48 protein-coding genes are annotated in these 57,671 nt (G+C 54.4%); 26 read left to right on the top strand and 22 right to left on the bottom strand.

The window, feature by feature from the left end; genetic code table 11:
• Positions 1-60 precede the first annotated feature (60 nt).
• Both dinF and RW65_RS05830 read left to right on the top strand, forming a co-directional pair.
• Complete coding sequence (dinF, locus tag RW65_RS05835) at positions 61-1,395, top strand: MATE family efflux transporter DinF (protein WP_039055743.1); 1,335 nt, start codon at positions 61-63, stop codon at positions 1,393-1,395.
• Between the two features lie 191 nt (positions 1,396-1,586).
• Positions 1,587-1,796: a CsbD family protein gene (locus RW65_RS05830; protein ID WP_039055742.1), complete on the top strand. Its 210-nt coding sequence runs from the start codon at positions 1,587-1,589 to the stop codon at positions 1,794-1,796.
• A gap of 229 nt (positions 1,797-2,025) precedes the next feature.
• On the opposite strand, the gene zur is transcribed toward RW65_RS05830, so the two are convergent.
• On the bottom strand, positions 2,026-2,541 hold the full coding sequence (zur, locus tag RW65_RS05825; protein ID WP_039055741.1) for a zinc uptake transcriptional repressor Zur: 516 nt from the start codon (positions 2,539-2,541) through the stop codon (positions 2,026-2,028).
• A gap of 281 nt (positions 2,542-2,822) precedes the next feature.
• Between zur and RW65_RS05820 the strand changes: the two genes are divergently transcribed.
• From RW65_RS05820 to pspG, 3 genes are all read left to right on the top strand, one after another.
• The gene (locus tag RW65_RS05820) at positions 2,823-4,139 is read left to right on the top strand and encodes a conjugal transfer protein TraF (RefSeq protein ID WP_039055740.1); all 1,317 of its coding nucleotides are present in this window, start codon (positions 2,823-2,825) and stop codon (positions 4,137-4,139) included.
• An 82-nt stretch (positions 4,140-4,221) separates the two neighbouring features.
• Positions 4,222-5,220, top strand: coding sequence for a tRNA dihydrouridine(20/20a) synthase DusA (gene dusA, locus RW65_RS05815; RefSeq protein ID WP_039055739.1), 999 nt, complete (start codon positions 4,222-4,224; stop codon positions 5,218-5,220).
• A 136-nt stretch (positions 5,221-5,356) separates the two neighbouring features.
• On the top strand, positions 5,357-5,599 hold the full coding sequence (gene pspG, locus RW65_RS05810; protein WP_039055738.1) for an envelope stress response protein PspG: 243 nt from the start codon (positions 5,357-5,359) through the stop codon (positions 5,597-5,599).
• 187 nt (positions 5,600-5,786) lie between these two features.
• On the opposite strand, the gene RW65_RS05805 is transcribed toward pspG, so the two are convergent.
• The gene (locus tag RW65_RS05805) at positions 5,787-6,770 is read right to left on the bottom strand and encodes a quinone oxidoreductase (protein WP_039055737.1); all 984 of its coding nucleotides are present in this window, start codon (positions 6,768-6,770) and stop codon (positions 5,787-5,789) included.
• Between the two features lie 59 nt (positions 6,771-6,829).
• Between RW65_RS05805 and dnaB the strand changes: the two genes are divergently transcribed.
• From dnaB to RW65_RS05770, 7 genes are all read left to right on the top strand, one after another.
• Entirely contained in the window at positions 6,830-8,236 is a 1,407-nt protein-coding gene (gene dnaB, locus RW65_RS05800) for a replicative DNA helicase (RefSeq protein ID WP_039055736.1), read from the top strand.
• A gap of 149 nt (positions 8,237-8,385) precedes the next feature.
• Positions 8,386-9,465, top strand: a complete 1,080-nt coding sequence (gene alr, locus RW65_RS05795) for an alanine racemase (protein WP_039055735.1) — start codon at positions 8,386-8,388, stop codon at positions 9,463-9,465.
• Between the two features lie 41 nt (positions 9,466-9,506).
• Positions 9,507-10,067 carry a nicotinamide riboside transporter PnuC gene (gene pnuC, locus RW65_RS05790; RefSeq protein ID WP_039055733.1) on the top strand — a complete coding sequence of 187 codons (561 nt, stop codon included), beginning with the start codon at positions 9,507-9,509 and terminating at the stop codon, positions 10,065-10,067.
• Between the two features lie 116 nt (positions 10,068-10,183).
• On the top strand, positions 10,184-11,377 hold the full coding sequence (tyrB, locus tag RW65_RS05785; protein ID WP_039055732.1) for an aromatic amino acid transaminase: 1,194 nt from the start codon (positions 10,184-10,186) through the stop codon (positions 11,375-11,377).
• 182 nt (positions 11,378-11,559) lie between these two features.
• Positions 11,560-12,267: an acid phosphatase AphA gene (gene aphA / locus RW65_RS05780; RefSeq protein ID WP_039055731.1), complete on the top strand. Its 708-nt coding sequence runs from the start codon at positions 11,560-11,562 to the stop codon at positions 12,265-12,267.
• A gap of 67 nt (positions 12,268-12,334) precedes the next feature.
• Positions 12,335-12,751: a secondary thiamine-phosphate synthase enzyme YjbQ gene (locus tag RW65_RS05775; protein ID WP_039055730.1), complete on the top strand. Its 417-nt coding sequence runs from the start codon at positions 12,335-12,337 to the stop codon at positions 12,749-12,751.
• A gap of 111 nt (positions 12,752-12,862) precedes the next feature.
• On the top strand, positions 12,863-13,216 hold the full coding sequence (locus RW65_RS05770; protein ID WP_039055729.1) for an MmcQ/YjbR family DNA-binding protein: 354 nt from the start codon (positions 12,863-12,865) through the stop codon (positions 13,214-13,216).
• Between the two features lie 3 nt (positions 13,217-13,219).
• Here RW65_RS05770 and uvrA read toward each other — a convergent pair whose 3' ends face one another.
• Complete coding sequence (gene uvrA, locus RW65_RS05765; RefSeq protein WP_039055728.1) at positions 13,220-16,042, bottom strand: excinuclease ABC subunit UvrA; 2,823 nt, start codon at positions 16,040-16,042, stop codon at positions 13,220-13,222.
• Positions 16,043-16,309: 267 nt separating this feature from the next.
• On the opposite strand from uvrA, the gene ssb1 reads away from it, so the two are divergent.
• Positions 16,310-16,843, top strand: coding sequence for a single-stranded DNA-binding protein SSB1 (gene ssb1, locus RW65_RS05760; protein WP_039055727.1), 534 nt, complete (start codon positions 16,310-16,312; stop codon positions 16,841-16,843).
• A 427-nt stretch (positions 16,844-17,270) separates the two neighbouring features.
• On the opposite strand, the gene RW65_RS21395 is transcribed toward ssb1, so the two are convergent.
• Positions 17,271-19,148, bottom strand: a complete 1,878-nt coding sequence (locus RW65_RS21395) for an inverse autotransporter beta domain-containing protein (RefSeq protein WP_052250279.1) — start codon at positions 19,146-19,148, stop codon at positions 17,271-17,273.
• 235 nt (positions 19,149-19,383) lie between these two features.
• On the bottom strand, positions 19,384-20,643 hold the full coding sequence (locus tag RW65_RS05750; protein WP_039055726.1) for an inverse autotransporter beta domain-containing protein: 1,260 nt from the start codon (positions 20,641-20,643) through the stop codon (positions 19,384-19,386).
• Between the two features lie 340 nt (positions 20,644-20,983).
• On the opposite strand from RW65_RS05750, the gene RW65_RS05745 reads away from it, so the two are divergent.
• Positions 20,984-21,337, top strand: coding sequence for a cupin domain-containing protein (locus tag RW65_RS05745; RefSeq protein WP_039055725.1), 354 nt, complete (start codon positions 20,984-20,986; stop codon positions 21,335-21,337).
• A gap of 9 nt (positions 21,338-21,346) precedes the next feature.
• Here the strand turns inward: RW65_RS05745 and RW65_RS05740 are convergent, their stop codons facing one another.
• From RW65_RS05740 to RW65_RS05730, 3 genes are read right to left on the bottom strand one after another with little or no spacing between them, the layout of a single operon-like run.
• Positions 21,347-22,114, bottom strand: a complete 768-nt coding sequence (locus tag RW65_RS05740) for an inositol monophosphatase family protein (RefSeq protein WP_039055724.1) — start codon at positions 22,112-22,114, stop codon at positions 21,347-21,349.
• Positions 22,115-22,124: 10 nt separating this feature from the next.
• The gene (locus tag RW65_RS05735; protein WP_039055723.1) at positions 22,125-23,141 is read right to left on the bottom strand and encodes a LacI family DNA-binding transcriptional regulator; all 1,017 of its coding nucleotides are present in this window, start codon (positions 23,139-23,141) and stop codon (positions 22,125-22,127) included.
• The gene (locus RW65_RS05730) at positions 23,138-23,893 is read right to left on the bottom strand and encodes an MBL fold metallo-hydrolase (protein WP_039055722.1); all 756 of its coding nucleotides are present in this window, start codon (positions 23,891-23,893) and stop codon (positions 23,138-23,140) included. The genes RW65_RS05735 and RW65_RS05730 overlap by 4 nt, the downstream gene beginning before the upstream one ends.
• A gap of 153 nt (positions 23,894-24,046) precedes the next feature.
• On the opposite strand from RW65_RS05730, the gene RW65_RS05725 reads away from it, so the two are divergent.
• The 4 genes from RW65_RS05725 to RW65_RS05710 all read left to right on the top strand — a co-directional run bounded on the left by RW65_RS05725 (position 24,047) and on the right by RW65_RS05710 (position 27,931).
• Positions 24,047-25,030 (top strand): ABC transporter ATP-binding protein, encoded by a 984-nt coding sequence (locus RW65_RS05725; RefSeq protein ID WP_039055721.1) that lies wholly within the window; start codon positions 24,047-24,049, stop codon positions 25,028-25,030.
• 37 nt (positions 25,031-25,067) lie between these two features.
• Positions 25,068-26,216 carry an ABC transporter substrate-binding protein gene (locus tag RW65_RS05720; RefSeq protein WP_039055720.1) on the top strand — a complete coding sequence of 383 codons (1,149 nt, stop codon included), beginning with the start codon at positions 25,068-25,070 and terminating at the stop codon, positions 26,214-26,216.
• Positions 26,217-26,279: 63 nt separating this feature from the next.
• Complete coding sequence (locus RW65_RS05715) at positions 26,280-27,113, top strand: ABC transporter permease (protein ID WP_039055719.1); 834 nt, start codon at positions 26,280-26,282, stop codon at positions 27,111-27,113.
• Positions 27,110-27,931, top strand: a complete 822-nt coding sequence (locus RW65_RS05710; protein WP_039055718.1) for an ABC transporter permease — start codon at positions 27,110-27,112, stop codon at positions 27,929-27,931. Before RW65_RS05715 ends, RW65_RS05710 begins: the two co-directional genes overlap by 4 nt.
• Positions 27,932-28,011: 80 nt before the next feature.
• Here RW65_RS05710 and RW65_RS05705 read toward each other — a convergent pair whose 3' ends face one another.
• On the bottom strand, positions 28,012-30,717 hold the full coding sequence (locus RW65_RS05705; protein ID WP_231564361.1) for a cation-transporting P-type ATPase: 2,706 nt from the start codon (positions 30,715-30,717) through the stop codon (positions 28,012-28,014).
• A 469-nt stretch (positions 30,718-31,186) separates the two neighbouring features.
• Positions 31,187-31,468 carry a YjcB family protein gene (locus RW65_RS05700; RefSeq protein WP_039055716.1) on the bottom strand — a complete coding sequence of 94 codons (282 nt, stop codon included), beginning with the start codon at positions 31,466-31,468 and terminating at the stop codon, positions 31,187-31,189.
• A gap of 526 nt (positions 31,469-31,994) precedes the next feature.
• Between RW65_RS05700 and RW65_RS05695 the strand changes: the two genes are divergently transcribed.
• Both RW65_RS05695 and pdeC read left to right on the top strand, forming a co-directional pair.
• Complete coding sequence (locus RW65_RS05695) at positions 31,995-33,398, top strand: GGDEF domain-containing protein (protein ID WP_039055715.1); 1,404 nt, start codon at positions 31,995-31,997, stop codon at positions 33,396-33,398.
• A gap of 340 nt (positions 33,399-33,738) precedes the next feature.
• On the top strand, positions 33,739-35,310 hold the full coding sequence (gene pdeC, locus RW65_RS05690; RefSeq protein ID WP_039055714.1) for a cyclic di-3',5'-guanosine monophosphate phosphodiesterase PdeC: 1,572 nt from the start codon (positions 33,739-33,741) through the stop codon (positions 35,308-35,310).
• A 7-nt stretch (positions 35,311-35,317) separates the two neighbouring features.
• Here the strand turns inward: pdeC and soxS are convergent, their stop codons facing one another.
• Positions 35,318-35,641 (bottom strand): superoxide response transcriptional regulator SoxS, encoded by a 324-nt coding sequence (soxS, locus tag RW65_RS05685; RefSeq protein WP_039055713.1) that lies wholly within the window; start codon positions 35,639-35,641, stop codon positions 35,318-35,320.
• An 81-nt stretch (positions 35,642-35,722) separates the two neighbouring features.
• Here soxS and soxR point away from each other — a divergent pair, with 81 nt between their 5' ends.
• From soxR to RW65_RS05665, 4 genes are all read left to right on the top strand, one after another.
• Entirely contained in the window at positions 35,723-36,181 is a 459-nt protein-coding gene (soxR, locus tag RW65_RS05680) for a redox-sensitive transcriptional activator SoxR (RefSeq protein ID WP_039055712.1), read from the top strand.
• Between the two features lie 268 nt (positions 36,182-36,449).
• A complete protein-coding gene (locus tag RW65_RS05675; RefSeq protein WP_039055711.1) occupies positions 36,450-37,118 on the top strand; it encodes a glutathione S-transferase family protein in 669 nt (222 codons plus the stop codon).
• Positions 37,119-37,417: 299 nt separating this feature from the next.
• The gene (gene ghxP / locus RW65_RS05670) at positions 37,418-38,767 is read left to right on the top strand and encodes a guanine/hypoxanthine transporter GhxP (protein WP_039055710.1); all 1,350 of its coding nucleotides are present in this window, start codon (positions 37,418-37,420) and stop codon (positions 38,765-38,767) included.
• 165 nt (positions 38,768-38,932) lie between these two features.
• Complete coding sequence (locus tag RW65_RS05665; RefSeq protein WP_039055709.1) at positions 38,933-40,579, top strand: Na+/H+ antiporter; 1,647 nt, start codon at positions 38,933-38,935, stop codon at positions 40,577-40,579.
• Positions 40,580-40,684: 105 nt separating this feature from the next.
• Here the strand turns inward: RW65_RS05665 and RW65_RS05660 are convergent, their stop codons facing one another.
• The 4 genes from RW65_RS05660 to acs all read right to left on the bottom strand — a co-directional run bounded on the left by RW65_RS05660 (position 40,685) and on the right by acs (position 46,201).
• A complete protein-coding gene (locus tag RW65_RS05660; protein ID WP_039055708.1) occupies positions 40,685-41,980 on the bottom strand; it encodes a Gfo/Idh/MocA family protein in 1,296 nt (431 codons plus the stop codon).
• A 153-nt stretch (positions 41,981-42,133) separates the two neighbouring features.
• On the bottom strand, positions 42,134-43,783 hold the full coding sequence (gene actP, locus RW65_RS05655; protein ID WP_039055707.1) for a cation/acetate symporter ActP: 1,650 nt from the start codon (positions 43,781-43,783) through the stop codon (positions 42,134-42,136).
• Positions 43,780-44,094 carry a DUF485 domain-containing protein gene (locus RW65_RS05650; RefSeq protein WP_197058866.1) on the bottom strand — a complete coding sequence of 105 codons (315 nt, stop codon included), beginning with the start codon at positions 44,092-44,094 and terminating at the stop codon, positions 43,780-43,782. The genes actP and RW65_RS05650 overlap by 4 nt, the downstream gene beginning before the upstream one ends.
• A 148-nt stretch (positions 44,095-44,242) precedes the next feature.
• A complete protein-coding gene (acs, locus tag RW65_RS05645; protein WP_039055705.1) occupies positions 44,243-46,201 on the bottom strand; it encodes an acetate--CoA ligase in 1,959 nt (652 codons plus the stop codon).
• Positions 46,202-46,885: 684 nt separating this feature from the next.
• Between acs and gltP the strand changes: the two genes are divergently transcribed.
• The gene (gltP, locus tag RW65_RS05640) at positions 46,886-48,196 is read left to right on the top strand and encodes a glutamate/aspartate:proton symporter GltP (protein WP_039055704.1); all 1,311 of its coding nucleotides are present in this window, start codon (positions 46,886-46,888) and stop codon (positions 48,194-48,196) included.
• 152 nt (positions 48,197-48,348) lie between these two features.
• On the opposite strand, the gene fdhF is transcribed toward gltP, so the two are convergent.
• Positions 48,349-50,496, bottom strand: a complete 2,148-nt coding sequence (gene fdhF, locus RW65_RS05635; RefSeq protein ID WP_082022410.1) for a formate dehydrogenase subunit alpha — start codon at positions 50,494-50,496, stop codon at positions 48,349-48,351.
• Between the two features lie 256 nt (positions 50,497-50,752).
• On the opposite strand from fdhF, the gene RW65_RS05625 reads away from it, so the two are divergent.
• Positions 50,753-51,484: a response regulator gene (locus RW65_RS05625; protein WP_039055701.1), complete on the top strand. Its 732-nt coding sequence runs from the start codon at positions 50,753-50,755 to the stop codon at positions 51,482-51,484.
• 11 nt (positions 51,485-51,495) lie between these two features.
• Here the strand turns inward: RW65_RS05625 and RW65_RS05620 are convergent, their stop codons facing one another.
• The 6 genes from RW65_RS05620 to RW65_RS05595 are packed head-to-tail and all read right to left on the bottom strand — an operon-like array spanning position 51,496 to position 57,598.
• Positions 51,496-52,491 (bottom strand): carbohydrate kinase family protein, encoded by a 996-nt coding sequence (locus RW65_RS05620; RefSeq protein WP_156123974.1) that lies wholly within the window; start codon positions 52,489-52,491, stop codon positions 51,496-51,498.
• The gene (locus tag RW65_RS05615) at positions 52,488-53,348 is read right to left on the bottom strand and encodes a ketose 1,6-bisphosphate aldolase (protein ID WP_039055699.1); all 861 of its coding nucleotides are present in this window, start codon (positions 53,346-53,348) and stop codon (positions 52,488-52,490) included. The genes RW65_RS05620 and RW65_RS05615 overlap by 4 nt, the downstream gene beginning before the upstream one ends.
• A gap of 11 nt (positions 53,349-53,359) precedes the next feature.
• Complete coding sequence (locus RW65_RS05610; RefSeq protein WP_039055697.1) at positions 53,360-54,046, bottom strand: D-lyxose/D-mannose isomerase; 687 nt, start codon at positions 54,044-54,046, stop codon at positions 53,360-53,362.
• Positions 54,047-54,098: 52 nt separating this feature from the next.
• Complete coding sequence (locus RW65_RS05605; protein WP_039055696.1) at positions 54,099-55,040, bottom strand: ABC transporter substrate-binding protein; 942 nt, start codon at positions 55,038-55,040, stop codon at positions 54,099-54,101.
• Between the two features lie 40 nt (positions 55,041-55,080).
• The gene (locus tag RW65_RS05600) at positions 55,081-56,082 is read right to left on the bottom strand and encodes an ABC transporter permease subunit (RefSeq protein WP_039055695.1); all 1,002 of its coding nucleotides are present in this window, start codon (positions 56,080-56,082) and stop codon (positions 55,081-55,083) included.
• Positions 56,075-57,598 carry a sugar ABC transporter ATP-binding protein gene (locus tag RW65_RS05595; RefSeq protein ID WP_039055694.1) on the bottom strand — a complete coding sequence of 508 codons (1,524 nt, stop codon included), beginning with the start codon at positions 57,596-57,598 and terminating at the stop codon, positions 56,075-56,077. Before RW65_RS05595 ends, RW65_RS05600 begins: the two co-directional genes overlap by 8 nt.
• Positions 57,599-57,671: the final 73 nt, after the last annotated feature.

Here is a 57,671-nt window from a genome sequence, read left to right as displayed (position 1 = left end):
CTGCGGCGCGCATGCCTGCTCCGCAGCGATCTTCTCTTCTCCCGCATAAACCTTAACGCCATGTCGCTATTAACCGCCGCTGATAAAGCGCTCTGGCGGCTTGCGCTGCCGATGATCTTCTCCAATATCTCCGTTCCGCTGCTGGGGCTGGTAGATACGGCGGTGATTGGTCATCTCGATAGCCCGGTCTACCTGGGCGGCGTAGCCATTGGCGCAACGGCGACCAGCTTTCTGTTTATGCTGCTGCTCTTTCTGCGCATGAGCACCACCGGGCTAACCGCACAGGCCAGCGGCGCGAAAAATGCGCCAGCGCTGGCGCGCGCATTGGTTCAACCTCTGCTGCTGGCGTTGGGCTTCGGCGTACTGATTATTCTGCTACGCGGGCCGCTCATTAATGTCGCGCTGCATATCACCGGCGGCAGCGAAGCGGTGCTGGCGCAGGCGCGGCGGTTTCTGGAGATTCGCTGGCTCAGTGCCCCTGCCTCGCTGGGCAATCTGGTGCTGCTGGGCTGGCTGCTCGGCGTACAGTATGCACGCGCGCCGGTGATCTTGCTGGTGGTAGGTAACCTGCTTAACATCATCCTCGATCTATGGCTGGTGATGGGGCTGCAGATGAATGTGCAGGGCGCTGCGCTTGCCACGGTGATCGCGGAATACGCCACCTTCGCCATTGGCATCGTAATGGTGCGTCACGTACTGGCCATGCGCGGTATTTCATTGCGTCTGCTAACAGAGGCATGGCGCGGCGGGGTACGGCGTTTGCTGGCATTGAATCGCGATATCATGCTGCGCTCGCTGCTGCTCCAGCTGTGCTTTGGTTCGATTACCGTGTTCGGTGCGCGCCTCGGAGCCGAGACGGTGGCGGCAAACGCAGTATTAATGATGTTTTTAACCTTTACCGCCTATGCACTGGACGGTTTTGCGTACGCCGTTGAAGCGCACTCCGGGCAGGCTTACGGCGCACGGGACGGCAGCCAGCTGCAGAGTATCTGGCGTGCAGCATGTCGCCAGGCGGGGCTGGTGGCGCTACTGTTTGCCGCCGTGTATGCGCTGGCGGGTCAGCAGATCATCGCATTGTTAACCTCGCTGCCTGAGTTACAGCAGCTTGCCGGGCACTATCTTATCTGGCAGGTGATTTTACCGCTGGTGGGCGTGTGGTGTTATTTGCTGGACGGCATGTTTGTTGGTGCGACGCGCGCTGCCGAAATGCGTAACAGTATGGCCATTGCCGCCGCAGGATTTGCCGTGACGCTGCTAAGCGTCCCGGTGCTGGGTAACCACGGGCTGTGGTTGTCGCTGGCGGTTTTTCTGGCCCTGCGCGGGCTGACGCTGGCGCTGCTGTGGCGACGTCACTGGCGCAACAACAGCTGGTTTTCAGCCGCAGATCATTCCTGATAAGTCTTTCCTGAAACAGCCTAAAAATCCGTAATATGCCGCTAATTACCTTGTCTCATTTACGCTGTTTTAAGGTAACTGATTGGGTAAAGATTCCGAATAAAATCCATTGTGCCGAATCCCTGACTACAATTATCAGTACGTTCAGCACAGTGAGAACGTCATTTTAACCGAACGATAAGGAGTCAACTATGAACAAAGACGAAGTCGGCGGTAACTGGAAACAGTTTAAAGGTACTGTTAAAGAGAAATGGGGCAAACTCACCGATGACGATATGACCATCATCGAAGGTAAACGTGATCAACTGGTCGGTAAAATCCAGGAACGTTACGGTTACGAAAAAGACCAGGCGGACAAAGAAGTCACCGACTGGGAAACACGGAATGATTACCGCTGGTAGCCAACACATCCCCTCAAATGTGTTAACCCTCTGAAGGCTACCCTGCCCGTAGGTACATGGATGTACCACCCCTTTTTTATCCCTGCCTTACTCTCTTATTTACCCTGCGCAATGGCCATTTATGGCCCGTAATGCCCAACAAAGCGCTAAGTTTATTTCTCCTTTCCAGGGATGCGAATCCCTTCGACATCGGCCGAATATATATTGAAAAGGAGGGGAAGGTTAAGCGTTAGCGCGGTTTTTTCTTTAGCTGAATGCTGTGGTCATGCTGGCACTGTTCATGATGGCGGCAGGCTTCTACTTCAACACAGGCGGCACATAAGCCGTGTGCTTCAATCACATTATGGCGTAGGGCAAAGCCCATTCTGGCCGCTAACGCATGCATAATATCTTCAACGCCCTCAGCCTGCTCCTCTTTGACCGAACCGCAGCGATCGCAAATAAACATCGCCGAAGCATGAGTGGGCTGGTCAAAGAGATGACACAGCACATAGCTGTTGGTCGACTCTACTTTGTGAACGAAACCTTGCTCCAGCAGGAAATCCAGCGCGCGATAAACCGTCGGCGGTTTTGCCTGCGGTTCGCTCGCGCGTAGCAGATCCAGCAGATCGTAGGCGCTGATTGCCCCTTGCTGCAGGCTGAGTAACCGCAGCACTTCAAGGCGCTGGGGAGTCAGTCGCACATTGCGCTGCGCGCACAGCTTTTCAGCCTGTACTAACATCTCTTGCGAAGTGGTCTTATCCATTAACGCTCTCGGGTGACGGGAAACATAAGTAGGTTACTTTACCATGTCCTGCCGAAAACACCGAGGACGGCACCCGTAAACTCCTTGCTCCTTTTCCTTCCCGAAATGAATATCCTCTTCTATAAATATTAAGAGTTTCCCTAATTACAAAAAATATCGCGCATTTTGTGCGCTCAGAAGATTTTGATGCTTTTTATAACGTTATTCACAGCAATAGTGCATTCCTGTTTGTATCAAAACTAACAGGCTTATAAAACTCATCTGGCTACGAGACGCATACTGTGAAAAAAAATTTTAAACTTTCGGTGGTGGCTATCGCTGTCTCCTTGTTTGTCGCGAATCAAGCAGGAGCAGCCAATACCTGGGCAGAAGCGCGTAATGATGCAATGGGCGGAACCGGCGTTGCATCGGCGAATTATGGCAGTGGAGCATTAATCAACCCGGCGTTGCTGGCAAAAGCCAAGCCGGAAGACGACATCACCATTATCCTGCCGAGCGTTCAGGCGCAGCTCAGCGACAAAGATAATCTTCGTGATGAAATCGACAAGATCAACGACAAAATCGATCGCTATAAAGATGTGGTCGATAACCTGACCACGGCAGATGTCATTGCCAATCCCTTTGGCGTGGTTGATCAATTCCAAAACGCCGCGAAAGACTTGGCTGACGAACTGGTGTTTCTGAAAGGCAAAACCGCGCAGGCGAAAGCCGCCGCAGGCATTGCCGTCAGTATTCCGAATGATGTGCTGTCGGTGGCTTTTGTCACTAAAGCCTATGCCCATGCTCGCGTGAGCACCAATGTCGATCAACAGGATGTTGACTATCTGCGCAGTATCCAGAACAACGACACCGTTGCGATTACCGAGGCTCTGCGTGCTGCTCTCTCACCAAACGGCAGTGATGAGATCACGCGCAACCTTAACTCAACCGCTTCAGGTCGTGGGGCGATTGTCTCTGACTACGGTATCGCCATGGCGCGCCAGTTTGATGTGGGTGGCGTGCCTTTGTCTATTGGCGTCACGCCAAAACTGCAAAAGACCTGGGTCTACAACTACACCGCGTCGATTTACGACTACAAGAGCAACAAATGGAACAACAGCCGCTATCGCACAGACGATACCGGCTTTAACATCGATGTCGGTGCCGCTGCGGACTTTGGTAAAAACGTCACCGTGGGTATCACCGGTACCAACCTAATCTCGCGCGATATCGATACCCAGGATGTGCGGATTCGCAACGGCAGAACGGGTGTAGTAACTAATTACCGCGATACCTACCAGATAAGCCCGGTGGTGACCGCCGGTGCGGCCTGGCACAATGAGCTGATAACGCTGAGCGCCGATGGCGATATCACCGAAACCAAAGGCTTTAAGAGCGAGAAAAACTCCCAGTACGTTGGCGTAGGTGCGGAAGTTCGCCCGCTTAACTGGCTTGCAGTCCGTGCCGGTTACCGTGCGGACGTGAAGGGCGATGATAAAAACGTCTTCACCGGCGGTGTCGGCTTTGCACCGTTTAACCGCGTGCATGTCGATTTAATGGGTCTGGTCGGCGAAGATAAAACCTGGGGCGCAGGCGCACAGTTGAGCCTGACTTTCTAAGGTTTAACCGGAGGCGCTGCGCCTCCGGTTTTCCCTGTGCTATAGTAGCGCCCCTTTTTCATTCGATGCTTAATTATTCGCCATGCTGCCACACTCTCAGTCCGCTGCTTTTCCTGCCCATCGTTTCTCCATTGCGCCGATGCTCGACTGGACGGACAGACATTGTCGCTACTTCTTGCGCCTGCTGTCGCGCCAGACGCTGCTGTACACCGAAATGGTCACCACTGGTGCAATCATTCATGGCAAGGGCGATTACCTGGCGTATAGCGAAGAGGAGCATCCGCTGGCGTTGCAGCTTGGCGGCAGCGATCCGGCGCAGCTTGCCCATTGTGCGAAGCTTGCCGAAGCACGCGGCTATGACGAAATTAACCTTAACGTTGGCTGTCCGTCCGATCGTGTACAGAACGGGCGTTTCGGTGCCTGCCTGATGGGCGAAGCGCAACTGGTGGCCGACTGTATTAAAGCGATGCGCGATGTGGTGTCGATCCCCGTCACCGTCAAAACACGTATCGGCATCGACAACAGCGATAGCTATGAATTTCTCTGCGACTTTATTGGCACCGTGGCCGGGAAAGGCGAGTGCGAGAGTTTTATCATCCATGCGCGTAAAGCCTGGCTTTCCGGGCTAAGCCCGAAAGAGAACCGCGAAATCCCGCCGCTGGATTACCCGCGCGTTTACCAGCTTAAACGCGATTTTCCCCATCTGATGATGTCGATTAACGGCGGCATTAAATCGCTGGCCGAAGCCAAAGCACACCTTGAGCATATGGATGGCGTAATGGTCGGTCGCGAAGCCTACCAAAATCCGGGCATACTGGCGTGCGTCGATCGCGAAATCTTTGGTGCAGACGTCGCCGATGCCGATCCGGTGGCGGTGGTGCGCGCCATGTACCCTTATATTGAACGTGAACTGAGCCAGGGTGCCTATCTGGGGCATATCACACGTCATATGCTGGGGCTGTTCCAGGGCGTGCCCGGCGCGCGCCAGTGGCGTCGCTACCTGAGTGAAAATGCCCACAAGGCCGGGGCCGATATTGACGTTGTGGAACATGCGCTGAATCTGGTGGCGTCGAAGCGTTAAAAATTCACCAAAAGATGGTCAAAATCACCAGGCTCTGCCCATCGCGGCGGGGCTTTCGCATTGATAAATCAGCCTTTTTAATGTTGGCATGTTTCTTGTAATAACAGCAGGAGTTACCTCCTGGGAGAGAATCGTCATGCTGGAATTACTGTTTATTGTCGGCTTTTTTGTGATGTTGCTGGTGACCGGCATTTCACTACTCGGCATCATCGCTGCGCTCATTGTTGCCACCGCCGTAATGTTTCTCGGTGGGCTGTTCGCTTTGGCGTTTAAATTGTTACCCTGGCTGCTGCTGGCGGTGGCGATTGTCTGGGTGATTCGCGCGGTGAAAGAGCCAAAAATCCCGCGCTATCAACGCAATAACCGTTGGCGTTACTAAACTATTGAGCGGTTCGTCACAGACCGGAGAGTTTTCCCGGCGTTTTGCTGACAACCGCATAGGCTTTAGATAACAAATCTGTCACTATCGCGGCGTTTACGAATTCATCGTGCTGTACCCTACAATGCAGCCGAACTAAAAAAAGAAAGGGCTTCCTGCGGGAAGCCCTAATTCTTTCTGCCGCCTATTACGGAATAAGCAAACTTGACCCTTGCGTCGCACGGCTTTCAAGAGCCTCGTGGGCGCGCTGCGCATCTTTTAGCGCGAACTTCTGACTATCTGTAACTTCAACTTTAATGACGCCGCTGGCGATCAGCGAAAACAGTTCATTGCTGGCTTCCTGCATCTCTTCATGGTTGGTGACATAACCATTCAGGGAAGGGCGCGTGGCATACAGCGAACCTTTCTGGTTGAGAATACCCAGATTAACGCCCGTCACCGGGCCGGACGAGTTGCCAAAACTGACCATCAGCCCGCGGCGGCGCAGGCAGTCCAGCGAGGTTTCCCAGGTATCTTTACCCACCGAGTCGTACACCACCGCCACTTTTTTGCCGCCGGTTATCTCTTTCACGCGCTCAACCACATTCTCTTCGCTATAGTTGATCACCTGCCAGGCGCCGGCCTGCAACGCGCGCTGGGCTTTTTGCGCCGAGCCTACCGTACCAATCAGCTTGGCGCCGAGGGCTTTCGCCCACTGGCAGGCAATCAGCCCAACGCCACCGGCGGCAGCATGGAACAGGAACGCTTCATCGGGTTTGATTTCATAGGTTTTGCGCAGCAGATAAAACACCGTCAGCCCTTTCAGGAAGGAAGCCGCCGCTTGTTCAAAAGAGATGGCATTGGGCAGCACCGCAATTTTATCGGCCGCAACATTATGCACCGAGCTGTAAGCGCCCAGCCCTGATTGCGCGTAGACCACGCGATCGCCTGGTTTTACCTGCGTAACCTTACTGCCCACCTGGCTTACCACACCTGCTGCTTCCGTTCCCAGTCCGCTGGGTAAACCCGGAGGGGGATACAGGCCGCTACGAATATAGGTATCGATATAGTTGATGCCGATGGCTTTATTTTCTACCTGCACCTCGTTTTCCGCCGGTGCCGAAGGGGTAAACTCCACCGCCTTGAGTACCTCAGGCCCACCATGCTTTTGAAACTCTATTCGTGTCGCCATGCTTCCTCCTGATGTGATAATCTTTCAAACCATTCATAACCCGGATAGCTCCCTTCACTATGGCAGGAAATAAACCCTTCAACAAACAGACCGAACCCCGCGACGTGCAGCTCGAGGGGATGAAAGTGCCTCCGCACTCTATTGAAGCGGAGCAGTCGGTGTTGGGCGGTTTAATGCTGGATAACGAGCGCTGGGACGATGTCGCCGAACGCGTCGTGTCGGAAGATTTTTATACCCGCCCGCATCGCCATATTTTTACCGAGATGCACCGCCTGCAGGAGATGGGTAAACCCATCGATCTGATTACCCTCGCGGAATCCCTGGAGCAGCAGGGGCAGTTGGATATCGTCGGCGGTTTTGCTTACCTTGCGGAGCTGTCAAAAAATACGCCAAGTGCGGCGAACATCAGCGCTTACGCCGATATTGTGCGCGAACGCGCCGTCGTGCGTGAGATGATCTCGGTAGCGAATGAAATTGCCAACGCCGGTTTCGATCCGCAGGGGCGCAGCAGTGAAGATCTGCTCGATCTGGCCGAGTCGCGGGTGTTTAAAATCGCCGAAAGCCGCGCGAATAAAGATGAAGGTCCGAAAAATATCGCCGAGGTGCTCGAAGCCACCGTTTCGCGTATCGAACAGCTTTTCCAGCAGCCCCACGACGGTGTAACGGGCGTCAATACCGGTTATGACGATCTGAATAAGAAAACCGCAGGCTTGCAGCCGTCGGATTTAATTATCGTTGCCGCGCGTCCGTCGATGGGTAAAACGACCTTTGCGATGAACCTCGTCGAAAATGCGGCGATGTTGCAGGATAAACCGGTTTTAATCTTCAGTCTTGAGATGCCCTCGGAACAGATCATGATGCGTTCGCTGGCTTCCCTTTCCCGTGTTGATCAGACGCGTATTCGTACCGGCCAACTGGATGATGAAGATTGGGCGCGTATCTCAGGCACCATGGGTATCCTGCTGGAAAAACGTAATATCTACATTGATGACTCCTCCGGTCTGACGCCGACGGAAGTACGTTCCCGCGCGCGACGTATCGCCCGTGAGCATGGCGGCATCGGTCTTATCATGATCGACTACCTGCAACTGATGCGCGTGCCGTCATTGTCCGATAACCGTACGCTGGAGATCGCCGAAATATCCCGCTCGCTAAAAGCGCTGGCGAAAGAGTTACATGTGCCGGTGGTGGCACTGTCGCAGCTTAACCGCTCCCTCGAGCAGCGTGCGGATAAGCGCCCGGTCAACTCGGATCTGCGTGAATCCGGCTCCATTGAGCAGGACGCCGACTTAATTATGTTTATTTATCGTGACGAGGTTTATCACGAAAACAGCGACTTAAAAGGCATTGCCGAAATCATTATTGGTAAGCAGCGTAACGGCCCCATCGGTACCGTGCGTCTGACATTTAACGGGCAGTGGTCGCGCTTTGATAACTACGCGGGACCGCAATACGATGACGAGTAAATTTCCGTCATCCTTCGCGCCGCAGATGCGCTGACGCATCCCGTTCCCACCGGTTACTTAGCTTACTAAGCGCCCGGAGATTGCCGGGCTTGTCACCTTTCTGCCCCACGAAAGATTGAGGAAATTCTTTTATTTAGTAAGGAATTTACATGCAAGCGGCAACTGTAGTCGTTAACCGCCGCGCTCTGCGACACAATCTGCAACGCCTGCGCGAACTGGCCCCCGCCAGCCGCGTGGTTGCGGTGGTGAAAGCAAACGCCTATGGACACGGTCTGGTCGAGACCGCGCGAACCCTCCCTGATGCCGATGCTTTCGGCGTTTCCCGTCTTGAAGAAGCCCTGCAACTGCGTGCGGGCGGCATTACGCAACCCATTTTGCTGCTGGAAGGTTTTTTTGCCGCCAGCGATTTACCTTTGGTGGCGCAACACCAGCTTCATACGGTGATCCACAGCGTCGAACAGCTGGAAGCGTTGGAAACAGCAACCCTCGAAACGCCGGTTACCGTGTGGATGAAGCTCGATACCGGCATGCACCGGCTGGGCGTGCATCCCCACGAAGCCGAAGCGTTCTATGCGCGCCTGTCACGTTGTAAAAATGTCTGCCAGCCGGTGAATGTTGCCAGCCACTTTGCCCGCGCCGATGAGCCTGAGTGTGGTGCAACGGAGCGCCAACTCGATATCTTTACTACCTTTACCGAGGGGAAACCCGGCCTGCGTTCTATCGCCGCATCCGGTGGCACGCTGCTGTGGCCGCAATCGCACTTTGACTGGATCCGCCCCGGCATTATTCTGTACGGCGTTTCGCCCCTCGATCATAAACCCTGGGGGGCGGAGTTCGGTTTTATGCCCGCGATGACCTTAACCTCGCAGCTGATTGCCGTACGTGAACATAACGCGGGCGATGCGGTGGGCTACGGCGGCACATGGGAAAGCGCGCGCGACACGCGTTTGGGCGTGGTGGCGATGGGCTACGGCGATGGCTACCCGCGCGCGGCACCATCCGGTACGCCAGTATTGATTAATGGTCGTGAAGTGCCGATAGTAGGTCGTGTTGCAATGGATATGATTTGTGTGGATCTCGGTCCCGGCGCGCAGGATAGAGCCGGGGATGAAGTGGTATTGTGGGGGGAAGGGCTGCCCGTCGAACGCATTGCCGAAGCAACAAAGGTGAGTGCTTACGAACTTATCACGCGGCTAACCTCAAGGGCTACGTTAAGGTATATCGAATAAGTTAAGGTATATCGAATAAAAGGGATGACGCCGTGTTGCCAATGGAGATCGCAGCCTGCTCAGCTTCGACCGTTTCTGTACTTCTTGCCGCGCGCAACAATGTACATACCTGGTGGACCGCTATTATTGGCTGCGTTCTTTATGGCTGGGTATTCTACTCGGTGCAACTCTACGCCGATGTCAGTCTGCAACTCTTCTATATTGTTACCAGCGTAGCCGGGTGGATTAACTGGTTGAAAGGCCATCACGGCGGCGAATTGCGGGTACGAACAACGCCCTTTAGCCGCCTGGTGTTGATGTTTCTTGGTGCGCTGATTGTCGCCAGTGGTTATGCCATGCTGCTACGTCGTTTTACCAATGCGTGGTGGCCGTGGCTCGATTCCATTCTCTGCGTATTTAGCGTCGTTGCACAATTTATGATCATGGGCCGCAGGCTGGAGAGCTGGTATATCTGGTTAATGGTCGACACGATTGCCATACCGCTCTACATCGCACGTGAACTGTGGGTGACCGCCGCTCTGTTCTGCATTTTCTGGTGCAACGCCTGGCACGGCTTGTATCAGTGGCGTAAAGCCTGGCTGGCGGCTAAAGCTCAGGAGTAGCTGCGCTGCGCCGTAACAAGCAAAATTTTTCTTACTCTTGCTGCTCCTCTCGATCTTGCTGCGCTTCCGGTTTATTGTGGTCGTTATTGCCTACTGTAAACCTGGAGAGTACACGCGTGTTTCAGAAAGTTGACGCCTACGCCGGCGACCCCATTTTATCGTTAATGGAGCGCTTTAAAGAGGATCCCCGCAGCGACAAAGTCAATCTCAGCATCGGGCTCTATTACAACGAAGAGGGGATTATTCCGCGTTTACAGGCGGTGGCCGAGGCCGAAGCGCGCCTGAACGCGCAGCCGCACGGCGCGTCGCTCTATCTGCCGATGGAAGGGTTGAGCAGCTATCGCCACGCGATTGCTCCGCTGCTGTTTGGTGCGAATCATCCGGTTTTGCAGCAACAACGCGTTGCCTCTATCCAGACCTTAGGCGGATCCGGTGCGCTGAAAGTTGGCGCGGATTTCCTCCAGCGTTATTTCCCCAACTCTGGCGTCTGGGTGAGCGATCCGACATGGGAAAACCACATCGCTATATTCGAAGGCGCGGGATTCGAAGTAAGTACTTACCCATGGTATGACAGCGAAACCAATGGCGTCCGTTTTGAGGCGTTTCTGGCAACACTGAATACCCTTGCGGCGCAAAGTATTGTCCTGCTGCATCCGTGCTGCCATAACCCAACGGGTGCCGATCTGACCCCTGCGCAATGGGATGAAGTGGTGGAAGTTCTGAAAGCGCGCGATCTGATCCCGTTTCTCGATATCGCCTATCAGGGCTTTGGCACAGGTATGGAAGAGGATGCGTACGCCATCCGCGCGATTGCCCACGCCGGGCTGCCTGCGCTGGTCAGCAACTCGTTTTCTAAAATTTTCTCCCTCTACGGTGAACGCGTCGGCGGGCTTTCCGTCGTCTGTGAAGACGCTGACGCCGCCAGCCGCGTGCTGGGGCAGCTGAAAGCTACCGTGCGCCGCAACTACTCCAGCCCGCCGCAGTTTGGCGCCCAGTTAGTGGCCCTGGTGCTGAGCGACGCGGGCCTGAAAGCCTCGTGGCTGGCGGAAGTCGAAGCGATGCGCACGCGTATTCTGGCGATGCGTCAGCAACTGGTGACGGTGCTCAAAGAAGCGGTCCCGGGCGGTAACTTCGATTATTTGCTTAAGCAGCGCGGTATGTTCAGCTATACCGGCCTGAGCGCGGCACAGGTCGACAGACTGCGTGATGAGTTTGGTATCTATCTAATTTCTAGCGGGCGGATGTGCGTTGCCGGTCTGAACAGCCGCAATGTGCAGCGCGTCGCGCAGGCTTTTGCCGCGGTGATGTAAGTAACCACTTACTCTCTTATCCCCTGCGATGCAGCGGGGGATAAATCCTCTCCGTAACGTCTTATCCTATGAATATTCTGTAAAAATCCTTTTTTAAAACGGCTTCACAAGGTATGGTCGGCAAGCATTTAACTATTCGCACAATTTATGAATGCTAACGAAATGATAATTAAAGGATAAATATGCGAAATATTATTCGCGCTCTCGGCGCGGTTTGTCTGTGGGTGACCTTCAATAGCGCGGCGTGTGCCTCGGCACCGGTACCGGCATCTGAAGGCACCGATGTTGCCCAACTCGCCGCTCAGGCGCCGATACACTGGGTTTCTGTGGCACAGATTGAACGCTCACTGGTCGAACGGCCGCCGATGGCGGTGGGCTTTGATATCGACGACACGGTACTCTTTTCCAGTCCCGGCTTCTGGCGCGGCAAGAAAACCTGGTCCCCCGACAGCGATGCCTATCTGCATAACCCGGCCTTTTGGGAAAAGATGAATAATGGCTGGGATGAATTCAGTATTCCAAAAGAAGTGGCGCGTCAGCTGATTGCGATGCATGTAAAGCGCGGCGACAGCATCTTCTTTATTACCGGGCGCAGCCCGACCAAAACGGAAACGGTAAGTAAAACCCTGCAGGACGATTTTCTGATCCCGGCAGCGAATATGAACCCGGTGATTTTCGCCGGCGACAAGCCCGATCAAAATTCGAAAACCCAGTGGCTTAAAGAGAAGCAGATCCGCATTTTTTATGGCGATTCCGATGGCGATATCACCGCCGCGCGGGAAAGTGAAGCACGGCCCATCCGCGTGCTGCGCGCCTCTAACTCAACCTACCGCCCCTTACCCAAGGCGGGCGCGCTGGGAGAAGAGGTGATCGTCAATTCCGAATACTAGCCTGCGGTTTGCTGTTTTGGCCTGATGTTGCACACTGTTAGCGACAGGTTTTTAACAGGAGCAACCTATGTGGTATCAACAGACGCTGACCCTTGGCGAGAAATCCCGCGGATTTCATCTGGTGACGGAGGAAGTGCTGGGGCAGATCGCCGAAATATCCCGAATTAAGGTAGGTTTGCTGCACTTGTTGCTGCAGCATACTTCCGCCTCGCTGACCCTCAATGAAAATTGCGATCCCACCGTGCGCCACGATATGGAGCACCATTTCCTCAAATCCGTACCGGACAACGCGCCCTATGAGCATGATTACGAAGGGCCGGATGATATGCCATCGCATATTAAATCCTCGCTGCTCGGTGTTTCTCTACTGTTGCCGGTACAAAGCGGGCGCGTGATGCTGGGCACATGGCAGGGCATTTGGCTGGGAGAACATCGTGTACACGGCGGTTCACGCAAGATAATCGCCACGCTGCAGGGCGAGTAGCGTGCGTCAGATTGTGTAACGGGCCACGGTTTCTTCGCCGATACACTACGCTTTAATAACGCCATTGAGCCGAAAGCCCTGGCTCACCTCGTTATAACAAGGAGAAGCATAGTGACAATTTCTGAGCTGCTGCAATATTGCATGGCCAAGCCCGGCGCTGAACAGAGCGTGCATAGCGACTGGAAAGCAACGCAAATCAAAGTTGCGGATGTGCTGTTTGCAATGGTGAATGAGGTGGAAGGGCGACCGGCAGCATCGCTAAAAGCGAGCCCTGAACTGACGGATTTACTGCGCCAGCAGCATCAAGATGTGCGCCCCAGCCGCCATTTAAACAAAGCGCACTGGAGCACCGTCTATCTTAATGGTTCACTGCCGGATTCGCAGATTTACTATCTGGTGGATGCTTCTTATCAGCAGGCGATGGAGCTGGTGCCGGAGCAGATCCGGCAACAGCTCTCCGTGTGACTTTTACAGCAGCGGTTTAAGGAAACGCGCCGTATGGGAAGCTTCGCATTCGGCGACGGTTTCCGGCGTACCGGAAACCAGAATTTCCCCGCCGCCGCTGCCGCCTTCCGGGCCGAGATCGACAATCCAGTCCGCCGTCTTAATCACGTCCAGGTTGTGCTCAATCACCACAATGGTGTTGCCCTGATCCCGCAGCTTATGCAGCACATCCAGCAGTTGCTGAATATCGGCAAAATGCAGGCCGGTGGTCGGCTCATCAAGAATATAGAGCGTCTGCCCGGTACCGCGTTTTGACAGTTCGCGCGCCAGCTTCACGCGCTGGGCTTCGCCGCCGGAAAGGGTAGTGGCTGACTGGCCGAGACGAATATAGGTCAGGCCGACATCCATGAGCGTTTGCAGCTTGCGCGCCAGCGCCGGAACGGCGTCGAAGAACTCACGGGCTTCTTCGATGGTCATATCCAGCACTTCATGAATGGTCTTGCCTTTGTATTTAATCTCCAGCGTTTCACGGTTGTAGCGCTTGCCTTTGCACTGATCGCACGGCACGTAAATATCCGGCAGAAAGTGCATTTCCACCTTGATTACGCCATCGCCCTGACAGGCTTCGCAGCGACCGCCGCGCACGTTAAAGCTGAAGCGCCCCGGCGTATACCCGCGCGAGCGTGACTCCGGTACCCCAGCAAAAAGCTCACGCACCGGCGTAAACACGCCGGTATAGGTCGCCGGGTTAGAGCGCGGCGTACGACCGATCGGGCTTTGGTCGATATCGATGACTTTGTCGAAATGCTCCAGCCCCTGAACATCACGGTACGGCGCAGGTTCGGCGATGGTCGCTCCGTTCAGCTGACGCTGCGCGATAGGGAACAGCGTATCGTTAATCAGCGTCGATTTACCGGAACCGGACACGCCGGTGATACAGGTGAACAGACCCACCGGTAGCGTCAGCGTGACATCTTTCAGGTTATTGCCGCGCGCCCCGGACAGCTTCAGCACTTTCTCCGGGTTGGCTTTCACGCGCTCTTTCGGCAGCTCGATTTTACGTTTGCCGCTCATATACTGCCCGGTAAGGGATTCCGGCACCGCCATAATCGCATCCAGCGTCCCTTCCGCTACCACCTGGCCGCCGTGCACGCCTGCACCGGGACCGATATCGATCACATGGTCGGCGGCGCGAATCGCGTCTTCGTCGTGCTCAACGACAATTACCGTGTTACCGAGATTACGCAGATGAACCAGCGTACCGAGCAGGCGCTCGTTATCGCGTTGGTGCAGGCCGATTGATGGCTCATCCAGCACGTACATCACGCCGACCAGACCTGCGCCGATCTGGCTTGCCAGACGGATACGCTGCGCTTCACCACCGGAGAGGGTTTCCGCCGAGCGGGAAAGCGTCAGGTAGTTCAGGCCGACGTTAACGAGAAATTTCAGACGATCGCCAATCTCTTTCAGCACTTTTTCGGCGATTTTTGCACGTTGTCCGGAAAGTTTGAGATTGTTGAAAAAGTCCATCGCGTGGCCGATGCTCATATCGGAAATGGTCGGCAGCGGCGTGTTTTCCACAAACACGTGACGCGCTTCGCGACGCAGGCGCGTCCCTTCACAGGAGGCGCAAGGACGGTTGCTGATAAACTTCGCCAGCTCTTCGCGCACCGCGCTGGACTCCGTCTCTTTATAACGGCGCTCCATATTATGCAGCACGCCTTCAAACGGATGACGGCGCACGGACGTATCGCCGCGATCGTTCATATATTTGAATTCAATAGACTCTTTTCCAGAACCGAACAGCACCACTTTTTGCACGTTCGCGCTCAGGCTGTCCCAGGAAGCATCCACGTCGAATTTGTAGTGTTCCGCCAGGGATTTCAGCATCTGGAAATAGTAAAAGTTACGGCGATCCCAGCCGCGGATAGCGCCGCCGGCCAGCGACAGTTCGCCGTTTTGGATCACCCGATCCGGATCGAAATACTGCTGCACGCCCAACCCGTCACAGGTCGGGCAAGCGCCCGCCGGGTTGTTGAACGAGAAGAGGCGCGGTTCCAGTTCGCGCATGCTGTAGCCGCAAATCGGGCAGGCGAAGTTGGCGGAGAAGAGCAGCTCTTCGGCGGTCGGCTCATCCATATCCGCCACCACCGCCGTGCCACCGGAAAGCTCCAGCGCGGTTTCGAAGGATTCCGCCAGGCGCTGAGCGAGATCGGCGCGCACTTTGAAGCGGTCTATCACCACTTCAATGGTGTGTTTCTTTTGCAGTTCCAGACTCGGCGGATCGGAGAGATCGCACACTTCGCCGTCGATACGCGCGCGGATATAGCCCTGGCTTGCCAGGTTCTCCAGGGTTTTGGTGTGCTCGCCTTTACGCTCTTTAATCACCGGTGCCAGCAGCATCAGGCGCTTGCCTTCGGGCTGCGACAGAACGTTATCCACCATCTGGCTGACGGTTTGCGCCGCCAGCGGAACGTCGTGATCCGGGCAGCGCGGTTCACCAACGCGGGCGAACAGCAGACGCAGGTAGTCGTGGATCTCCGTGATGGTGCCGACGGTGGAACGCGGGTTGTGCGAGGTTGATTTCTGCTCAATCGAGATGGCAGGCGATAACCCTTCAATATGGTCAACGTCCGGTTTTTCCATCAGCGACAGAAACTGACGCGCGTAGGCGGAGAGCGATTCAACGTAGCGACGCTGCCCTTCGGCATAGAGTGTGTCGAAAGCCAGTGAGGACTTACCAGAACCCGACAGCCCGGTAACGACAATCAGTTTGTCGCGTGGGATGACGAGGTTGATGTTTTTGAGATTATGGGTGCGGGCGCCCCGTACTTCTATCTTATCCAATCCATTCACCTTTTACCCGGAGGAACAGGAACACGTTTTGCCTGGTGCGTTTGAAGGACAAACAGCGGTCTGAAACGGCTAATTATGACACAAATTAACCTGAATGAATATACAGTATTCGAATGCAAGACGGCTGCGGGTGTGTCAAACTATGGCGCGCGGCGATTATCTGGAACACTTCTCGCAGCTATCATAGTGTCGCTTTGTAATGCTACAATCGCGCGTTTACACTATTAAGATTCAGGCAACGTTTTCAGGAGACAGGACATGGCCAGCAGAGGCGTCAACAAGGTGATTCTCGTCGGTAATCTGGGCCAGGACCCGGAAGTACGCTATATGCCGAGTGGTGGCGCAGTAGCCAACATTACGCTGGCTACTTCCGAATCCTGGCGTGACAAGCAGACCGGTGAAATGAAAGAGCAGACCGAATGGCACCGCGTGGTGCTGTTTGGCAAGCTGGCAGAAGTGGCCGGTGAATATCTGCGTAAAGGCTCGCAGGTGTATATCGAAGGCCAGCTGCGTACCCGCAAATGGACCGACCAGGCCGGTCAGGAAAAATACACCACGGAAGTGGTGGTGAACGTGGGCGGCACCATGCAGATGCTGGGCGGCCGTCAGGGCGGCGGCGCACCGGCAGCCGGCGGTGGTCAGCAGCAGGGCGGTTGGGGCCAGCCGCAGCAGCCTCAGGCACAGGGCGGCAACCAGTTTAGCGGCGGCGCGCAGTCTCGTCCGCAGCAGCAGTCTGCTCCGGCACCGTCTAACGAACCGCCGATGGACTTCGACGACGATATTCCGTTCTAAGAATGGCTCAGGAGCCATGCTGAAACAGAAAGCGTGGCGCTTGTGAAAATGAGTCGATACAGAGCTTACGGAGAAATTCGTAAGCTTTTTTTTGCCCCTGATAAGGGAAAGTAATCCGATTATTTATTTTGAGAATGACTGACAGGGCCCGGGAATTTATTTTAGCGTGAAGGGTTCATATCTACTGGAAGTATCGGGAAACAGAAAACCCGTTGCGACGTGATCTATCATATCCCTGTTTGTCGGACAGTATTAACCAATCTGTGGTTAACGTACTCATTGCTGAAGTCTGATTGTCGATATGCAGATACTTCTCGTTTATCTGCAGAGAATATTGTCGAGCGAAGAGCGGCGCTTTATCGTGACTGATAAAACGCCGCATACTCTCGTATTTTATCGTATCTCTATAAAAGGAAGAGTGCGATATTTAATTTACTGTAAAGGTAAATTCGACTTTATTGGATGGCGAAAATTTGTCGAGCATTACTAGCGATTTATAGTTTCCTGGCGTTTTTCCACTGATGACCTTTATTTCGACATCACCATTTTCATCACTGGGTCCATGTTCGAACGTACAATCATAGCAGTTACTATCAATATAGACATCTTTATGATTCATTGGCCCATTTCTGTTAGATAAGTTCGCCTTAACGACATCACTTCCATTTTGGGGAAGAGAAAAATAATTTTTATCCAAAACGATAGTGGAATTATACACCTGTATGATTTGCAAATTTATGTTTCCCTCATTAGTCATAACACCATCGCCATTTTCTGGCTGAAGAGAAAACTCAAAGTCACCAGCAGTGTACATCGAGTAATTGACAAGCTGGCTAACCGGAATAATAACTTTAATATCACCATTCAAATCGCTACGCACATCGTCTGAATATTCAAATGGAATAACGTCACCGAAAGATGTTGTAATATTAAATTTTAATTTCCAGCTAATACTTTCCCCGGCATGGGCAGCATCAATTTTCGCACCATAAATTAGAGCACCATAGCCATCGCCCAAAATCGCATTGCCGGGTACCAGCATATGAACATCGCTAATCACCGCTTTGTCCGGTGTCGGTGTGCTGTCTGAATAGCTGATAACCTGCATATTTTCGGTATTGGAAACCCGTCCGCGATTATCCACCGCCTGGCCGCTAATCACCCAGTTACCTGCCGTGGCCGGCAGCGTCAGCGTAAAGTGACCTTCATTATCCAGCTTGTTGATTTTGCCGCCCGCCGCAACAAACGCCGCGTCATTCCAGATAATACGTTCAATCGGATTGCGGGAAACCGTCACCGCCTGAAAGGCGATCTCCGCTGCGGTTTGCCCTTCGAGTTTATCGGGCAGCTGCAGTTGCAGTTCTTCCTGCTTGCGGTAGCTCATCACGATATTGTTATTGCGCTCGACAAGGTCAAGACGGCTGGCAGAGAGTGTACGCAGGCCGGGAACCAGATCGCTGCTGGTCTGCTTGTCAAACGGCACGCCGAGGCGATAATTCACACGGGCAAACACCTGCGTATCCTGCTCACCGGCTTTGCCTGTGCGGTAATCGACACCAAGGGTCAGCAACGGGAACGGCGTATAATTTAAGCCTGCCGTGATGGCATAGGGATCTTTTTGCCGCGAGTTTTTACCAAACAGCGCCACTTCGTCGCCGAAATATTTTTCGTAAGCGAGTTTGCCGCCTAACTGCGGCAGTGAGGGCAGATACCCTTCATAGCGGATATCCCCGCCGTTGGCCGGACGTTCATCATAGTCGCGCAGCACGCTGGACGCTTTCCAGTCCGACAGGCGGAAATAACCGTTGGCGGAAAGCTTGCTGTAATCGTGCCACAGCTCAACCCCGGCGCCCCAGCGGCGGTTGCTGCCGGTGATATCGTGGTCGTAGAAAGCGTTATAGCCGACCATCCAGTCGCTGAAAAAGTGACGCTGGCCGAGCCCCAGGTTACCCATCACGCGATCGTCATATTTACGCAGACCAAACTGCGTAAATGCCACGCTATGCTGGCCTGAAAAGAGCGGAAGCAGCATATCGAGGGAACTGTTGTTCAGTTCGGTCAGGGAATTCATGCCGGCATTAATCTGCACGGTACCAAACTGGCTCAGCCACGGTTCCAGTTCCGACACCACATAACCGGCCGCCAGCCCTCCCAGCGCATTGGTTTTATCGTAACCGATACGCTGTGCCGCCTGCGCCAGTTCGGTGCCGTCTTTCGAGGTGTTTACGGTATCTGCCGCGAAAGCTATCTGGCTTAAGACGCAGGATATTGCCGTCGCTAAAAAACAGTGATGAATATTCGCCATGACTTGCCCATTAAAATTAACTGTCTGAAATTTAAAATGTTTCCGGGAGGGCAGAAATACAGCGGGCAACGGTTTTCCGCGTTGAGGTGAGATCCGTTTTCGTCAGTACTTCCCGTCCAGAACATAGGTTTGCCGTTATGGTGGTGTCGTCAGAGCGGGAAAAACAGGCAGGGCTTTGATGGGGGGCTAACAAGAGAAGCAGCGCCTTCTGATGAAGGCGCTGGCGGATTAGTGATTACCGGGCGATAAACCGCGCGATGGCCGGTTTATCCGGTTCCTCTTCCTCAGTGGTAACAACCTTTATTGAGGCCTTATTTGACAGGTTGCCCTGGCTATCTATCGCTTGCAGGCTGATTACCCAGCTACCCACTTTTTTCGGCAAGGTGAACGCATAGCGCTGCGAACCTAAATTTCTGATCTTCCCTCCGGCAGCGATAAAGGCTTTATCGCCCCAGATAAGGCGATCGATGGAGTAATGGGAAGAGATACTGACGGGAACAATCGTCTCGGTACCGATTTCGCCTTCGATTTCAGAGGGCATCCAGATCATCACAGAATCAAAGCTGCGATGAGATTTAATGATGGTGTTATTACGATTCACCAGGTCGAGACGGGTCACCGGCAGTGCGTGCATATTCGTCACCTGAAAAATGCTTAATTGTTTACTTAACGGTACACCCAAACGATAGGTAATCCGGGCGTAAACGAGGGCTTCACTAAGATCGTTTTGCCCGGCCCGATAATCAGCACCTATCGTCAGCAAAGGGAATGGCGTAAAATTTAAGCCCGCCGTAAAGACGCTGAACGTTCTCTTTTTCGACTGCCCAATCATGAATATGCCCTCCTCGGCGGAGTAATTTTCATAAGAAAGGTTTACACCTAAATGCGGCAGAGAGGGGAAATAGCCTGCGGCGCGAACATCAAATCCATTGGCCGGACGTTCATCATAGCCTGGGTTATCTGCGGATATTTTCCATTCAGCGAGGCCGTAATAACCATTGGCGGAGAGTTTGAGGTATTCGCTCCACATTTCAACGCCGGCACCGAGGCGAAAATGCCGGGTGGTAAATTCATGATCGTAAAAAACGTTATAACCTATTAGCACGTTGTTTAATGTCTTACGCTGGCCGAAGCCCACATTTCCGGTGATGCGCTCGTTCTGCTGGCGAACACCGAACTGCGTAAATATCACTTTCTCACTGACATTATAAAACGGGATCAGCATATCGAATGCGCCATAATTCAATTCATATTGTGAATCAATAGCAGCCTCAATTTGCACCGTACCAAACTGGTTAAGCCAGGGCGTAATTTCCGTAACCAAATAGCCAGCGGCCATATCTGTCAGGGCGGCGCTACCGCCGGAACTGACTTTTTTCGCAGGTTGCGCCAGTTGTGTCTCATCTTGTGAATTAATGATGGCGTTCGCCGCGAAAGCCGTGTGGCATAATGCGCAGGACATTAGCGCGGCAAAAAGGGATTTATAAATAATCACTCTGACTCTTCCATTAGTTTAAATGATATATATGAAGCAGGGGGCGGCGTGAAGGCGGATAATACAGGGGTTAACGATGTTCCACTATTAAGGTCATATCCCTATTCACCAGGAAGCGTTACACAAATCTATTTTTGCTGCGTTATTTATCTTCCTGGCGGCGAGCATGGGTTAAACCAGTAATTAACCGCTATCTAAATGCCATGACTTTTTTTAGCAGACACCCGCCGTTTTCTGTGCGATGAAAATCCTTTTATACATAAAAAAGGCGAGTTCCCCGGGGCGGGTAATATAACCGACTCTGCTATGCTCGGAGAAATGGCCGACGGGAGTAAAACTGATGCTGACTAATCTGTTACGGGATTTTCCTGCCACCGCGCAGGCGGGCGAAGCGGAAACTTTTGAAGATGTGCTTCTACGCCCGGGGCTTAAAATCGAACGTATTATCTCGACTGGCCAGGCCAGCCCGCCCGATTTTTGGTACTGCCAGCCGCAAAGCGAGTGGGTGTTAATTTTGCAGGGTGCCGCGGGTTTGCAACTGGAAGGGGAAGCCGAAGAGCGCGTACTGCAGGTGGGTGATGCGCTCAATATTCCCGCCCAGTGCCGCCACCGGGTGAACTGGACCCAGGCGCAACCGCCAACCCTTTGGTTGGCGGTGCATTACGAATACCCGCACGATGAGCGGCCCGCGTAAGGGTTGGCGTTAACCGTTCGGCAGCAGCAACGGTTGCAGGCGCTGCCAAACCTGCGGGCTGGCAGCCCAGGCGTTATTGCCCTGTGTGAGTCCGTTATTGGCAAGAAAATTGTTGTGCATACCGCCCGCCTCTTTAATGATAACCAACCCGGCAAGGGCATCCCAACTGTGCAGATGCGCCTCGAAGTAGCCATGTACCTGGCCCGCGGCCACATGGGCCAGCATCAGCGCGCCCGCGCCAAAGCGGCGGTGCTCCACACCGTGCTCAAACAGGGTTTCGATGGTTTGCGTATATTCGCGCGCAGAGGTGCGGCTGGAACGGCCAATACCGAGCACTATCGCATCCGGCGCGGGATCGGTGATAGATAAGCGCTTGCCGTTTAAAAACGATCCTTTACCGCTTTCGGCGAAGAAAAATTCGTCGCGATCGGGAGCATAAATCACCCCCAGCGCAATCGTGCTGCCCCGTACATACGCCACGGAGATGCACCAGTAATCCATGCCGAGAATAAAGTTGGTGGTGCCATCAATCGGGTCGATAACCCAAACGCCGTCGCTGCCCGGCTCCAGCCCGCGCTCTTCGCCAAGCAGGCCATCCTGCGGGCGCTCGGCTTTCAACCACGCGCGCAGTTCGGTTTCGACATACACATCCGCCTGCGAGACAAAATCCTGGCGGCCTTTTTGTTCAATGGTTAGCCCACTATTACGCAGCGCTTTCGCCTGCTGACCAAGGCGACGAATCAGCGCACACAGCGCATCGGTAAACTCTTCTGTCATATCTGAACTCTTAGCCAATCTGTGGCGATGTTTGTCGATGAATCATTTCCACCTTAACCCACTCAACGCGGGAAGGCTGTAAGGGATTTTTTGCCCGCTCCAGCAGACGCGTCAGCGCGCGGCGCGCGATTTCCGCCACATCCTGATGCAGCGTGGTTAACCGGTAACTGAGCTGGCCGCTCTGCGGCGTGTTATCAAAGCCTATCAGATGAAAATCCCGCGGCGCCTCTTTACCGCGCAGGCGCATGCCGTCGAGAAAACCGCAGGCCAGCTGCGCGTTGGCACAAAAGATGCCGTCCGGTACCGCTTCACAGGTTTGCGCCGCCTGCAAGCCGCCGCCGTACCCTTCAACAGACGCGTCAAAACGACAGATATCGCGTGGATCCACGCCTGAATGCTGCAAGGCCTGCAAAAAAGCTTCGCCGCGCTGCAGCCCGGCCCAGGTCGAACCCGCGTGATTGAGCCAGCCAAAACGGCGGCAGCCGGAGCGATAGAGCTGTTCAGCGGCCTGACGCGCACCGGCGTGATTATCGGAGCAGACAAAATCCACCAGCGGAATATCCGGCGGGCGGTTAATGCCGACGACGGGGATCTGCTGGCTTACGCACTCGTTAACAATCTCTTGCGGCGGCTGCCCGGACGTGACGATCACTCCCGACACGCGAAACTGGGTAAAACGGCGCAGCGTAGCCGTCAAATCCTGTTCACCGGTGATCTCCGTGACCAGTGCCTGATAGCCACGGCGCTGAATTTCGTGCAGCAAGCCTTCAAGCAGGCTGCTGCGAAACGGATCGCCAATACGCGCCACGATTACGCCAATCAAATGGCTGCGCTGGCGGTTAAGTCCCTGGGCAAGAAAGTTGACCTGGTAGCCCAGCTCCTGCGCTGCACGCAGCACTTTCTCTTTCGTCGCTGGCGAAATACTGCCGTTGCTGCTCAGGGCGCGCGATACCACCGCCCGGGAGACGCCAGCGCGCGTCGCCACATCCTGCGCGGTGATGGCCTGTTTACGCACCGAGGGGCTCAAGCGCAGCCCTCCGCCCGGCGGCTAAGATCAAAAGCCAGGCCATCGCGGCTGACAAACAGCCCCGGCCAGGGCGTGCAGGCCAGCTCAAGGGCGGGCAGGGCGGCATCGTTGCAGTGATACAACCCCAGACGCGGCAGATGCAACTGTTCATAAAGCGCCAGGCAGCCGGGGAAATCGCCGTGCGAGGCGTGCGCGGGCAGCGCCGTTGCCGAAGCACACTCCTGAAACGCCAGATCGGCGTTATGCATCAGTGCAATGCTCTGTGGCGTTGGACGCCCGTCCCCGCTGTAAAACAGCGTCTGGTCGTTCGCCTCAATGCGCAGGGCAAGATTCGGCAGTTCATGATGGGTAAACGCGGTGTGCATCTGCCATCCCTGCCACTGCCAGGCGGGTTCGCTGTCGCGCCACTCAATATCGAAACAGAGGCTGGTTTGCGGCCAGTTGGCGAGGTTTGCCAGCTGCATCAGCACCGGGCGCTGTTCACGCTGCGCCCAGATAATAAGCGGTTTCTGGCGCTGGAAACTTTTCCAGAAGTTCAGCAGGGCCGTCAATCCGCTGCAGTGATCCGGATGTATATGGGTGAAATAAAGGGCGTCGATATCGTTCACATCGCCGCCGCGCTGCCAGAGCGCGCGCGGGATTGTCGGGCCACAATCGATCAACAACTGCTGATTTTCATCGAAAACGCGGATTGCCGAGGTGTTTTGCTGCAACGAGAAAGCGCTACCGCAGCCGAGAACATCTATTTTCATTTCGCCCCACCAAAATTATTGCGCACTTAATCAAACTGTCACAAATAGACGACAAAGTAGGCTCACATCATGTCGCTGCAAAGTTGCATTTTTTTTACAAATAAATGAACACGTGTTCATTGAGAAAAGAAAAAGCGAAACAAAGGAACGGCTGTGAGTTATTTGCAGATTGAGAAATTGAAAATTGGCTATGGCGAAAATATCGTCCTGCACGATATTCATCTGGCGGTGGAAAAAGGCGAGATGATCGCGCTACTGGGGCCTTCCGGCTGCGGGAAAACGACCTTGCTCAATGCGTTATGTGGGTTTATCCCGGTGAAATCTGGCGCGATTGCTATTAATGGCCGCGATATTACCCACAGTACGCCGGAGCAGCGAAATATCACCATGGTATTTCAGAGTTACGCGCTGTGGCCCCATTTTACGGTGGCGCAAAATATTGGTTATGGCCTGAAAGTGCGACGCTGGAAAAAAGAGGCGATTGCCGTGCGGGTGCAGGAATTATTAAAAATCGTCAACCTCGAAAATTATGCCGATTTTAAAGTCACCGCCCTTTCCGGCGGCCAGCGCCAGCGCGTGGCGCTGGCGCGCGCATTAGCTATTGAGCCGGATGTGCTGGTGCTCGATGAGCCGTTGTCGAACCTGGATGCCAAAGTGCGCCTCAACGTACGCCATGAAATTAAAGCCCTGCAAAAAAAGCTCGGCTTTACCTCGCTGATCGTCACCCACGACCAGCAAGAAGCGTTGGTGATGGCGGATCGCATCGCGGTGTTGAATAACGGGCGTATTGAACAACTGGGCACGCCGGAAGATATCTATCACCGCCCGGCAACGCCGTTTGTCGCCGATTTTATGGGCGCGGATAACTGCCTCCATCACGGTGATGAGCCGGGCAAAACGCTCTTTTTCCGCAGTTCCGACGTCACCATTTTCCCCTCTTTATCCACGCCGCAACGGGCAGGGCTGCTGCTTGACGGCGTAGTCGAAGAGAGCGCGTTTCTTGGTCATCAGTATCGCCATAGCGTGCGCTGCAATGGGCAAGTTCTGCTGGCGGATTCTACGCAGTTTTGGCCGGCGCGAACGCCGGTGATTTTGCAGGTGCCGGAAGCGGCGCTGCATGTTTTTGCAACGCCTTAATTATGCCAACCACACACTCTTTTGCAGGGGATAGATCATGTCCGTAAAAACACAACTTGCTGTCATCGCCGCCCTTTCGCTGACGTATGGCGCACAGGCCGCTCACGCCGAAACGGTGCTTAATGTGGCGACGGCAGGCGATCAAAATATGGTGGATTACGTTAAAACCTGGCTTGGGCCGAAGTTTGAAGCCGCCCATCCGGGGGTAAAAGTGCAGGTCGTCGGCACCGGGCCGGGGGATGCCGGTTCGAACAAAATCGTTGAAAAACTGACGGCGCAGCAGCAGAGCGGCGCAAAAACATGGGATATGGACGTTGCGGTAGTCCACCAGGCTGCCGGTGGGCAACTGGTGGAAAAAGGTCTGCTGGAAAAGTATCGCCAGGAGATTAATACCGGTTCGATGGTCACTTCAGAGAGCGCGAAAAATGCCCTCGGCGTTAATGTCGACGGCTATGTGATGCCGATGTTTTTAAGCCAGACCGCGATTGCCTATAACAGCGAGCTGGTCAAAACGCCGCCGTCATCTTATGACGAACTGGTGCAGTGGGCCGAGAAAAATCCGCAGGCTTTTGGCTATAACGGCATCAAAAACGGTATGTCCGGCGTGAGTTTTGTGGTGGGCTGGATCTATGCCTACGGCACCGATGCCGCGCGCTTATCGGCGCAGCCCTATGACAAAGGGGTAGAAAAAAACTGGAACCAGGCGTTCGCAAAGCTTAAGGAATTCAATAAAAACGTCACCTTTACGCCGGGCAACGCCGGGACGCTGGATATGCTGAGCCGGGGTGAAATTACCATGGGGCCGGTATGGGTGGATATGTTTTACAGCTGGAAGGATCAGGGCAAAGTGCCGCCATCAATCAAACTGGCGCTTATTTCGCCGGGGATGCCGGGTCAGCCGATGTATTACGTGGTGCCGAAGCAGGCGGCGCAGGCCAAACTGGCGCAGGAGTTTATTGCGCTGGCGACCAGCCCGGATGTACAGGCGCAGGGCATTGTGAAGCAGTTTAACTGGTATCCGGGCATTGACGCCAAATATGTCAAAGAGAAGCTCGACAGCGCCACATGGCAAAAGCTGTTTGCTGAGATCGCGCCGGATAATTTGGCCAAAAATGGCAAAAGTTTCCCGCTAACCCCTTACTTTGATGACATCAAAGAGGGTTACGAGAGTCAGGTTTCGAACTGATTGAGAAGGGTGCCGGGCGCTATCTGCCCGGCCCCGTTTTGGTTGTGACAAGTCAGGTTTCCCATGCGACACGCCTTAAAATATCTTTTACTGGTTGGCCCGGCGACGCTGCTGATAGCGGTGTTTTTCCTCTGGCCGCTCGGTTTTTCCTTGCTTTCGGCTTTTAGCAGCGACACGCAGTTGTTGACGCTGGCGCACTTTGAGAAAGTGTTTACCCTCTATTCGAACGATATTGTTTTTACCTTGCTGATCGTGCTGGTTTCGCTGGCGATCCTTGCGCTGCTGTCGATCACGATTTCGGCTGTCATTGTCCTGTCGCCGTTTCGCGGCATCGTCAAAGCACTGGCGTTTTTGTACCGTCTGCCGCTATTTATTCCCTTTATTGTCACCGCGCAGATGATGCGCACCTTTCTCGCCAAAAATGGCCTGATGAATAATGTGCTGGTGGCGAGCGGACTGCTGACGCCGATGGAAACCACCTCGCTGTTGGGCTGGAGCGGGATCATTATTACCTTCGTCTGGAAGCAAATGGCCTTCACCACGCTGCTGATATCCGGCGCGATGTCGGCGGTGGATCAATCGCATATTCTGGCGGCGAAAAACTTAGGTGCCTCTCGCTTGCGTATTCTGTTGGACATTATTCTGCCGCAGGTGCTGCCGACGATTGGTGTGGCGATGGTGCTGTCGACGGTCACGATGATGTCGGTGCTGTCGGTGCCGCTGATGATCGGTACCGGTACGCCCACCATGATGACCGTCGATATGGCGTTTCGCGTCAACTCGTACGGGGATTATCCCGTTGCCAACGCGATGGGGGTGATTTCCTATCTGCTTTGCGCCGCACTCTCCTGGTTCTATCTGCGCCATAGCCTGCAGGCAAAAGGGGCCGCATCATGAATGTCTTTCGTCAGACCCTGCGCGGCAGTTTTCTGCTGCAAACCCTGCTGCTCACATTTCTGGTGCTGGCGCTGTTTGGCCCGCTGCTAAACCTGCTTATCTGGACGGTGGCGGAGAGCTGGTTCTTTCCGCACACTTTGCCGAGCCAGTGGGGATTGAAATACTGGAGCCAGGTGTTTAGCCCCTACAGTGATGTGTCGGGATCGCTGTCGGTCAGCGTGCTGATCGCCGTGCTGGCGGTGATCGTCTGCCTGCTGATTTCCGTGCCGGCAGGCTATGCGCTCTCCCACCGCTCAATGCCCTGGCGTGCTTTCTTTATGCTGCTGTTCCTTATTCCGCAGGCCTTTCCCAACCTGACGGTGTATATGAACGTGGCGCGGCTGTTTTATCAGTGGGGGCTGAATGGCACCGTGGCAGGGGTGGTGCTGGTACATAGCGTGCACGGATTGATGTACTCGATCTGGATAAGCGTGGCGGCCTTCTCCGCCCTCGATCCGCTGCTGGCACGCGCGTCGCGTAATCTGGGTGCCGGACCGGTGTATACCTTCTTCCATATTATTTTGCCGCAGGCCGCACCGGGGCTGATTGCCGCCAGCATCTTTGTGTTCCTTGAATCGCTGGACGAGTTTACCGCCACCTTCTTTGTCGGCGCGCCGGATATCACAACGCTGCCCATCTTGCTCTATACCGCCAGCATGTCGGGCAATTACCAGGTCTCGTCAATCACCGCGCTGATCCTGCTGGTGCCGTCAGTGTTGTTTATGCTGGTTATCCATAAGTTTTTGCGCCCGGAAATGCTGTCAAGGCTGGGCAAATAGCGCGGTTAAAAGGCTTTAAAAGGGCGGGGTGCTAAGAAAAGGTGGATGCCCGGTCAGCGCAGCGCTGCCGGGCAGAGTGGTTATTTACGCCATTTGCAGGTGAGGGGTTTTTCTAATTCAACAATGGCGAACAGCAGCGCGCCGACAGCGAAAGTAACGCCCCAGTAGCGCAGCGGCAGGGCTTCGGTGCCAAACAGCATCTGCATAAACGGCAGGTAGATAATCGCCAGTTGTAGCAGTAACAGGATGCCGCTGACCAGCCAGATGCCTTTATTTTTCAGCAGACCGCGCGTCAACGAGAAGCCGTTGGCGACGCGACAGTTCAGCATATAGACCCACTGCGCGGTGACCAGCGTTTGCAGCAGCACGGTACGGATAAACTCCGCGCTGTGGCCGCGCGGTTGCAGCCAGGCTTCGAGCGTAAAAGCGCAGGCGGCAATCAACGTGCCGACAAAGGCAACGCGCCAGATGGCGAAGTTGTCCATCACGTTCTCATTCACCCGGCGCGGTGGACGGTTCATAATATTGCGCTCTCCGGCTTCAAAGGCCAGCCCGAAAGAGAGCGTTGCAGAAGTCGCCATATTCATCCACAGAATCAGTACCGGCGTCAGCGGGATGACGTTGCCTGCCAGCAGGGCGATAACAATCAGCAGCCCCTGCGCAAGGTTGGTCGGCATAATAAACAGTATGGTTTTTTTCAGGTTGTCGTAAACCCGACGCCCCTCTTTAACCGCTCTGGCGATGGTGGCAAAGTTATCGTCCGTCAGCACCATATCGGCCGCCTCTTTGGTCACTTCCGTGCCCTTGATGCCCATCGCGATACCGACATCCGCTTGCTTCAGCGCCGGGGCATCATTCACCCCATCGCCGGTCATGCCCACAATTTCGCCTTTCTCCTGCAGCGCTTTTACCAGGCGCAGCTTATGCTCCGGGCTGGTGCGGGCAAAAATGTCGTACTGTACGGCGGCCTGCGCCAGCGCGGTATCGTCCATTTTTTCCAGATCGCTGCCGATAACCGCATGATCGCTGTTAGCAATGCCTAACATGCCGCCGATGCTCATTGCCGTTTGCGGATGATCGCCGGTGATCATCTTCACGCGGATCCCCGCCTGTTGGCAGGTGCGGATCGCCTCTATTGCTTCCGGGCGCGGCGGATCCATCATCCCGGCAATGCCGAGGAAGATAAGACCATTGTGCAGATCGTTATGCGTCAGTTCGCCGTGCTGCGTATCCGTGGGTTTCCACGCCGCGGCGACCATACGCAAACCTTCCTGCGCGTAACGTGCCATCTCCGCTTCCCAATAATCCCGCTGGAAGGGGGCAACGCCGTTGGCGACCTGCTGCTGCTGACAGAGGATAAACAGCACATCCGGCGCGCCGGTGACAAGGATCTGCTCCTCGCCCGCTACCCGATGGTGCGTCGCCATATATTTGTACTGGGAATCAAAGGGAATTTTGCTGCGCAGCTGTACATCGACGGTCGGCAGGGCGGCTTTGGCGGCCAACACTTTTAGCGCGCCTTCCGTTGGCCCGCCGGTAATGCCCCAGTGACCCTGCTCATCCTGCACCAGCATGCTGTCATTACAGAAATCAATGGTACGTAGATAACGCTCAACGACACTGCCTGCGGCGATTTGCAGCACGGCATTGCTGCCTTCGCAATGAATATCCCCCAGCGGCTCGTAGCTGTTGCCATCCACGCGATAACAGCCATCGGCGGTGATAATCGCTTTCACCGTCATTTCGTTCATCGTCAGCGTGCCGGTTTTATCGGAGCAGATAACCGACATTGCGCCGAGGGTTTCCACCGTGGGCAGTTTACGGATAATCGCTTTCTGGCGCGCCATTGCCTGCACGCCGAGGGACAAAATAATGGAAATGATCGCCGGTAAACCTTCCGGTACCGACGCGACGGCAAGGCTAATCAGCGACAGCAGCAGTTCGCCAAGGGGCATATCGCGCAGCAACAGGCTGAAGAAAAACAGGGCGGCCATCATGACAATAATCAGCGAGAAGATGGCTTTGCCGAGCTTATCCATCTGCACCAGCAGCGGCGTACGGTGTTTACCAATCGTCGACATCATCTGATTGATATGACCCAGTTCCGTCCCGGCGCCGGTGGCGATAACCAGCCCAAGCCCGGCACCGGCGCTGATGGTAGTGCCGGAGAAGAGCAGGTTTTTACGATCCCCCAGCGGCAGCTCACCCTCCAGCGCCGCCGTGGTTTTATCCACTACGGTGGATTCGCCGGTGAGGATCGCCTCTTCCACCCGCAGGTTATGCGCTTCCAGCACGCGTAAATCCGCCGGGATACGATCGCCTGCGCGCAGGACAACCACGTCCCCCGGCACTAAATTCCGTGTCGGCACCGTTTCATGCTGGCCGCTACGAATCACTACCGCGTCGCTGGCGAGCATATTGCGGATGCTTTTCAGGGATTTTTCCGCGTTGCTCTCCTGAATATGGCCAATCAGGGCGTTGACCACCGCCACGCCGAGAATAACCAGGGTATCGACCCAATGCCCCATCACCGCCGTTAACACGGCGGCGGCGAGCAGCACGTAAATCAATACGTCGTGGAAATGCGCCAGAAGGCGCAGCCAGCCGGGTTTACCGACTTTTTCTGGCAGCTGGTTGGCGCCATAGCGGGCCAGTCGTTCATTGGCGTCCTGTCGGTTTAAACCGGAGAGCTGGCTCTCTTGTTTCTCCAGCGCTTCACTGCATGATAATTGATACCATGGTTTTTCCGTCGCAGGCGGGATGCCGTCGTGGGGTATTTTGGTCAAGGTAAAATTCCTTCGAAATAATAAAATTATTTTGCTAACGTCATTCCTGTGCATCCTAGAGAATTATAAGAGCCTGTAGTTTGACTTTGGTCAATGCTATTCCGCTGAGAGAAATTTTATTCACTGGCAGTCATTTTAGTTTAAAAAGATTATTAATGAATATTTGTAATTATCAGATATAAATAGGTTTGTGAAATATTTTTATTTTAAGTTATTGATTTTTATGGATATAAATTCGGTGATATTTTCTTTTTTATTGGCAATAAGTGATAAAAAGAGTGAGTTAAGAAAACGAAATCTGCGATGTTTTTACAAAACAATTGTATTCAATGAAAGACATGACAAATAAAGCACAGGGAAAACGGAAATATTGATAATCATGCAACTAATCTAAAGTTGAATATATATAAGCGGCGCGGATGAATTAAGACGGGGAGGCAATAAAAAAGCGCCCGCAGGCGCTCGCTTATCAGGTAATGACCATCGGCCATTGCGGAGGAGTCTGCTGTGAGATCTCTTCCATCACCACCATCAGGTTGTGCCAAACCTTGCTGATATCCATTAGCGTAATACCCAGCAGACCGGTGGCGAACCAGCATGCTGCCGCAAGACCGATGCCGCTGCTGATCACTGCCAGCCCAATGTAATCAGCACGACGGAAACGAATGTTCAGCGTACTGGCCATAAACATCAACACTGCACTCAGTAACTGCCAGCGAAAAAGCACGACGCTGGTGGTAAGGGTAGCCATGAAAACAATCCTCAGAAAGAACCGAATAGCGTGCGGACAGGCGCTTTGCGCGACGGGCAATGGGGCGGATCCGCGGGTAGCACAACCAAAAGAAACGGCGTTCCCCGTTTCATTAATGTGTGAACTATATCACATTTGTTCTTTTATTCGCCAGTACAAAAAGCGTGCTTTTTTAGCAGGCTGCGTATTTTTTTGCGAAAGATATATCATCAATATATTGTCTCAACCTAAGAATGAGTGAATTTGTCAGGTAATACCTTTGTGTGATATTTAGTTGCCAAATAGCCACTTTATTTACAGTTTGCAGCGCATCTATTATGCTTTTGAGGAAATTCCTGGCAGCCGGCGAATGATGATTAAGGGTTTTAATCTCTATCGATATATTCTTTTTTATAACGTAGCTTGCGTCTTAAAATGATTTCCTGCGCCTGCTTTCGTTAATTGCATTAATGGCCACATTTTCTTTTTTTCTACTGAAATCATGATGAGCTGGTTTGGCGTTTTATAACCTGCGAATGAAAAAAATATGAAAAAAGAACATCCCGCCTTGCCTCCCGGCGATGCTGCTGCAGCGTTGACGGTGCTGGCCAGGTTAATGCCGTGGCTAACTGCAAAACGTACGATGGAAGAGATATTACAGGCCATTAACGCGGCGCTGGGATCGACGCTCGCGTGGGTGGCTATCAGGCAGGAGAGTGAATGGCGGATGGTCAGCGCAGGCCAGCCAGCCTGTGCTTTACCGGATGCGCAAACCTTGCTTGCGCAGTCGCAGCTGTGCCGTCATCATCGCGCATGGCGGGTGATTTGCTGGCGACGACATGCCGGTGATATCTTATTTCCTGATGATAAGATTATCGCCCGTCAGCTTAAAAGCGGTATTTTATGTAAGCTCAATTATAAAGAATTGGGTTTGGAAGGGTATTTCTTTGTCGCCTTTGCGCAGCCCTTGCATTCGTTATCGATAATTAAAAGCCTTATTATTGTTCTGGTGGAAAAACTAAAGGATTACTTTGCGGATATCGTCTTAAGGGAACGCACAGAAAAAGAGATGCAGCGTATTGTCACGCAATATAAAGCCTTATTCGAACGCGCGCCGGTGTTAATGAACTGCTTTGATAAAAATAATCGCTGCATATTATGGAATGGCGAATGTGAACGCTTATTCGGCTGGAGCATGCACGAGCTTAACCAGCAGGCCGATCCGTTAGCTTTATTTTTCCCCGATGCGGGGATCCGCCAAAAAGTGCGTGCTTCAGTTAATACATCCCCCGCCGTCGACATGCATGAATGGCATCCGGTACGTCGCGATGGTCAGGTCCTGACCGTACTGTGGTCGAATATCCAACTGCCGGATCACTCGGTGCTTAGCGTTGGGCTTGATATCACCGAGCGGAAAAAGGTGGAACGGCAGATGGAAATGAAAGCGACCATCGATGATTTAACCGGTTGCTATAATCGTTTTTCCATGCTGCGCAAGCTAAAAGAGGCGCTGGTCACATGTCGACCCGACGATCCGCGCAGCCATTTCAGCCTGCTGATGCTGGATCTCGATCACTTTAAAAACATCAACGATCGCTGGGGTCATTTGACCGGCGATGCCGCGCTTATTCATTTTTGCGATCAGATCCGTGAACATTGCGATCCGTCGGCGATTTTTGGCCGTTTAGGCGGTGAGGAATTTCTGATAATGATGCCGCACACCAACAGCAAGCTGGCTCTGCGTTTCAGTCAAAAAATGCGCATTGCGTTGGCGCAAAATCCGTTGTTTAGCAATGGTGAAAAAATAGCCTTATCCTTTAGCGCGGGTTTAGTATTTGTTAACGGTGGGCAGACCGATACTTCAGTGCTGCTTACTCTTGCGGATAACGCCCTGTACGCTGCAAAGCGTGCCGGCAGGAGTAAAACCGTGGTGGTTGATGCCATGCTATAAATGGCAAAGAAATTATGCACAATCGACCGCTGGAGATGAAAAAATATCCGCATCGGCCTTCTTTTTTTTATCCTGCGGTCAGTTTGGCTTAATCAGCGATTCTCTGTCGTATTAAGTTAAAAGCTTACAGGCGGATGGATTAATATTTTTCCTAATATAAACCCAGCCGCCACGCTAAGTTTCCTTTATCATCCGCTGTTCCCGCCATAACCAAATATTAAGTTTGTAATGAGAAAAGTCAGTTGCTAATGGCGCGTGATTCATGCAACGTAATCACCTCTTTATCAAAGCCTCCTGCCAAACATTAAAAGGCACATCAAATGCATGGATATAGGCGGACATGAATCATAGCGTGCGTCGCAGGATGTTCAGAGTCGTCGGCATCATAATAGCAGTGCTTTTGCCGTTGATGCTTTCGCTATGGTTTGCACATATCCGCGCGGTAAAAGAAACAGATGCTCAGCTCAAGTCATTTGCCCTGTTAGCATTAAATAAGACAGAACGCGTTATCCAGCAGGCCGATACGGTTCGTAGCGCCGCCGAACATTATCACGGGGAAATTTGCACGCCGGAACACCGTACGGCGATGCTCAATATTGTGCGCGGCAGCCTGTACGTTGAGGATTTAATTTATGCCCGCGGTGACCATTTTTTATGTTCGAGCGTAATAGCGCCCGAGCAATCGTTCGTTATTTCACCGGCTGATTACCGTCGCCCGCCGAATATTGCCGTTTATTATTACCGCGATACGCCTTTATACGCAGGTTATAAAATGGTTTACGTGCAAAGGGGGAATTATGTAGCAGTAATTAATCCCCACACCTATAGCGATGTTGCCTCAGAAGATAGCGAACTGACTTACGGTATATACGATACGGTTACCAACCAGTTTTTTTCCCTCAGTAAAAATGCGCAACTTGATAACCTGGCTCAATGGCTGCACAGCGGTCGTTTAACATTCCAGCAGGAACGACGTTTTTACATCATTGTCCATTCGGATACGCGTCCGGTGGGGATCATTGTTTCGACCTCCGATAAGCGCTATTTTCAGTTTTTTATTCGCCAGGTGACATTTACGCTGCCGTTGGGGGCGATTGGCAGCATGCTTCTGCTATTAATCTGGTCGCGAACACGGCAGGAGTTTACCTCTCCGCGCCGCATGCTTCATCGGGCATTAACTCGCCGCCAGCTTCGCCTGCATTACCAACCTATTATTGATATCAAAAACGGCACCTGCGTGGGGGCTGAAGCGTTATTACGTTGGCCGGGATTTAATGGTCCGGTGATGAGCCCGGCGGAATTTATCCCGCTGGCGGAAAAAGAGGGGATGAATGAGCGTATTACGGATTACGTGGTCGATGAATTATTCAACGATATCGGTGATTTCCTTGCGGTAGTGCCGCACCTCTATATCTCTATAAACCTCTCCGCCAGCGATTTTCACTCATCACGCCTGATTTCAATGATTGCCAATAAAGCCAAAATGTATGCAGTGCGCGCTGAGCAAATTAAGATTGAAGTGACCGAACGTGGGTTTATTGATGTACCGAAGACCACACCGGTTATTCAGGCGTTTCGCCAGGCGGGTTATGAAGTGGCGATTGATGATTTCGGTACCGGCTACTCCAATCTGCATAATCTCTACTCCCTCAATGTCGATATCCTGAAAATCGACAAATCCTTTATTGATACACTGACCACCAATAGCACCAGCCATTTGATCGCAGAACATATTATTGAGATGGCGCAAAGCCTGCGCTTGAAAATTATCGCGGAAGGGGTCGAGACGGCGGAACAGGTCAGTTGGTTATTAAAGCGCGGTGTACAGTTCTGTCAGGGGTGGTACTTTGCAAAGGCGCTGCCGTCGCAGGAGTTTAAACGCTGGGTACAGCAGCCGCCTTCGTTAAAGTAATCTCTCATTAGGCTTGATGACGGTAATCGCTGGGCGTGCGATCGAATTCCCGGCGAAACACCCGCGAGAATGTCTGCTGCGAGACATAACCCAAATCCATCGCAATATCAAAAATAGGCCGCTGCGTAGTGCGCAGCGCCTGCGCTGCCAGCAGTAAGCGGCGCTGGCGAATATAGTCGCCCAGCGTTTGATGCATGACGGTGCGGAACATCCTTTGTAAATACCACTTCGAATAGCCTGACTTTCTGGCGACAACATCAATATTCATCGGCTGGTCGATATGATCATCGATCCATTCAATAAGTGTCTGAATAATTTGTTGATGGGACATATCTCTTCCTCATTTCCCGATTCGTCGTTGAGTCCGAAAGGGAGTATAATTCCTCAAGTTAACTTGAGGTAAAGAGGTTTTATGGAAAAGAAAACGCCACGTTTTAAAGCCTTGCTCAGCCCCGGTGAAGTGGCGAAACGCAGCGGGGTGGCCGTCTCGGCGCTGCACTTTTATGAAAGCAAAGGCTTAATAAAAAGTACCCGTAACAGCGGTAATCAGCGGCGCTATCAGCGTGATGTCCTGCGCTATGTGGCGATCATTAAAATTGCCCAGCGCATCGGTATTCCGCTGTCGACCATTGGCGATGCATTTGGCGTCCTGCCAGAAGGGCATAGCCTGAGTAAGAAAGAGTGGAAACAGCTCTCATCCCAGTGGCGAGAAGAGCTGGACCGGCGCATTCATACCCTGGTGGCTTTACGCGATGAATTAGAGGGCTGCATCGGCTGCGGTTGTCTGTCGCGCAGCGATTGTCCGCTGCGTAATCCTGGCGACCGGCTTGGGCAAGAAGGTACCGGCGCGCGCCTGCTGGAAGATGAATGACACGCCAAAAAAACTAAAGCGCCCGTTGGGGGGCGCTTTAGTCGTTTTCCGGTCTTTGTCTTTCTCTCTATCCCGTTCTGTCACAGGAGGGTTTCCCCCGACATCAGCATCCCTCATAAATGGCAGGTTCCGGATTGTGCTGACACTTTAAGTGTAGGCCGCTTTATCCTGATTGCTACTTTTTTGAGCAATTATTTTTGTCTTTTTTTTCGCCGCCGTCAGACGCCGTTACCTATAGTTAATGTGTCTGAATTCTCAGGAGAAAAGCATGCTTACGCTGCATCACCTTAATCAATCTCGTTCCCAGCGCGTGCTCTGGGCGTTAGAAGAGCTGGGCGTGCCATATCAAATAGTGCGCTATCAACGGCAAAAATCGATGCTGGCGCCGGACTCGCTGAAAAAAGTCCACCCGCTGGGTAAATCGCCGGTAGTGGAAGATGAGGGGCTCATCCTCGCTGAATCCGGCGCGATCCTCGAATATTTGCAGGAAACCTACGATCCGCAGCAGCGTTTTAAGCCCGAAGAGACGAAACAGAAGCAGGATTACCGTTTCTGGCTGCATTATGCCGAAGGCTCATTAATGCCGCTGCTATTAATGAAGCTGGTAATGAGTACGTTAGGCAAACCCCCGGTACCCTTCGGCGTGCGCAGCGTCGGTAAGCTGCTTGCAAAAGGCGTTGATAAGGCGTTTCTCAGACAGCAAATCGAAACCCATGCCCGCTTTATGGAGTCTGAACTGGCGCAGCGTAGCTGGTTCGCCGGCGATCGGCTGACGATGGCGGATATCCAGATGAGTTTTCCGGTCTTCGCACTGCTGGCGCGCGGTGGGGTGGATAATTTACCTAACCTGCAGGCGTGGAAGAAAAGGGTAGAAATGCGCCCGGCCTGGCAACGGGCGGTGGTGCAGGGGGGGCCGTTCGATCTGCCCGGCAGCTGAAATTGATCATAAAATGTTGCAAAGATGCGCATCGACGATAACGTTTGCGCATCCAGCGACCACTTCTTCGCCTCCTCTGGCGATATTTCGCAAAAAGCGGCAAAGTTCAGTTGAAAAGCGCCATATAAACGCTAGATAATCGTTTGCCTTTTTTTGACTACCCGTTGTATGCGCGGAGTTAAACGATTGCTTTTTTGTGGCCCTTTGCCGCAATGCAGCCCAGGGAGATGACGTTTAACCGGCAGTGGATTGTCCACCACGCATGCTAACGCACAATAAAATTCTCAGAGGATGTCTCTATGTCTACGCCTTCTGCGCGTACCGGCGGTTCGCTTGACGCACTGTTTAAAATTTCTGCCCGTGGCAGCACTGTTCGTCAGGAAATCGTTGCCGGTTTAACCACCTTTCTGGCGATGGTCTACTCCGTCATCGTTGTACCCGGCATGCTGGGTAAAGCCGGTTTCCCACCTGCGGCAGTGTTTGTCTCCACCTGCCTGGTGGCCGGTGTGGGCTCAATTGTGATGGGGCTGTGGGCGAATCTGCCGCTGGCTATCGGTTGCGCCATTTCTTTAACCGCATTCACAGCCTTTAGCCTGGTGCTGGGTCAGCATATCAGCGTGCCGGTTGCGCTTGGCGCGGTGTTCCTGATGGGTGTGCTGTTTACCGTTATCTCTGCGACCGGCATTCGTAGCTGGATCCTGCGCAATCTGCCGCAAGGCGTTGCGCACGGCACCGGTATCGGTATCGGCCTGTTTCTGCTGCTGATTGCCGCAAATGGCGTAGGCCTGGTGATTAAGAACCCGCTGGATGGCCTGCCGGTCACCCTCGGTCACTTCGCCAGCTTCCCGGTGATTATGTCGCTGATTGGTCTGGCGATAATTATCGGGCTTGAGAAGCTGAAAGTCCCGGGTGGCATTCTGCTGACCATTATCGGCGTGTCGATTGTCGGGCTGATTTTCGACCCGAATGTGCACTTCTCCGGCATCTTCGCGATGCCATCCCTGAGTGATGACAAAGGCAACTCACTCATCGGTAGCCTGGATATCATTGGCGCGCTGAATCCGCTGGTGTTACCAAGCGTGCTGGCGCTGGTGATGACGGCGGTATTTGACGCCACCGGTACTATCCGCGCGGTGGCTGGCCAGGCCAACCTGCTGGATAAAGATGGTCAGATTATTGATGGCGGCAAAGCGCTGACCACCGACTCCCTGAGTAGCGTATTCTCAGGGCTGGTGGGTGCGGCACCGGCGGCGGTATACATTGAATCCGCGGCAGGTACGGCGGCAGGTGGTAAAACCGGCCTGACGGCAATTACCGTTGGCGTGTTGTTCCTGCTGATTCTGTTCCTCTCCCCGCTCTCTTACCTGGTGCCGGCCTATGCCACCGCACCGGCGCTGATGTACGTTGGCCTGCTGATGCTGAGCAACGTGGCGAAAATCGATTTCGCCGACTTCGTCGATGCGATGTCGGGGCTTATCACCGCCGTGTTTATCGTGCTGACCTGCAACATTGTTACCGGCATCATGATTGGCTTTGCTTCGCTGGTGATTGGCCGCGTGGTCTCGGGCGAATGGCGTAAGCTGAATATCGGTACGGTGGTGATTGCCATCGCGCTGGTGGCTTTTTACGCCGGCGGCTGGGCGATTTAATCCTGCGTTTCCCTCTGTTCGTACAGGGGGAAAGATATATTTTCATGCTCCGGGCGACGTTGGTCGCCCATTTTTTTGCCCCCAACCCGGTTGCTTTGCGTTAAGCTAAAAGTCATGGCTCCAGGGCGTGAGCCTTTATAACAACACATCGCAACCAGGGACCGCATGGAAATTTTCTTTACTATTCTCATCATGACACTTGTCGTCTCGCTTTCCGGCGTGGTGACGCGTGTCCTACCGTTTCAAATCCCGCTCCCGCTGATGCAAATCGCCATCGGTGCGCTACTGGCTTTCCCCACTTTTGGCCTGCACGTGGAGTTCGACCCGGAACTGTTTCTGGTTCTGTTTATTCCACCGCTGCTGTTCGCCGACGGCTGGAAAACGCCAACGCGTGAGTTCCTCGAACACGGCCGCGAAATCTTCGGTCTGGCGCTGGCGCTGGTGGTGGTGACCGTCGTCGGGATTGGCTTCTTAATTTACTGGATAGTGCCGGGTATTCCGCTGATTCCGGCCTTTGCGCTGGCGGCAGTGTTGTCGCCGACGGATGCCGTCGCGCTCTCGGGTATTGTCGGCGAGGGGCGCATTCCGAAGAAGATCATGGGTATTTTGCAGGGCGAGGCGCTGATGAACGACGCCTCAGGCCTGGTGTCGCTTAAATTCGCCGTCGCCGTTGCGATGGGCACGATGATCTTTACTATCGGTGGCGCAACCGTTGAATTTTTCAAAGTGGCGATAGGCGGTCTGCTGGCCGGGTTTGCGGTGAGCTGGCTATATGGTCGCTCCCTGCGCTTTCTTAGCCGCTGGGGCGGCGATGAACCGGCAACGCAAATCGTCCTGTTGTTCCTGCTGCCGTTCGCCTCCTACCTGATTGCAGAACATATAGGCTTTTCCGGCATTCTCGCGGCGGTGGCAGCGGGGATGACCATTACCCGTTCTGGCGTGATGCGTAACGCACCGCTGGCGATGCGCCTGCGCGCCAATAGCACCTGGGCGATGCTGGAGTTTGTCTTTAACGGCATGGTGTTTTTGCTGTTGGGCCTGCAGCTGCCGGGTATCCTGGAGTCATCGCTGGTGGCGGCAGAAGCCGATCCGAACGTTGAAACCTGGATGCTGTTCACCGATATCGTGCTGATTTACGCGGCGCTGATGTTGGTGCGTTTTGGCTGGCTATGGACGATGAAAAGGTTCAGTCAGCGCGTGCTGGTGAATAAACCGATGGAGTTTGGTTCATGGAGCACGCGCGAGCTGCTGATTGCCACCTTTGCCGGGGTGCGCGGCGCTATCACCCTCGCCGGTGTGCTCTCTATTCCGCTGTTGCTGCCGACCGGCGACGTCTTTCCGGCGCGCTATGAACTGGTGTTCCTCGCCGCCGGGGTGATCCTTTTCTCCCTGTTTGTCGGTGTGATCGCGCTACCTGCGCTGCTGCAACATATTGAAGTGCGCGACCACGCGCAGCAGTTTAAAGAGGAACGCATGGCGCGGGCGGTCACCGCTGAGGTAGCCATTGTCGCCATTCAGAAGATGGAAGAGCGGCTGGCGGCAGACACCAAAGAGAACATCGATAACCAGCTGCTGACGGAAGTCAGTTCGCGGGTGATTGGTAATCTGCGTCGCCGCGCCGATGGCAGCAATAACGCCGAGAGTTCGCTACAAGAAGAGAATCTGGAACGCCGCTTCCGCCTCGCGGCGCTGCGCTCGGAGCGCGCCGAGCTTTACCACCTGCGCGCCACCCGGCAGATCAGTAACGAGACGCTGCTAAAAATGCTCCACGATCTCGACCTGCTGGAAGCGCTGCTGCTAGAGAACAAGTAACCCGCTGGGCCGGACAGCTTGTTGCCGCTGTCCGGCTTAAGCCGGGCCTTTCTCTTCGCGCCGCAGCTCTTTTAGCTCCCCATCAAAGATCGGGAAGTCGCAGGGTCACTGCTTTTTCAGCCTGGCGACCAGCTCGAACTCGCTAAAGTTAATCGGGCGCTGTTGTTGCATTGAAAGGTTGCCAGCAATCCCCGTCAGAATCGACATTGCGCCGGCGCGGTGATCGGCGGCGCGTTTAAGCGGGTCATTGCCGGGCGTACCGAACAGGTCCGCCAGCATCGCGTTATCCCCGCCGCCGTGGCCGCCTTCGCCAAGGGTGAATTCGGCTTTCCACGGTTCGGCAAACATCGGAAAGACGGTGATATCACAGGATTCGAGGCTGCCTTCATTGGCGCGCTCGCCGCCCGCATTCACGTAGGATTTCTCGACGATCTTCATCTCCAGCCGCCCGAGGCTGCCGTTAAACACCACGTTTAACCCTTCCCATGGCAGATAGGTATTAAGCGAATAGCTCAGTTGGCACTGGTTCTGGTATTTCACCAGCACCGACAGCGTATCTTCAATGGTAATCCCGTCGCTGAACACGCTCTGGTCGCGCCAGTAGTTATCTTCATGCTCCGCATCCAGGTACAGCGCTTTAAGCTGCGCGTTGTCGGCCATATGTAGCGCAAAAGGATCGTCTTTGGCGGCGGCATAACCGTGGGCGCGTGGATAGAACTGCGTTACGCCGCGCTTTTCCGCGTTCTCTTTCCCGTAGAAGCGCAGCCCGCCCTCGGCATACACGCGCTGGGGATAGCTATCGAGCCAGAAGTTCATCAGGTCGAAATGGTGGGTTGATTTATGCACCAGCAGCCCGCCGCTGTTGCGTTTTTCCCTGTGCCAGCGGCGGAAATAGTCCGCGCCATGTTCGGTATTCAGCAGCCACTCAAAATGCACCGAATAGACCTCGCCGATGGTGTTGTTCATCAGCAGCTCGCGCACTTTGCTGTGGTGCGGCGCATAGCGGTAATTAAACGCCACGCGCACGGTTTTACCGGTCTCTTCAATGGCATCAAGAATGCGCAGCGCGCGCTGCTCATCGATGGTCATCGGTTTTTCGGTGATCACATCGCAACCGGCGCGTAAGGCACGAACAATGTAATCGTCATGGGTACGATCCATGGTGGTGACAATAACGATATCGGGCCGGGTTTCGGCGATCATCGTTTCAAACTGATCTGCTTTCCACGTCGAAACCGGCTGCGCGTCCTCGTTTTGCAATAGCTGATTGGCGTAATCCATACGTGTCTGGTTGCTGTCGCAAAACGCCACCATCCGGGCATTGTCTTTCCACTGCCCGCCGATGGCGGCAATATAGAGCCCGGCGCGCCCGCCGGTTCCCACTAAAGCATACTTTTTCATTATCGCCTCTACAGTTATAAATGAATTAATGTGCTGAACTATTAAAAACACTGTTTCAATTATCTGCAGGTAATGTAGCGCGCGGACAAAAAGAGAGGCAGGAAAAAGGCGGGAAAATGTGATCCCCGGCCATTACTGACCGGGGAGAGGGGTTTAGTGAGCGCGGCCCTGTTCGATGCCGATCCCGGTTTGCGAGCGGATAAACTGGGCGCGGAACAGTTCACGTTCCTGCCTGCCCGCTTCGGTATTATCGGTGGCGGAGAAGATCCAGATCCCAATAAACGCCACGGCAATGGAGAACAGCGCCGGGTATTCATAGGGGAATACCGGTGCGGCGTGGCCTAAGATCTGCACCCAAATGGTTGGGCCAAGGATCATCAGAATCACCGCCGTCAGCAGGCCGAGCCAGCCGCCGATCATCGCGCCGCGCGTGGTCAGCTTCGACCAGTACATGGAGAGCAGAATGATCGGGAAGTTACAGCTGGCGGCGATGGAGAAGGCGAGCCCAACCATAAAGGCGATATTCTGTTTTTCAAACAAAATACCCAGCAGGATAGCGACCACGCCCAGCACCAACACGGTGATTTTCGAAACCTTCAGCTCCTGGCGCTCCGTCGCGCCTTTGCGGATAACGTTAGCGTAGAGATCGTGGGAGACTGCAGAGGCGCCCGCCAGCGTTAACCCGGCGACCACCGCCAGAATGGTGGCAAAGGCGACGGCGGAGATAAAGCCGAGGAACAGGTTGCCGCCGACGGCATCCGCCAGATGTACCGCCGCCATATTATTGCCGCCAATCAGCGCGCCCGCCGCGTCTTTAAACGCCGGGTTGGCACCCACCAGCATGATCGCGCCAAAACCGATAATAAAGGTCAGAATATAGAAGTAACCCATAAAGCCGGTGGCGTAAAAGACGCTTTTCCGCGCTTCGCGCGCATCGCTAACGGTGAAGAAACGCATCAGAATATGCGGCAAACCGGCGGTGCCAAACATCAGCCCCAGACCCAGCGACAGCGCCGAAACCGGATCTTTCACCAACCCGCCAGGGCTCATAATCGCCGCGCCTTTCGGGTGGACGGCCATCGCTTCGGTGAACAGATTGTTGAAGCTAAAACCAACATGCTTCATCACCATAAAGGCCATAAAGCTTGCGCCGAACAGCAGCAGTACGGCTTTGATAATCTGTACCCAGGTGGTGGCGAGCATACCGCCGAACAGTACGTACATCACCATCAGCACGCCCACCAGCACTACCGCGACGTGATAGTTCAGACCAAACAGCAGCTGAATTAATTTGCCCGCACCGACCATCTGCGCAATCAAGTAAAGCGCCACGACCACCAGCGAGCCGCAGGCGGACAGGATGCGAATCGGCCCCTGTTTCAGGCGATAAGAGGCGACGTCGGCAAAGGTATAGCGGCCAAGGTTACGCAGGCGTTCGGCGATTAAAAACAGGATAATCGGCCAGCCGACCAGAAAGCCGAGGGAGTAAATCAGCCCATCGTAGCCGGAGGTATAAACCAGCGCGGAGATACCGAGGAACGAGGCCGCCGACATAAAGTCTCCGGCAATTGCCAGCCCGTTCTGGAAACCGGTGATATTGCCGCCTGCGGTGTAATAGTCGTTGCGCGACCGCACCCGTTTCGAGGCCCAGTAGGTGATATATAAGGTCAGCGCCACAAAAATCACGAACATGATAATGGCCTGCCAGTTGGTCGGCTGACGCTGTACCTCTCCGGTAAGGGCATCGGCAGCGGAAGCGGTAAAAGGAAGTGTGGCGGCCAGCGCCGTCAGGACTCTCTTCATGATGCTTTTACCTCGCTAAGAATCGCTTTTGTCAGGCGATCGAACTCGCCATTTGCCCGCCAGACATACACACCGGTGAGCACAAACGACACCACAATCACCCCGATACCAATCGGAATGCCGCGCGTGACGTGCGTATCCGCCGACAGCGGTGTGCCGAGCCAGTGGGGCGCAAAGGCGATAAGCAAAATAAAACCGACATAGATTATCAACATGATAATCGACAGGATAAAGGCAAACCGTTGCCGTTTTTCAACTAACTCCCTGAATTGCGCACTGTTTTCTATCTGTTGATAAATATTATTCATCACAGAATTCTCCAGAGGTATCCCCTTTGTCCTGCGTGCCGCAAGGGCATTGACCGCGTCATGCGGCCAGCTTCCTGCAATACGCTTTCCGTCGGGGGGGGGTAGGGTTTTTATTTTATCTCTCCCCCGCAGGGGAGAGGTGTAGGGGGAATTACGAAGGCATGGTAATGGCCTGCTTCTCTTCGAGCAGTTTTTCCACTACGCCTGGATCGGCGAGGGTTGACGTATCGCCGAGGTTGCTGGTATCGCCTGCGGCGATTTTGCGCAGAATACGGCGCATTATTTTGCCGGAGCGGGTTTTCGGCAGCGAATCTGTCCAGTGCAGCACATCCGGCGTCGCCAGCGGGCCAATCTCTTTACGCACCCAATTACGCACTTCGGTGTAAAGTTCAGGCGAAGGTTCTTCGCCGTGATTAAGGGTGACGTAAGCGTAAATGGCCTGGCCTTTGATATTGTGCGGAATGCCTACCACCGCGGCTTCGGCGATTTTCGGGTGCGATACCAGCGCCGATTCTATCTCCGCAGTGCCCAGACGGTGGCCGGAGACGTTCAATACGTCATCCACACGTCCGGTGATCCAGTAGTAGCCATCTTCATCACGACGTGCACCGTCGCCGCTGAAGTACTTATTCTTGAAGGTTGAGAAGTAGGTCTGCTCAAAGCGTTCATGATCGCCAAACAGCGTACGCGCCTGGCCCGGCCAGGAGTCGGCAATCACCAGGTTGCCCTCGGTCGCACCCGCCAGCGGGTTGCCTTCGTTATCCACCAGTTCAGGCTTGACGCCAAAGAAGGGCAGGGTAGCGGAACCGGCTTTCAGCTTTGTCGCACCGGGCAATGGGGTGATCATAAATCCGCCGGTTTCCGTCTGCCACCAGGTGTCCATTACCGGACATTTACCGTTGCCGATTTTCGACCAGTACCACTCCCAGGCTTCCGGGTTAATCGGCTCACCTACGGAACCAAGAATACGCAGCGACGAGCGGTCGGTACCCTCAATGGCTTTATCCCCTTCCGCCATCAAGGCGCGGATTGCCGTTGGCGCGGTATAAAGAATATTGACGTCATGTTTGTCCACCACCTGGCTCATGCGCGCCGGGGTTGGCCAGTTCGGCACCCCTTCAAACATCAGCGTGATAGCGCCGCAGGCCAGCGGGCCATACAGTAAATAGCTGTGACCGGTAACCCAGCCGACATCCGCCGTACACCAGTAGACATCGCCTGGATGGTAATCGAAGACATATTTAAAGGTCGATGCGACATAGACAAGGTAACCGCCGGTGGTATGCAGCACGCCTTTCGGTTTACCGGTAGAGCCGGAAGTATAGAGAATAAAGAGCGGATCTTCGGCCCCCACTTCAACAGGCTGATGCTCAGGGCTGGCCTGCTCGGTTAAGTCGTTCCACCACAGATCGCGGCCTTCATGCCACTCAATATTGCCGCCGGTGCGCTTCAGGACGATCACATGCTCAACGCTCGTGACGTTCGGGTTCTTCAGCGCGTCATCAACATTTTTCTTCAGTGGAATGGTGCGTCCGGCGCGCACGCCTTCGTCGGCGGTGATCACCAGCCGCGAGTTCGAGTCGATAATGCGCCCGGCGACTGCTTCCGGCGAGAAGCCGCCGAAAATCACCGAGTGCACCGCGCCAATCCGCGCGCAGGCCAGCATCGCCACCGCCGCTTCCGGCACCATCGGCATATAGATTGCGACAACATCGCCTTTTTGAATGCCCTGCGATACCAGCACGTTGGCAAAGCGGCAAACTTCACGATGCAGTTCACGGTAGGTGATGTATTTGCTCTGGCTGGCGTCATCGCCTTCCCAAATAATCGCGGTTTGATCGCCGCGCTCGGCGAGGTGGCGGTCAAGACAGTTTGCCGCCAGGTTTAGGGTGCCGTCTTCATACCATTTAATGGAAATATTGCCCGGTGCGAAGGAGGTGTTTTTCACCTTCTTATAGGGTTTGATCCAGTCGAGGATTTTCCCTTGCTCGCCCCAGAACGTGTCAGGGTCAGTTACCGATTGTTGGTATTTGGCCTCATACTGCTGCGGATCAATCAAGCAACGCTCCGCAATATTGGCGGGAATATCATGTTTATGTATTTGGCTCATGGCAATTGCTCTCCTTGTAAGATGTTAATAATATGTCAAAAGAACGTTATGAGTAGGGCCTTTGCCAGCTTTGTTTACTATTTGCGCGATAGATCACGCAATGGGTGTATTGCGTAAAAAGAGAGCAAAAGAATTGTGCTGCTGCGCAGTGGATGGAATATCCGCGCCACGAGAAGAAAGGTGCCTCATAACAGTAAGTTATGGTATACAGCGTTACGATGACCCGTAATAAGCGCGTAAAAAATCGGTTACACGCAACTCCCTGAAAAGACACTATGTAATCAATAGGGTGATAATGATTTAGTTAGTGAATTATTAACTGAATTAATCACCATTTGTAGACGATATTTCCGCCAGCGCAGCTCAAGACAGCATTTTCAGTGATTAAAAAGTGTGCAAATGAACCCTCTGTGCGTAATAATTTCTGATGGGGAATATTGGTTTTGAACGCAGTTAAACTTTTTTTATAACAACGAGTTATTGTTGATAACTAAAATAAAAGACGCCTTTTCAGCAAAAAATCAGTCAAACCCCCTCCCGGTATAGGGTTGCGCGTTACACCTTGCAAATGGTACTGATAATGCGCGTTAAAAAACCCCGCAATAATGTGCGACGCGAATCATACCCTTTCAGTATGTGTTGTTCCGTCCCTGGAATGGCGCTTCATTGAGGATGTCTGTAGTTATGAAAAACATGAAAATCAGCCTGGCCTGGCAGATTCTGCTAGCCCTTGTGCTGGGTATTCTTCTGGGCAGTTACCTGCATTACCACAGCGAGAGCCGCGACTGGCTGATAGCGAATCTCCTGTCGCCAGCAGGCGATATCTTTATCCATTTGATTAAAATGATCGTGGTACCGATTGTTATCTCTACGCTGATAGTGGGCATTGCTGGCGTAGGCGACGCAAAGCAGTTGGGCCGTATCGGCGCGAAGACCATCATCTATTTCGAAGTGATCACTACGGTGGCGATTATTCTCGGCATCACGCTGGCGAACGTCTTCCAGCCTGGTGCGGGCATCGATATGTCGCAGCTGGCAACGGTGGATATTTCGAAATACCAAAGCACCACTGCGGACGTGCAAAGCCACGCTCACGGCCTGATGGGGACGATTTTATCGCTGGTGCCGACCAATATCGTCGCGTCGATGGCGAAAGGCGATATGCTGCCGATCATCTTCTTCTCGGTACTGTTTGGACTCGGGCTTTCGTCGCTGCCGGCGACGCACCGCGAGCCGCTAGTTTCCGTCTTCCGTTCCATTTCCGAAACCATGTTTAAAGTTACCCATATGGTGATGCGCTATGCGCCGATCGGCGTGTTTGCGCTGATTTCCGTCACGGTGGCGAACTTTGGTTTTGCCTCGCTGTGGCCGCTGGCGAAGCTGGTGGTGCTGGTCTATTGTGCGATCCTGTTCTTTGCGCTGGTGGTGCTGGGGCTGGTGGCGCGCGTCTGCGGGCTGAGCATCTGGACGTTGATTCGCATCCTGAAAGATGAACTGATCCTGGCCTACTCCACCGCCAGTTCGGAAAGCGTGCTGCCGCGTATTATTGAGAAAATGGAAGCCTACGGCGCACCGGCGTCCATCACCAGCTTCGTGGTGCCGACGGGTTACTCCTTTAACCTCGATGGCTCAACGCTGTATCAAAGCATCGCGGCTATCTTTATCGCCCAGCTGTACGGTATCGATCTCTCGTTGTGGCAGGAGATCATTCTCGTGTTGACGCTGATGGTGACGTCAAAAGGGATTGCCGGCGTGCCTGGCGTCTCCTTTGTGGTTCTGCTGGCGACGCTGGGAAGCGTGGGAATTCCGCTGGAAGGGCTGGCGTTTATCGCTGGTGTCGACCGTATCCTTGATATGGCGCGTACCGCCCTCAACGTGGTGGGGAATGCGCTGGCGGTGCTGGTTATCGCCAAGTGGGAACACAAATTCGACCGCAAAAAGGCGCGAGCCTACGAGCGCGAAATGCTTGGCAAGTTTGATAAAACCGCCCAATAAACTGCTCAATCCCTCCTGTACGGAGGGATTTTTTTATCTAAAAGCAGACGCCACGCTTTCCCTGTTAATGGAAAAACGTTGCCTGAATACGACGTGAGCATAGCGGGGATTGCGGTGTGAAAACGCGGGGCATCAACGCCCCGCATTCAGGATTAACCCATTGCGCTTTCGCGCAGACGGGCTTTCAGCGTGTTGTACTCATCAATGACATACTGCTCGGCGGCGTGCTGATCGGCGATCCGCTCCACGCGCACGGCGCAATATTTGTACTCCGGCGTTTTGGTTATCGGGCTTAAGTTCTCCGTCACCAGTTCGTTACAGGCACCAATCCACCACTGATAGGTCATATACACCGCGCCTTTGTTCGGGCGGTCGCTAACCTGCGCACGGGTGATAATTCTGCCTTTGCGCGAGTTGACCCACACCAGCGCTTCATCTTCAATGCCCAGCCGTTCGGCATCGGCGGTGTTGATTTGCGCATAGCCCGGTTCATCCGCCAGCGCGGCGAGCGCGGCACAGTTACCGGTCATCGAGCGACAGGAGTAGTGGCCCACTTCACGCACGGTGGAGAGCACCATCGGATACTCATCGGTGAGTTTATCCATTGGCGCGACCCAGTCGCAGGTGAAGAATTTCGCCAGCCCGTCCGGGGTATCGAACTTCTCTTTAAACAGATACGACGTCCCCTGATCGGCATCCGATGTGTCACGACACGGCCACTGAATGTAGCCCAGCTCGCCCATTTTTTCGTAGGTCGCGCCGTAGAAGTCCGGGCACAGATGACGCAGCTCGTCCCAGATCTCCTGCGTGTTGTTGTAGTGCATCGGATAACCCATCCGCGTGGCGATCTCGCTGATGATTTGCCAGTCCGTTTTCAGATCCCACTTCGGCTCCACCGCTTTAAAGAAGCGCTGGAAACCGCGATCCGCTGCGGTATAGACGCCTTCATGTTCGCCCCAGGAGGTCGAAGGCAGAATGACATCCGCTTCGGCCGCCGTTTTGGTCATGAAAATGTCCTGTACAATCACCAGTTCAAGGCCTTCGAAGGCTTTACGTACCGCGGAAAGCTCGGCATCCGTTTGCAGCGGATCCTCGCCCATAATGTACGCGGCGCGCACTTCGCCGTGCTCTACGCGGTGCGGCAGCTCACTGATGCGATAGCCCGTATGGGCAGGCAAACTTTCAACGCCCCAGGCTTTGGCGAATTTCTCGCGGTTGGCTTCCTCTTTCACATACTGGTAGCCCGGATAGGTATCCGGCAGCGCACCCATATCGCAGGCACCCTGCACGTTATTCTGTCCACGCACCGGGTTGACCCCAACGTGCGGTTTGCCGAGATTACCCGTCAGCATGGCGAGGCTGGTGAGGGAACGTACTGTTTCCACGCCCTGGTAGAACTGGGTCACGCCCATGCCCCACAGAATAGTGGCGTTTTTCGCTCCGGCATACATGCGGGCGGCCTGCCGGATCTGCTGGGCGCTAACGCCGGTAATTTCCTCGACCGACTCCGGCGTATAGCCTTCGACAATTTTCCGGTACTCTTCAAAACCTTCAGTACGCGCGGCGACAAAGGCGTTGTCGTACAGATTTTCGGCAATAATCACATGCCCGATCGCGTTAAGCAGGGCAATATTCGAGCCGTTTTTCAGTGCGACATGCATATCAGCAATGCGCGCGGTTTCAATTTTGCGCGGATCGCAGACGATGATTTTTGCCCCATTTTGTTTCGCGCGAATCACATGATTAGCGACGATAGGGTGAGAATCCGCCGGGTTGTAACCAAAGATAAACACTAAATCCGTGTTATCGATTTCATTAATAGCATTACTCATCGCGCCATTACCGACCGACTGGTGCAGACCTGCAACCGAAGGGCCGTGTCAGACGCGAGCGCAGCAGTCAACGTTATTGGTACCAATAACGGCGCGCGCGAATTTTTGCATTATGTAGTTGGTTTCATTACCCGTACCGCGGGAAGAGCCGGTGGTCTGGATAGCGTCCGGACCGTACTTCTCTTTGATGGCGCTCAAACGCGCTGCGACATAATCCAGCGCTTCACCCCAGGATACGGACTCTAGTTTGCCGCCGCGCTGGCGACGGATCATCGGGGTTTTCAGGCGAGGCGTCAAAATCTGGGTATCGTTAATAAAATCCCAGCCGTAGTAACCTTTCAGGCACAGCGTGCCCTGATTGGTCTTGCCCTGCGCTGCCTCTGCCCGAACGATTTTGCCGTTATCGACCACCAGGTTAATTTTGCATCCTGAGGCGCAATACGGGCAAACCGTGACGACTTTTTTCATCACTTTCGCTCCAGTTAAGAATATCGCCCCCAATAATGCATTTTCTATGCCACAGTAATCTTGGGGGTAATTGCCGATATTACGCCGCTTATCACGGCTAAATACTGACGAAGCGCAGCCCGTCGTCAAAAGTGACGTGTCGAACAACAGAGGGATGTGACCGCGGTTAAAAATCCGGCATTTATTCACTGCATTTATCTATTCAGGCCAACACAATGGGCCAGAATGAGCAAACGAAGCCTTGCGGAAGCGGACAATGAAACCTGCAATTCTGGTTGTGGATGACGATACGGCGGTGTGTTCCCTGCTGGAGGATGTGCTTAACGAGCATGTTTTCACCGTTTATGCCTGCCATAACGGGCGCGATGCGGTGACGCTCTGCGCGCAGCATACGGATATCGCGCTGGTGCTTTTAGATATGATGCTGCCGGATATCAACGGCCTGCAGGTTTTACAGCAGTTGCAAAAATTGCGCCCGTCGCTGCCGGTGGTAATGCTAACCGGATTGGGTAGCGAAGCGGATGTCGTCGTCGGTCTGGAGATGGGGGCCGATGACTATATTGGTAAGCCCTTTAACGCGCGCGTGCTGGTGGCGCGGGTAAAAGCGGTATTACGGCGAACCGGCGTGCTGGCGGCTGAAGCCCCGGCAGTCAAAACGGCGGGTTTTCTCTTTAACGGCTGGCATCTTGATCCTGAGCGCTGTGAACTGTTTAACCCACAGCAGCAACGGGTGAGCCTCACCCAGGGGGAATACAGCTTGTTGCTGGCGCTGGTGCAAAACGCGCGACGGGTGCTTAACCGCGAGCAGTTGTTGGAGCTAACGCACAGCGAAAGCGTCGAGGTATTTGACCGAACCATTGACGTGCTGATTATGCGCCTGCGGCGCAAAATCGAAATTAATCCCCACCAACCGGTATTGATCAAAACCCTGCGTGGCCTGGGTTATGTCTTTGCCGCCGATGTATCCCATAACAGCCAGGCCGCCTGACACGCTGTTTATCACATCTCTTGCAGTAACGCGTCGAGAGGTTTTGCGCCGTCTATCGCATTCGCACACAGCAGGCTGGTACGGGCGCAGGCGTGCGCTAGCTGAATGCTCTTTTGCAGCGGCCAGGCTTCATGGCAGCCATATAAAAACCCGGCGCAGAAGGCGTCTCCCGCACCAACGCTGCCAATAATCTCCGCCTGACTCAGCATCCGCGAAGGTATCCAACTTCCCGCTTCGCCGGCTTCTTCGCCCCATGCGCCTTCCGGGCAGTGGATTACCACCCGCTGTTTTACCCCCGCCGCCAGCAGTTTTGCCGCCGCACAAGCAATATTATCAATATGCGGCTGGTCGTCGGCGCGGCGCATGACCAGCCCGCTGAATTCACCCGCCTCCAGTTCGTTGATCACCAGGTAATCGAGATGGGGCAAGCAGGGCAGCACTAACGGCTGATAGCGCGGGTCGCCCTTGCGCGACACCAGATCCAGCGAGGTAGCAAAGCCCAGCTCGCGCATCTGCGCCAGCAGGCGTGCGCTGCGGGTGCCAAATTCGTCATCGGGCTTATCAAGGCTGTCGAGCAGCAGCAGATAACCGAGGTGGAAAATTTTCATGCTGCTGTCCAGCCCGTCAAAGGCAGGCAGATCCAGCAGGCGGTTCGCCCCCGGCGAGTGGAAAAAGGTGCGCTGACCAGACGGATCCGTCATCACCTGCGACATCGAGGTTGGCGCAGAAGTGGTGCGTTGCACATGCTGGCGGTTGACATGGTACTGCTCAAGCATCGCTAAAATGTAGTCGCCATCGTTGTCTTCACCCACCAGCCCGACCGCCTGCAGCGGCAGGCCAACGTGCATTTTCGCCAGCGTCAACAGCACGTTGAGCGGCGCGCCGCCGGTAGAACGCTCGCTTTGGGTGATTTCCGCCAGCCAGCCGCGCTCCGGCCACTGCACGATTTGGTGAACATGGTCGACCAGCATATTGCCAGCGGCGATAACCCCTTTACGTTCCATCACAGTTTTCCCGCGCTGCCGAAGATACGCATCTGCCCGGCAACGGTGTCCGTAATCGCCTCTTCAACGCTCAGTAACAGCTGCGCAAACTCATCGTACAGCGGCTGGCGGTTCGCCATACGCTGCTCAATAGCGCCGAGCGCCGCCTGCGACATGCCGGTGTAGAAGTTGATTTTATGAATACCCAGCGAGATGGCACGGCGGAAATCATCATCGCTGATACCGGAGCCGCCGTGCAGCACCAACGGCAGACCGGTTTGCTGGCGAATGGCGTCGAGGCGCTCAAAATCGAGCTTCGGTTCGCCTTTATATTTACCGTGCGCATTGCCAATGGCCACCGCCAGCGTATCGATACCCGTTTGATCGACAAAGTCCCGCGCAAGTAAAGGATCGGTGAAACAGGCTTCGTCGGCGTGACCATACAGCGCGCCGCCTTCATCCCCGCCCACCGCGCCGAGTTCTGCTTCAACAGAGACGCCCACCGCATGGCACATCTTCACCACTTCCCGCGTCTGGCGGATATTCTCTTCATAAGAAAGGGTAGAGCCATCAAACATCACCGAGCTAAAGCCGAGGCGCAGGGCGCGCACCACCGATTCGAAATGCAGCCCGTGATCGAGGTTTAACACTACAGGAATATCGTGGCGGGCGGCTTCAAACTTCACCGCTTCCACCAGCGACTCCAGCGAAATGTACTTAAAATGGACTTCGGCGATATTAATAATAAACGGCGAACGCTCCTGTTTTGCGGCGGCGAACAGGGCGCGTAAAAAGTGGGAGTCGAGCACGTTAAACGCGCCGAGTGCGTACCGGTGTTCGCGGGCGTGCGCCAGCCCTTGTGCAAGCGAAATTAGCGCCATAACACTCTCCTTTAGCTCAGAAACAGATGGTACTCGTTGCACAACACCAGCTGTGCCGGTTCGTCTTCCAGTACCTCGTTGTACCTGTCCATCGCCGCGAGGAAGTGGTTATCATGATCGTCATCGTTGACGGATGAGACTTCCCCGACCAGTACGTCGCCAAAGCCCGGCTCGCCCCAGAAGCTGTGATACAGACCCGGCGGCAGGCAAATACTTTCCCCTGGTGCGAGGCGCAATTGGCTGCCTGCCGCGTGTGTCTGAATACAGCCATCAATGACCACGGTAACGTCGGTATTCAGCGTTTCGTCCTGCGCGCCGGCGTTCCACAGTTCGATAATTAAATTGCCGCCGCCGCGATTAATGATGTCCTCGCGCTTACGCCAGTGAAAATGCATCGGCGTGAGCTGCGCGTCGCGTACGTGCATGATCTTTTCCGCATAACATTTCGCATAAAGCGTGCCGTCCGGTGAGCCGTTACGCAGGGTAAACAGCGTCAGCCCCTGGGTGTAAAAATCCGTGCTGCCAAAGGCGGTCACGTCCCAGCCTAACTTCAGGTCGAACACTTCGCGCCAGGCCTCTCTGTCCAGCTGTTGCCATTGGGTTGGCGGAAAGCTGGCAAAAGGGGGCAGATGCACATCATGCATGGAGAAGAACTGCCGTGTGTGACCGAGAATCTCATTAATAGCGGAGCGTTTCATGGTATCCCCTGGGTTGGCGCTCCCTCTCCCCTGTGGGAGAGGGAGAAAGCCCTTATTTCACCGTCCAGCCTTTATAGGTGCTGACGCTCTGCTTATCGATCATCGTCACCGGGATCAGTACCGGTTCTTTCGGTGCCGCTTTGCCCTGCAGAATGTCATAACCAATTTCCACCGCGCGGGCCGCCATCACTTGTGGATCCTGTGCGGGGGTCGCGACAAACAGTGAATTCTTACGTTTTAGCGCCTCTTCACCGTCCGGGCTGCCATCGACGCCAACGATAAAGAACTCGTTACGCTGCGCCTGTTTCGCCGCCAGATCGGCACCGATCGCCGTCGGATCGTTAATCGCGAACACGCCGTCGATTTTTGGATTGGCGGCAAGCAGGGAAGTCATCACTTCCAGCCCGCCTTCACGGCTGCCTTTGGCGTTCTGGTTATCGGAAAGCACCTTGATGTCCGGGTGGCGTTTAAACTCGGTCTGGCAGCCTTCGACACGGTTCTGCACGGCGGAAACCGGCGGTCCGTTGATGATCACCACATTGCCTTTGCCTTTCAGGCGCTCGGTGATGTATTTACAGGCCATTTCACCCGCCTGGGTGTTATCGGAGGTAATGGTGGCATCTGCGCCTTCCGCCGCCACGTCAACAGCAACCACCACGATCCCGGCCTCTTTCGCCCGTTTTACCGCCGGGCCAATGCCTTTGGAATCCGCCGCGTTGAGGATGATCATGTCCACTTTGGCGGCGATAAAGTTGTCAATTTGCCCCACCTGCTGGCCGAGATCGTAGCCGCTGGAGACCAGCGTTACTTTGACCTTATCGCCCGCCAGTTTGCGTGCTTCGAGTTCCGCGCCCTTAGTGATTTGCACGAAGAAGGGGTTAGCTAAATCACCCACCGTGACGCCGATGGACTTCAGTTCTTTGGCCTGCGCAAACGGGGCGCTGGCGAGCAGGGCACCCGCGCAGAGCGCAGTGACAAGAGGTTTAAGACGCATGCTGTAATCCTCACTTATGTTGCTGTTTTGTAGGGTATTGTTATGCTGCCTGATGATGCCGGGTACGGTATTTGTCGATCAGCACCGCTATGATGATCACCGCCCCTTTGATCACCAATTGCCAGAAGTAGGAGACGCCCATCAGCGTCATCCCGTTGTTTAAGGTAGCGATGATGAGCGCCCCCACCAGCGTGCCGGTGATGGTGCCGATGCCGCCGACAAAGCTGGTTCCGCCGAGGATCACCGCCGCGATGGCGTCCAGTTCGTAGCCCATGCCGAGGTTGCCGTTGGCGCTGTACAAACGCGAAGCGCTCATCACCCCGCCGAGACCGGAGAGCAGACCGCTCATGCCATAGACGAAGAGTAAAACCAGCCACACTTTGATGCCGGTAAGCCGGGCGGCCTGCATATTGCCGCCGACCGCGTAGATATGAACGCCGAGGGTGGTGCGGCGCAGAATAAACCAGCACAGCGCGATCACCGCCAGCGCGATCACCACCAACCACGGGATCGGCCCCAAATAGTTATTGCCGACCCACTCAAAACTGATATCGGAGTTAATCACGGTGGTGCCATCGGCCAGCAGATAGGCCGCGCCGCGCAGCGCCGTATAGGTGCCGAGCGTCACGATAAACGGCGGTAGTCCGGCGAACGCCACCAGCGCGCCATTAAACAACCCCAGCAGCAGGCCCAGAATCAGCGCCGCCGGTACCGACAGCATGGCAAACTGCGGGATCAGCGAGACCACCATCGCCGCCACCGCCGTGGTGCCAAGAATAGAGCCGACGGACAGGTCGATACCGCCGGTAAGAATGATAAAAGTCATCCCCGCTGCCAGTACGATATTAATCGACGCCTGGCGGGTGATATTCAGCAGGTTGCTCTCAGTAAAAAAGTTCGGCGTGATAAAGCCAAATACGGCGACGATCAGGATCAAAATCGGCAGAATACCGACGGTTTGCATCAAATCGCCCATCAGCAGCTTTTTGGCGGAAGCCGATTTGGCGACGTCGGTGGCTGTGGGAGCTTTATATTCAGTCATGGTTTACCGCCTGAGGATGGGATTCGTTAACGCCGGTCGCCAGCGTCATAATATTTTCCTGGGTGATTTCGCCGTTATGTAACTCGCCTGCAATCTCACCTTCGCGCATCACATACACCCGATCGCTCATACCGACCACTTCGGGCAATTCGCTGGAGATCATTAAGATCGCCACGCCCTGGCGCGCCATTTGGTTCATGATCCGGTAGATCTCGCTTTTTGCGCCGACGTCGACGCCGCGCGTCGGCTCATCAAGGATCAGGATGCGCGGACCAATCGCGACCCAGCGCGAGATCAGTAGTTTTTGCTGGTTGCCACCGGAAAGCCCGCCCGCACGCACTTGCGCGTGCGGCACGCGGATATTCAACAATTTGATGGCGTCATCAGAGATCGACTGCGCTTTCTTGCGGTTGAGCAGACCCCAGGCCGCATCGCGTTCCAGCGTCGCCATGGTGATGTTCTCCTGCGCCGCCAGTTCGAGAAACAGACCCTGCTCTTTGCGGTTTTCGGTCAAAAAGCCAATGCCTAAATCAATAGCGGCGCGCGGCGAGTGAACAACGACCGGTTCGCCATCCACTTCGATCATCCCACCGGTGGCTTTGCGCACGCCGAAGATCAACTGCGCCAGCTCTGAGCGTCCTGCGCCAACCAGCCCGGCGAGGCCGACAATCTCGCCGGCGCGTACTTGTAAACTGACCGGGCGGATCTTTTCGCCATCCGTCAGGTGATGCACGCTCAGGCGCGGGTTGCCGAGAGGAATATCGCGCTCTTTATTAAATAGATCGCTCAGGGGACGGCCGACCATCATGCGCACCAGTTCCGAGGCGTTCAGCTTGTCGCGGGTCAGGCTGCCGACATATTGCCCGTCGCGCAGCACGCTCACGCGATCCGACAGTTCATACACCTCCGCCATGCGGTGGCTGATATAGATAATCGCCATTCCTTCATCGCGCAGACGCAGGATCAGCTCAAACAGGCGGTGGGTTTCACGTGATGAGAGGGCGGCGGTGGGCTCATCCATCACCAGAATACGGCTGTTGCGATGGAGCGCGCGGGCGATCTCCACCTGCTGCTGTTCGGCAATGGTGAGCGTCATCACCCGGTCGGTGGCTTTAAAATTCGCGCCAAGACGATCGATTACCGCCTGCGCCTGGGCGGCCATCTCTTTGCGCTGCACCAGCCCGCCGCGGGCAATTTCGCTGCCGAGGAAAATATTTTCCGCGACCGTAAGATTGGGGGCGAGCTGCATCTCCTGATAAATCAGGGTAATGCCTGCCGCCAGCGCGTCTTTCGGCCCTTTTATGCTGTAAGGCTGGCCGTCAATAAGGATCTCGCCGCTGGTGGCGCTATAGGCACCGGCAAGAATTTTCATTAAGGTGCTTTTACCCGCGCCGTTTTCCCCCATCAGCGCATGGATCTCACCGGACCAGACCGTCAGATCCACCCCTTTAAGCGCGTAAAACTTGCCAAAGGCTTTGGCAATGTTGCGCATCTCGAGAACGGGCGTTGTGCTCATGTCAGGCTCCTCGCAAGGACGATATCCGCACTTCATCACAGGTTGGTAAATGGATAATGTCAGCGGCTGTTCA

Origin of the sequence: Enterobacter sp. Bisph1, from assembly GCF_000814905.1 — a bacterium.
GTDB lineage: Bacteria > Pseudomonadota > Gammaproteobacteria > Enterobacterales > Enterobacteriaceae > Kosakonia.
The sequence above is the reverse complement of the archived record's forward strand: the minus strand, read 5'-3'. Positions and strand labels throughout refer to the sequence as shown.

Bases quoted from the DNA above. Each gene is read 5' to 3' on its own strand.
- dinF (WP_039055743.1), top strand. From the start codon at position 61: ATGTCGCTATTAACCGCCGCTGATAAAGCGCTCTGGCGGCTTGCGCTG.
- RW65_RS05830 (WP_039055742.1), top strand. From the start codon at position 1,587: ATGAACAAAGACGAAGTCGGCGGTAACTGGAAACAGTTTAAAGGTACT.
- zur (WP_039055741.1), bottom strand. From the start codon at position 2,541: ATGGATAAGACCACTTCGCAAGAGATGTTAGTACAGGCTGAAAAGCTG.
- dusA (WP_039055739.1), top strand. From the start codon at position 4,222: ATGCTGCCACACTCTCAGTCCGCTGCTTTTCCTGCCCATCGTTTCTCC.
- pspG (WP_039055738.1), top strand. From the start codon at position 5,357: ATGCTGGAATTACTGTTTATTGTCGGCTTTTTTGTGATGTTGCTGGTG.
- RW65_RS05805 (WP_039055737.1), bottom strand. From the start codon at position 6,770: ATGGCGACACGAATAGAGTTTCAAAAGCATGGTGGGCCTGAGGTACTC.
- dnaB (WP_039055736.1), top strand. From the start codon at position 6,830: ATGGCAGGAAATAAACCCTTCAACAAACAGACCGAACCCCGCGACGTG.
- alr (WP_039055735.1), top strand. From the start codon at position 8,386: ATGCAAGCGGCAACTGTAGTCGTTAACCGCCGCGCTCTGCGACACAAT.
- pnuC (WP_039055733.1), top strand. From the start codon at position 9,507: ATGGAGATCGCAGCCTGCTCAGCTTCGACCGTTTCTGTACTTCTTGCC.
- aphA (WP_039055731.1), top strand. From the start codon at position 11,560: ATGCGAAATATTATTCGCGCTCTCGGCGCGGTTTGTCTGTGGGTGACC.
- RW65_RS05775 (WP_039055730.1), top strand. From the start codon at position 12,335: ATGTGGTATCAACAGACGCTGACCCTTGGCGAGAAATCCCGCGGATTT.
- ssb1 (WP_039055727.1), top strand. From the start codon at position 16,310: ATGGCCAGCAGAGGCGTCAACAAGGTGATTCTCGTCGGTAATCTGGGC.
- RW65_RS21395 (WP_052250279.1), bottom strand. From the start codon at position 19,148: ATGGCGAATATTCATCACTGTTTTTTAGCGACGGCAATATCCTGCGTC.
- RW65_RS05745 (WP_039055725.1), top strand. From the start codon at position 20,984: ATGCTGACTAATCTGTTACGGGATTTTCCTGCCACCGCGCAGGCGGGC.
- RW65_RS05740 (WP_039055724.1), bottom strand. From the start codon at position 22,114: ATGACAGAAGAGTTTACCGATGCGCTGTGTGCGCTGATTCGTCGCCTT.
- RW65_RS05730 (WP_039055722.1), bottom strand. From the start codon at position 23,893: ATGAAAATAGATGTTCTCGGCTGCGGTAGCGCTTTCTCGTTGCAGCAA.
- RW65_RS05720 (WP_039055720.1), top strand. From the start codon at position 25,068: ATGTCCGTAAAAACACAACTTGCTGTCATCGCCGCCCTTTCGCTGACG.
- RW65_RS05715 (WP_039055719.1), top strand. From the start codon at position 26,280: ATGCGACACGCCTTAAAATATCTTTTACTGGTTGGCCCGGCGACGCTG.
- RW65_RS05710 (WP_039055718.1), top strand. From the start codon at position 27,110: ATGAATGTCTTTCGTCAGACCCTGCGCGGCAGTTTTCTGCTGCAAACC.
- RW65_RS05700 (WP_039055716.1), bottom strand. From the start codon at position 31,468: ATGGCTACCCTTACCACCAGCGTCGTGCTTTTTCGCTGGCAGTTACTG.
- RW65_RS05695 (WP_039055715.1), top strand. From the start codon at position 31,995: ATGAAAAAAGAACATCCCGCCTTGCCTCCCGGCGATGCTGCTGCAGCG.
- pdeC (WP_039055714.1), top strand. From the start codon at position 33,739: ATGAATCATAGCGTGCGTCGCAGGATGTTCAGAGTCGTCGGCATCATA.
- soxS (WP_039055713.1), bottom strand. From the start codon at position 35,641: ATGTCCCATCAACAAATTATTCAGACACTTATTGAATGGATCGATGAT.
- soxR (WP_039055712.1), top strand. From the start codon at position 35,723: ATGGAAAAGAAAACGCCACGTTTTAAAGCCTTGCTCAGCCCCGGTGAA.
- RW65_RS05675 (WP_039055711.1), top strand. From the start codon at position 36,450: ATGCTTACGCTGCATCACCTTAATCAATCTCGTTCCCAGCGCGTGCTC.
- ghxP (WP_039055710.1), top strand. From the start codon at position 37,418: ATGTCTACGCCTTCTGCGCGTACCGGCGGTTCGCTTGACGCACTGTTT.
- RW65_RS05665 (WP_039055709.1), top strand. From the start codon at position 38,933: ATGGAAATTTTCTTTACTATTCTCATCATGACACTTGTCGTCTCGCTT.
- RW65_RS05660 (WP_039055708.1), bottom strand. From the start codon at position 41,980: ATGAAAAAGTATGCTTTAGTGGGAACCGGCGGGCGCGCCGGGCTCTAT.
- actP (WP_039055707.1), bottom strand. From the start codon at position 43,783: ATGAAGAGAGTCCTGACGGCGCTGGCCGCCACACTTCCTTTTACCGCT.
- acs (WP_039055705.1), bottom strand. From the start codon at position 46,201: ATGAGCCAAATACATAAACATGATATTCCCGCCAATATTGCGGAGCGT.
- gltP (WP_039055704.1), top strand. From the start codon at position 46,886: ATGAAAAACATGAAAATCAGCCTGGCCTGGCAGATTCTGCTAGCCCTT.
- RW65_RS05625 (WP_039055701.1), top strand. From the start codon at position 50,753: ATGAAACCTGCAATTCTGGTTGTGGATGACGATACGGCGGTGTGTTCC.
- RW65_RS05615 (WP_039055699.1), bottom strand. From the start codon at position 53,348: ATGGCGCTAATTTCGCTTGCACAAGGGCTGGCGCACGCCCGCGAACAC.
- RW65_RS05610 (WP_039055697.1), bottom strand. From the start codon at position 54,046: ATGAAACGCTCCGCTATTAATGAGATTCTCGGTCACACACGGCAGTTC.
- RW65_RS05605 (WP_039055696.1), bottom strand. From the start codon at position 55,040: ATGCGTCTTAAACCTCTTGTCACTGCGCTCTGCGCGGGTGCCCTGCTC.
- RW65_RS05600 (WP_039055695.1), bottom strand. From the start codon at position 56,082: ATGACTGAATATAAAGCTCCCACAGCCACCGACGTCGCCAAATCGGCT.
- RW65_RS05595 (WP_039055694.1), bottom strand. From the start codon at position 57,598: ATGAGCACAACGCCCGTTCTCGAGATGCGCAACATTGCCAAAGCCTTT.